Genomic DNA, 57,151 nt, shown 5'->3' on the forward strand with positions numbered 1-57,151 from the left:
GGCGACAACTGTGCAACCTTCGCCAGGTTCTCCAGCGTTAGCTTGTCGGCGATATGTTCAACGATGTACTCGTTGACGCGCTTCCAGGCGCGTGGAGACAGCCCCCCTGCAGGCGGGCGCGCTTCCATACGGTTCAGCGACGAATGGGTGCGCAGGACGTGGACGCCGAGCAATGTGACCCAGGAGTCAATACTCTCGACGCTTGCGATTTCCCCGCTTTGCAGTTCGGCGCGGATCCGCTGGGCGATATGAAGCGCCCGGGGGTCTATCGTGCCCAGCGCGGGCGGGCGTAGTTCGAAATCCTCACGACCGTGCTCAATGCCGGCCAGGCGCCGCAGCCGGTCTTCGGTCAGCGCCGCGAGCAAGTTTTCCTTTGGCGCTGTCCAACGCGCCGAGACATCCGAATGGGCTGGCACGATCTCCAGGGAGCCGATCGGTGCCAATCCACAGATGCGTTGGTCGCTGTTCAGCGCCAATTCCCGATTGGGCTGGGCGGTGAACAACACGAGGATGCAGTGAGAATCGGCTTTGTATTGGATCTGGTTGGGGCCGGTGCATGTGACGCTGACCGCTTGATGGCCGAGTTCGAGCTTCTGGCCCCACGAAGAGGGAATGTTGTCGAGCAAGTTCTTTACGGGCTGCCGCGTCGCGATGGGAGCAGGTTCGCCGGTGCTTGGGTCGATTTCCTTCATATTCTTGAGTTCATAAATAATCTGCTTAGTCAGCGTCGCGGTCGCCGCGAGTAACGCCGGCATGCCACCCATCCGACAGTCAATAAGGCAAGAACAACGCCCCACTTCGTGAGTGGGCTGTCCCACCAAGGCATGTGGAACGCAGCGTTCAAGCGCGGGGTCTGCTGTGCTTCAAAATCCAGGATTGGCCAAGTCGCTATCCAGAGGCCGGAAGGGAGCGCCAGCCATAGCCAATGGCTGAAGCGTCTTTCACCTGTTTCGACGCCGATCTGCTGGCCAATCGCCAGCGCGGTCAGCAGAAAGCCCAAGCGGACGAGTGCGTGAATCGTGGCCACGTCGCTGACATGCATCAGGTCGCTCAGCAGCCATATTGGAAATGCCGCGCCAGCGAGTCCAAGCAGTACTTGAGGGGCCCAGTTGGACGTCTTTGTCCGCGACGGAAAATCGGCCGGATGCGGACGTTCGTGGTTGGAACGCATCGTGATATCTCCAATCACCAATCCTGCGCGACGGCCTGACTCGAAATACAGAAAACACTCGAGCGCGGCAATCGTTGGAAACTTTGAATAAATGAATTCGAAGTCAGCGATGATAGGTTTCACGCGGCGCATCGTGATTCAGATAAATCTGAGGAGCGGCCACCAAGCGTTACCAGCAAGTATCGTTCCGCCAATGTGCCGATCGCGGCTGGAGCCATGCGTCTTCAGCACATAGCAAATTCCAGCGGCTGCATCAGATTGATCTCAAACGTAGCCGACCTGCGATCCGATAAGCTGGTGTTGGCCGGAGTTGCCAATGTGACGTAGAAAATCCACGGAGAAAATTATGGGACAGTTTTCGCGGCTTATGGAAGTGGTCATGAGCAGACTTCCTGCAAACCTTGCGGGTTGCAAAAGGATTTTCATAAGTTGCGTCGTCGCCCTTTGGAGCGGGGGCATTCTTTTTTGAATGTTCGCCGCGGACGGGGCGGTGTGCGTGCGATTTGGCGCGCTCGATGCGCGCGCGGGACTCACTGAGCGAGAGCGACCTCATCCATAAGCGTTCAGCCTTCGAGTCAAAGCGATATAGCGGCGCCGCGCCAGACCCTTGCTGGTGCCTGCCAGTTGGCGCCACACAGCCTGTCGTATCTGCGTTCTGACCTCGGTGGCGTCCTCTTGGGCGGGTGGCGCATTGCCCAGGCGGGCCTGCTGTTCCAGCGCCCACAGGCGGGCGCCGACAACCAACGGTAGCGGGCCTGCGCCTAGGTTCTGGCCCGCCACGGCGTCCTCGAATAGCCGGTCGAGGTCATCGTCGGGGATGTTTCTTGAATCCTCGTCGAGATGTTCATCCGCATACGTCGCGCCATGGCTCGATGCGAGCCCAAGCCATATGGAATCCTGCTCGGCTGCGTCTTGCGCGGTCGATGTGACCCGCGCGATCCGCTTGTCGCGGAGCCGCAACGTATGAGTGCGCGTTCCCTCATAGGGGCCGCTGTCGAGGCGTATCTCGAACGTCAGCGGCATCGAGAAGGATCGGCTGGCGGTGGAGACGGCCCCCACCTCTCTGATCGAAAAGGTATTGCGCGAGAAGTCCATCACTCGGGAGAAGAACTCGATGAGCCCGCCTCGGCCCCTGTAGGTGCCGCTGATGGGATTGTTGCCTTCTTCCTGCCAGACGACTTCTTCGGAGAAGAGAGGGAAGAGGGCTTCAAATTCGTTCTGTGCCATCGAAGTGCGATAGGTATCCAACAAGGCCTGAACCTCGGCAGCGGTCATGGGGGCGGAGCGGCCTGGCCTGACAGCCGCCTCCGGGTTGCGGTCCATGAATTCCAGGACGCTTGCTGTTACGAGATCGCGGTCGTTGTCCACGCAAACCATGTGGTAGCTATTGTTCAGCAGCACCAGCTTGCTTTCGGCGATGGCGCCATGAAGGAAATGGGCGGAGCGCACAGACGTAAGCTCGTCTTCATGCGCGTGCACGATGAGTGTCTGGCAGGCCACCTGGCCCAGGTCCTTTTTCACCCACGCGCCGACCCGATCGACTTCGCGAATGCAGGAGAGCGGCACCCACGGGTAGTGGAAGCTCTCGCCGCGCTCGAATTTGGCTTTGACAATGGAACGCACCAGTTCATTCTTGATGCCGTACGGGTCTTCTTCCTCGACGCGCATGCGGGCGGCCACGCCAGGTATCCGGTACACAATTCTCCGAAGGTCGCGATACCAGGGCGTGCTCCAGCCGTCGATATAGACGGGGGCCGCCAGGCTCACCAACTTTCCCTTGCGGTGCCGGACTCGTTTGCATAGCTCTATGGCGAGCAACGCGCCCAGGCACATACCGACCACATGAAGCGTTTCGTAGCGGCTGGCGAGACGCGCGTATTCCTGTGTCACTGCGTCCATCCAATCTTCGGCCCGAACGGACACGAGGTCCTCCGGGTGCGTTCCATGGCCCGGAAGGGTCACGCTATGTGTCTCGATACCGGCGCGCTTGAGGGTTTTATGTAGCGAGCCCAGGTCAAATTCCGTTCCCCCCAGGCCGTGTATGAGCAGGGCGCCGGTGCTATGAGGCATCGGTGTGCTCGATATCGCCATAGCGCCAGGTTCCCGCAATGATCTCGACGCTGCCGTCGGCGTTGCTAAGCGGATTGCCGCGGTCATTGATAATGCGCCAGCCCCCCGTCTCGTGAGCCAGGCGGAATAACAAGGGTGTCTGGTCGAGGGCGCCCGCGCGCCTTCCCTCCCAATGCAGCTTGAGACGATTTCGATCTTCGGGATGCGTCAGCGCAAGCAGTTGATTCAAGGTTGAAATTGTCACGGCGGATGTACCCAATGCGCTTGTCACGTCACCAGAAACATCCAGTTCATCGCGCTCCGGACTGTAGCGATAAAGCAGTTGCCTGCTGCCTGCCAGGGCCAGCTCGACCTTTACGCGCCATTGCTCCGCGGTCTCGAGTTTCTGGGCTCGCTCACTGCGCAGGCTGTTCACCAGCAGGATAAGGAGCGCGGCAATGATCAGATAGACCTGCGTGGCGATCAGCGCGTGCCATTGGTCGTCGGGGTCGACAAATGGGCCTTCTCCCTGGGCGCTCTGCCAGAGCGTTATGAGAGTGAGCGTGGCGACGGCAAGGGTGCCGCCCGGAGGGCCCCAGATCAACGCCACCAGCACCGAGAACACGATCGGAAGGTAGGTAAGTTCGAACGAGACAACGTACGGGACGTTTTTCAGCATTTCCCCATTGAAGGTGACAAACGCAGATGCGGCCAGACCGAGATAGGCAGTCAGGCCCAGCGCCAGGTCGCGCCACCGTGGGCCGCCTGAACGACGCGCCCGGAAGTTCGCCCAGCCTTTCAGCGCGGGAGCCAGGATCAACACGCCCGCCAGATAGGCGGCCACCCAGTTTCGAAGCTGGGTCCAACTGTGAAGCCCGTGGCTCAACCAGAGCCATGTTCCGCTTATCGCGGCGCTACAGGCGGCCCCTATCACGGCGCCGAGGAACAGGGCTGCGACGAGGCCCGGGCCGCCATCTCTGGGTTTCAGGGTCTGAATGGACCATGCCGCCAGCAGGTTGGCAGCGCTGGCCGCGAAGGCGAACGCAAAGGACGTTGATAGGTCCGCCCGATGAATGCCGGTGATGACGACCTGCGCCGCAAAAAAACCGAGTAACAACAATGCCCAGTTATCCCGCCTGGTCAGCAGGTATGCGCCGACCGCGATCCCCGAGGGCAACCAGACGTAGACCGCATGGTTGAGCGGGTCGTCAAAGAGGTGCGAAAACGCGCCGCACACCAAATAGGGCACGATCCATATCAGGCTGGTCACGTTCATCTTGGCGATGGAGAGGTCTCGACGAAATGGGATAGGTTCAGTTCCCCTGTCCGGCCAGATCTCCTGCGAATGCGTATGGGGAGCGTGAGTGCCGGATCACTGATAACCAATCGCAACTATGCTACCCGGTGAGTACTCGGAGTAATAGATCACTAGATTTCCGGAATGTGCTGTAGCGCCATGCCGGAATTATCTATGGGCGCATTTCCGAATATTTTCTGTACTAGCGGCCGCGACTCCGATGTCTGGCGGCCTTCGCCGGGGTGAGGCCGCTCAGATTCTTCTCAGGCTGGCGGGCGCGAGGGATTGATAGAGTGCAGGCTTGCGAAATCGGCCATCCGGTTCAATAGGAGTCTGCCCATGCCGTTCCAATTCGACGGCCCCGTAGCCGAGGCCCATAGCGGCACACGGTCGCTTGGGAGCGGTGATCCCGCCTATTTCCGCCACTTCCTTCAAGCACAGCTTCGAGAGGGACGGATTCAGGCGTGGTTTCAGCCGAAGTGGAGGCTGAGGGATGGGGCCGTCATCGGCGCTGAGGCGCTGGCCCGATGGATCGGCCCTGAAGGCTGTGTCGTGGCGCCCAGCGACTTTCTTCGACATGTCCGTCATCACGGTCTGGAACGGGAGTTGCTCTTCCGGATGCTGGACGATGCGATTTCGGCCCACGTGAAATGGCGGGACCTCGGCAGTGTGGTGCCTGTTTCCGTCAACCTTCCTCCTCCTCTGTTGGACGACATCCGGCTTGCCGACGAGCTGCACCAGCGAGTGGTCGCCGGCGGGGTCGCGCCGGAGCAGATCTGTTTTGAGTTGCTGGAAGACGAGGCTGCATCCCTGACAAAAAACTACTGTGCCGGAGCGTCCCGCCTTCGCATGAGCGGATTCGGCCTGGCGCTGGACGATTTCGGCCGTGGTTACAGCTCTTTGTACAACCTCATATCGGCGCCTTTCACCGAGCTAAAAATCGACCGCGCCTTTGTCAGCGGGTCGGCGCAGGATTGCAAGCGTCTGGCCGCCCTGTTCTCATCGGTGCGGCTGGGAAAGCAGTTGGGATTGGTGGTGACGGCCGAAGGAATTGAAACGGTTGAAGAACTGAATGTGCTGCGCCGTGTGGATTGCGATTGCGGTCAGGGCTATCTGGTTGCGCCCGCGTTGCGCAGCGACGAATTCTGTGACTTGCTGGTCGGCGCGAAAGCGCAGGCTCCTCGATATTTTCAGTGACGGGCAGGCGCGAGGATCCCTTCCTGCCTGGCCCGCTCAAATCGTCAACCCCGTTTCATTTAGGAGAGAAAATGGGAATCCAACGCATCTCGAAGGCGTGCATGCTGCTTGCGGCCGCGCTTGTCTGCACGGCCTGTTCGCGAGCCCCGCAGTCGGCGACCGCGCCGACTGTCCATGAAGGCGCCGCTTCGTCATCAGGGACGGGCGGTTCATCTCACGCTCGGGCAGATGCTGGTGATCAAGCCAGCGCTACGAAATTCTATGTCGGCGTGTGGGAACCGATCAGCGGCAGCTACCAGGGTATGGGCAACCTGCGATTGACGAGCTCCAATGGAATTCACTGGCACAAATGCAAGACCGCTTTTGTCGAGCAGCCCGATCCGCCCAAGCCTGGCATGCTGCTCGTCTTGAGTCCGGACAGCACCTGTGTATTGGACGATGAACCCCATACCCGCGTGCTGTTCGTTCGCGTAGCGAAGCCGGAAGGCAAGTGTGATCTGAACGTGTCCGCCTATGCCAACGAGGACGACGTTCGAAATGATCGTCCCGCGGCCGAAGGTGTCTACACCCGTACTGCCTGTCATTGATCAGGCATTCGCAGGGCCGGCAGGGTGGTGGAGCGTGCTTCCCATCGGTGCCGGTACCTGCGTCGCGCTGTCAATTCTGCGTGTGGCCTTGAAGCATCGCGATCAGATGGTCGACTTGTTGGATTGCGCCAGCGTAGCTGTTGCCGGCCATCGCTGGCGAAGTCAGGTATTGACCGCCCACCGCGAAAGAAGGCGTGCCCTTGATATGGTAGCTCTCGGCCAATTGAGAGGCCCTGCGCATCTCGACCTGCACGCCGAATGAATCAAAGGCGGCGTCGAATTTGGCTTTCTCCAATCCCTGGGAAACAGCCCAGGCTTCGATCGCCGTCCTGTCGAACAGACGCTGGTGTTCGTTGTGGATCGCGTCGAAGAAGCGCGCATGCAGATCAGTCCGGTTGAGGGCGGCAAGGGCGTAGTAGAACTGTTGCATTGGGCGCATGTTGGCGTTGTAGGCGATCGGAACGCGCTTCAGGACTACGCCCGGCGGTATGTGTCGGGACCATTGTGCAATCAGCGGGTCGATCTTGGCGCAGTGCCCGCAGGTGTAGGCGAAGAATTCCAGTACCTCGATTTTTCCCGGCGTATCCGACGGAAGGGGCGGTGAAATCCGGGCATACGCAGGCGCGGGTTGCGCATGGCAAACCGAGGCGTTGGCAAGGAGGAGCGCCGATAGCGCCGAGGTCGCCAGGGGGCGAAGACAATGTCTGAAGAACATATTCGTGGATGATTTGGTGTGGTGCGGTGTGCGGGCAGCTTCAACGCCTATGGGTGTGCCGCAAGGCGCGATCAGTCAATGGCCTGGCTTCCTCTTGACGCCGGGCTCCCTGGTAGAAGGCCGTTCCAACAGCGATTAAAGAGAAGAGCTCGTCTTGAGTAAGCTTCGGCGCGAGCTGTTCCAGGATGTCGGCGTACATGGATACGAGATGGCTAGAATCGTCTTGCAAAGGCAAGGGCGTGGTGGTCATCAGATCCCGGATTTCTTCCATGTCCATTGGGGGCTCCGCGGAGAGGTTTTCGATACGCCCTGCAGCACGATTGCTCATCAATATCGCTCGGCGTCGACGTGAGTCCATCGACGATGAGAGATGGTGATCAATCGGGGTTGGGAGGCTGCTGCGCGTTGGGCTATTTCCCGCATGGCGGGCGAGAGGGTGAGGGGGCGACAGGGGGCGGTGCCTCGCAATTGAAGCGTTGGCACATGAGGTTGCTTGGTTTCTACGGCTTTCGATGACATTTCAGTTCCGCAACATTGCTGTGCTGGAATTTGGTGGTGCCGGTGTGCGGCCCATGGCGTGCCTGGGCCTGGTGCGGACCGGGATCAGCGGCTTGCCGCGGCCCCAGTCGACGTCCTTGGACGCGTTCCGGAATGAGGGTTTGGCGCTCAAGCATAGTGATGAAACTGTACTCATCGCTTAAGAATTATCTGATCAGGCATGTGCCTTCAGCCCTGGCTTGTTCAGTCTGCTAGCGCGATGGACCTGCCGGAACGAGATGCCGTCAGGGCGGTCTCGTAGGCCTCCAACGTCTGCGACATCTTCACGGAGATCGAAAAATGGCGTTCGGCGTACTTTCTTGCACGATCTGTGATTTGGTCCGCTATGTGCGGATTGGCCCAAATATCCGCAATACGGTCGGCGAAGCCAGCCGTATCACCGGCCCCGCATAGCCAGCCGGTCTCGCGGGGTTGAACGATTTCCGGTATGCCGCCCACGTCGCTCGCGACGACGGGGCAGCGCGAGGCAAACGCCTCCGGAATGATGCGCGACCACGCTTCGCAAGAGGACGGGACGAGAACGGCATCCACGGCTTGAAGCACATCCCCGATATCTTCGCGATGGCCGGTAAATATGACGCTTTTTTCGATTTCGAGCTGCACGGCAAGATCGCGTACGGCTTGTTCGTACGCCAGCGTGCGTTGGGTCGGCTTTCCGACCACCAGCGCCACGGCCGGAATACCGCGCTGAAGCAGCAGATGAACGACCCTTACGAGCTCCGCCTGCCCCTTTTCCGGCCTGAGCATCCCGACCGTCGCTACGACGAACGAGCGGGGGGCCAGCGCGAGCGTGCGTCTCATCGCGTGGCGGCGCGCTTCCCGTTGCTCACTTGCGAAGAATCCGGGGGCCGCCCATTCGCCTACGACACTGACACGGCGCCTGGGCGCAAACCCCGCTGCCACGATGTTGCCCGCGCCGCTTCGGCTGGTGGCGATGACACGATGGCATCCCAGCCGCCACTCCAATCGGCGGCGCCATGATGTGCTTGGCTTTCGCGCGAAATGCCACGTCCTGACGAGCGTGCAGAGATCGCGGCATAGCGCGCTGGCCTGGCCGTCTTTCGCTCCGTGGGAATCAATGACATGAATGCCCATTTGACGTACTGCCGTTCGCAGCCGGCGTATCGTTGAGACGGAGTAGGGCGAGTCAAAATCAATTTCCAACGTTGGTAGCCCGCGCTGACGAGCCAGCGCCAGGGTTTCGCTCCTGGATGGGCCCGCGAAGACCGCGGTATGACCATGAGCCTGAAGCCAGGCCAATTGGTCGAGGATGCGAAACTCCAGGCCTCCGAGATTTAGCCCGGAAAAAGTATGCAGAACGCGCATGAACCTTCATCTGTGTCGAGCGAGTGACTGTCGCGCCGCGGCCAGACAGGACCGCAACATTGCCACTCCGGTTAGAGACGTTCTTCACAAGAGCTCGACATTGATATCACTGTTCAGATGAGACGAGGTTCGATTCCCGGAATGAATGCGGGGTTTGCGGCAGGAGGCACAGTTTTTTGCTAATTTTTCGTGCCTTCAGCTCTCTTTTCGACGGATTTCCGAGGGGGTGATGCCCCAGGCGCGCCGCATGGTCATGGTCATGTGGCTGTTGTTGGAAAAGCCCGTCAACCGCGCAATCTCCCCGAAGGGCAGGGTACTCCACAAGGACAGTTGGCGAGCGCGCTCCAGTCGAAGCTTGATGATGTATTGATGTGGCGGCAGCCCAAAAACCTGGCGGAACGCGCGCGAGAAATGGCTGGGCGACAGATTGGCGATCGTGGCCAGGCTTTCCAGGTTGATGTTCTGATCCAGATGGGCGCGAATGAATTCCTCGATGCGTTGATGCGCGCGGGGGCTGAGTTTCGCGGCGTGCGGATGAAGACTCCTTTGAGTCAGGTGTGAATAGGTTCTCAGCATGTGCGCGCCCAGCAGCGTGATCCAGGCGTTCAGGGATTCCGTCTTGCCGGGATCGTCGTTTTCTATCTCGTCGCGGATATGGCGGGCGATGCATAGCGCGCGTCGGTCCACGCTGCCGAGCTTCGGTGGCTGCCAACGGACCTGGTCGTCGCCAAGTTCCATGCCTGCAAGACGCCGCAGACGCTCGTCGCTCAAGCCCATCAGCAGGTTCTCTTTGGCAACCGCCCAGCGAGCAAGGAGTTCGTGCTGGCGCGGGATAACTTCGACGGAGCCGGTGGGCGCGAGGCCTAGCGTCGCGCGGTCGGAATTGAGGGCAATCTGTCGATGCGGTTGCGGCGTGAAGAGCACCAGGAAGTAATGCGCAGGAGCAGTAAAGCGGATGGTGTTGGGCCCTGTCTTTGTCGTGGCGATCGCGGCATCGCCCAACTCCAACTTGGGTCCCCATGCCTCGGGAATGCTCTCAAGAATCATGTCCTTCCCCTTGTTGTTGCTATTGCTGGCTGATACGGCGGGCCAGGCGCGCAGCGGCCTTCGAGGGCGCGACAATGTGAAATCGATAAAACAATATATAGGCTGGGCAGCCATTGTGAAACCTGGCGGGCTTGGTACATTTTGTTGCTGGCGGAGTGCGCCTTAATATGGCCGAGCCCGGGATGGGCCGGAATTGTTCCCGTCGGTCAGTCTGATAGAAATGTAGCCATGGCTAGATTTGCAGCGACTAGTGTGCGTCTATGAGCACTCTCTCTGAGCGGATCCGCGAGGCCATGGCCGCGGCAAAAAAAAATCAAGCAGATCTGGTCCGAGCCACGGGGGCCAAAAGTTCATCCGTGGCCAACTGGGTGGGCGGGCGCACCAAGAATCTCCGGGGCGAGAACCTGGTCATCGTGGCGCGCCTGCTGAATGTTTCCGAGGCCTGGCTTGGTGCGGGTGTGGGCAAGCGAGAGAGGGGCGGGTCGCTGGCCTGGCCCTTCAGGCAAGTGACTCTGGAGCAATTCGAACTCCTTTCGGCTGAGGCGCGCGCGCATCTCGAAAGCTATCTTGCGTTTCTGGTGCAAGAGAGCGGGGCGCGTGCGTCCCGGTCTTCCGCCTCTACCGCAGGCAGTGTGCCGGCTGAGTCGATTCAACAACTCCGCCAGGGCTTGAAGCGAACGTCTGAAGCGTTGCGTCACCATTTTAGCAAGGAGATTGAACGTGACGACAAAGTTGACGCTGATCGCATCAAGAGGCGACGGGCTTCGGGGAAAAAGTGAGGGGGCGCCGCAGTGTCCCAAGTGTGCTTGCGGCCTTATTCACGCCGGCGAAGAGGTCAGGGCGCGCGCTTGCGTCGATATCCTGAGCGAGGGGCGGTTTCGCCATAGCCTGACCGCCGAGCCTTGTGACCTCATGCCGTTGTTGCTGGCATGCCATATCCTGACAGGCGAAATTCTTGAGAGGCTGAGCAGCCTGGCCTGAGTGGCAAGGGCTTGGTGCCGGCTCGCCGGCGCTGGAAAGTTGACGCAAAAACTAGCCATGGCTAGAATTTGCTGGCGCCAAGTCCCTCCCGTCCTAAGAGCAAACAAGCCGGTCGTTGCGGCCAGTCTGCCTCGCCGCAGTCTGGTTCGCGCCGGCAAACTCATAGGAATCTGACAATGCAACCCGTCATGACGGCGGCATCTTCAATGGCATTGAAGATCGTCACCACTTACGCAATATGTGCCGCGTTGGCCGCGCTTTTAGGCCTGGTAGTCCTGCCGCCCCGTAGTCGCGCCGAGTTGATGATGCGCACAGCATCCACGCTGGTGTGCTCGTTTGCCTTCGGCCCCGCCCTGGCCGCGGCCGCGCTGGCGTGGTTTCCCGCGTTGACCGACGCGTTGGTCTGGTTGGCGGACCACGGCAGTACGGAAGACGAATTCCTGGCAAAGCTCTATGTCATAGCCCCCTGCATGCTGCTGGCGGGGTTGCCAGCCTGGTGGATGCTGGGTGGGTACATGCGGTGGGTCGCTCGCATTCGGAAGATCGGCCTGCTTCCCTGGCTGGATGAACTCCGCGCGAGGCTGCCGCTCCTGGGCGGCGCCAAGGATAAGGAGTGAGTATGCCGCTTCAGTCAGTACTGCATACCGCAATCATGCCGGCGTTGCGACTGCTGCCCCCAGACATGGACACAGCGGGCGCTCGCGTCATGCTGCTCGCTATCGGCCTGCAGGAGAGCGGTTTGAGACATCGATTCCAACTCGTCTCGGGCAAGCCCGGCCTCAAGGGGCCGGCACGTGGCCTCTGGCAGTTCGAAAGAGGAACGAGCGCCAGCCTCGGAGGCGTATGGGGCGTGTGGATGCATCCAGCGAGCAGGCGATGGCTACGGCAACTGTGCCCTGAGCGGCGAGTGAAGATGGATCCTGGCGTAGTACACGAGACCTTGGAGCGTGACGATGTGCTCGCGGCCGGGGTGGCCCGGCTTTTGCTGTGGACCGACCCTCAGGCTTTGCCTTCGATCGATGACGAGCCGCAGGCCTGGGCCCTCTATTTGCGAACCTGGCGCCCTGGCGCCTACGCGCGCGGGAGCCAGGCTCAACGAGCCTCGCTGCGGCAAAAGTGGCGCGGGTATCACGCTCAGGCAGCCGCGCTCGTGGGCGAGGTGACTCCATGAGCGCGGTATCAGGATGGTTGAGTATGTTCAGCGGCAGGGGGATCCTGGTTCCGCTGCTGGTGGCGTCGCTGGCGGCAGGTGTTGCGTGGAATGTCCGCGGATGGCGCGCCGAGAGTCAAGTCGCACAACTCGAAAGACGATGGGCCGACGAGCGTGCGGTGGCGAGCCACGTGCTGGCCACTGCCCAAGACGAAGCCCGCATGCAAACGGAACGCCGATACGAGGTGGTGAATGAAATCAGGAATGAAGCGGATGAGAATCTTGCGCGCGTGTTGGCTGCTGAGCGCGCTGCTGCTGATGAGCGCCTGCGCCAGCAGGCCGTCCTCTTTGCCAGGCGCCAAGCCGGTCGCTGCGGCCATTCCCACTCTGCCGGCGTCGGCGCGTCAGCCGCCGACCCCATCGGCCTGTTCGCCGAGTTGTTTGGCGAACTTGATCGAATGGCGGAAGTCTACGCGAGCGAAGCTGACCGGCGTCGAGTCGCCGGGTTAGCGTGCGAGCGAACGTATAGCGAGATCAGGGGGAAGTAGCCGCCCAAACACCGAGAGAAACGCCTCTGCCGTCGCGCGGGAGTCGCACGGGACAGGCAATTATCGAGGTAGGCATGGCGCCGAGGTTCTGGCGCCATGCCTTTCTTTTTCTTCAGCGCGGAGGCTTGCTCGGTAGTGAAGGAAGGCGAGGGCTGGCCGTCCACATAAAGCAGTGTTTTTTGCTCCCTCGCACGCATCGCTCAGTGCCACGGCGCTAACCCGTAGCTCGGCCAAGCCCTCTAGTCGGGATACTCCCGCGCTCCCATGAAGCAGGGTAAATAACGCTCAAGTATCACGTCCAGACTCGTCGCCGCGCTAACCGGCGACCGCTGGAGTACCCCGACTGAAGGGCTCGTACGTGAGCATATTCTGGAAGGGGCGGAGTGCTCTTGAGAACATTCTGAGTGCCTGTGGGCGACTAGGGTAGCCGCGAAACGATGAATGAAGTTTCGTATTGGTGGCCAGGAAATTGGCTGTTGACGCGCTGGGAGAATTCCTCTTTCGAGACGCGATGGTGGTACGTGTCGTGTAGCAGGACCAGAAACGCCTCCCGGCTGTCCGTCGTATCGAGCGGCAGGCGCTGGTACCGCGGGTTGGCGTCAATCTGACTGACGAGCCCATTGAGCCAGGCCTGGAACGGCTGGTCGTCGACAGCCGCGTCAACCCGCGGGTTCTGCTCGGTTGCGCATCCCTGTACCACAGGCAACGCAAGGACCGCTGAAACCAGAAAGGCACGGCATATTTTTGCGTAGCGATGTTTCATGATCGTGTGCTCCCGGTATAGAGCCGCCGCAGTAAGGGTTCGCGGCCGGATTGATAACAGTTGGTCAGCTTAACCGCACGAGATTTCTGAGTGAATGATTAATCCATGGATTTGACAAAAAGGCACCGAAACTTCTCGCCGCGGCGTGTTTTGCCACCCATGCGAGGGGCGATCCTTCTACGATTGCTGCGCCACTTTTTCGAGTGGAAAACCGCAGAACGTCTGCATCTATTGAAGGAAATAACATGTTTCGAAAAATCATGACGGGCCTGGCATTTTCGGGGGCACTCGCCGCGAGCTGCGGCGCTTATGCCGCGGACGTTCATCCGGTAACGGGCGCGACGCCCGGAAGCCATCAATCCGCCAAGGCACCTGCCCACGCTGGCAAGCAGCCTCAACAAGCGGGAGCCCAGAGCACCAAGTCTGATCGTCAGCGCCAAGTGCAGCCGACGGAGCAGCATCAGCGTAAGCCTGCCACTGCCGCAGGCAAGCCGCACACCGACGCCAGGAAGTAAGCTCCGCGGGTTGGTAGGAGGCGCCATGGTTTAACGTTCGGCCATGCGGGCAAATAGGCAGGCTGCCGGCCATGGCTTGATGCCCTGCGTCCGGGGGCGGCGTGCGTGCCCGTGCCGCCATGCGCCTTTCGCCTATTGCCATCACTGATTCTGGTCCCTCCGGCATGCTGCGAACGCGTTGGCGACTCTTGTCCCTGGCGCTCCTGTTGATGGTGCTGATCGGGTTCATTGTCGCGCTGGCCTGTATGGGTACGCCTCGGGCCATGCGCGCCGCAATGGCGTTGGGTGGGACCCTGGCCGGCATGCTGGCGCTTGCGGTGTTTGTCTGCCGCAGGTGAGGATTGTTATCCACACTGCTGAGTAACTTTACGGCGACCTCTTCGGTACGGCTGTGCAGTTAGCAACTGGGACGTAAGGGCCGCGCGCGTTGTGTGTGGTTCTGAAGGCCAGGCGTCTATTGCAATTGAACCCTGATGTATCACCGCTGCGGGCTTCGTCGCTGCCGTGGGGGGGGGGGCGGCAGTTAATTCGGACGCGCTGCATCACTTGGTGTGATGCAGGGCTGTCGCCCACGAATTCGTCAAGAGCAACGACATCAGCATCAACGATCACTCGTTCAACGCGAATCTCTCCGGATCGCGCGTCGAGTTGGGCCTGGGTACCACCCTTCAGATCGGCAAGCACCTCAGTGCGCATCTGAACCGCAAATAGGGGAAAGCCCGGCACGCGAGCAGGTCCTTTCCATGCAGCCGATTTCCGGACCGCATTAATCGCATTTGCCGGCACCGCGCCACGTGGCACTCCGGAAATAACAAGAACTATTTAGGAGCTTTTTCTTCGGATAGGATTTCCCTGAAGCGTTTGACTCCCGCCTCGATGTTGCCGTAGCCCGCTGAGCGCGAGGCGAGGCGGCGAAGTGCGCAGACGTCGCCGCCTGCCGTGTGTCGTGCCATCGGTGTGTCGCGGTAGTCCATGCTAGCTCCTGTTCCCTGTTCCCTGTTCCCTCGTGGAGGTCCTGAACATGCCTGAAATGACTGCCGAGAATGGCGGCAATCCTCAACCCATTCTTGATCGCGCGAGAAATCTGGTTCCAGACCCGCAATTCGAAAAGGTGGTTTCGCTGCAGCGGAGCTATGCGGATGCTGATGACGTAGCGTACATCTACCGCACGACGCGCTGGTCGGATGACTGGGCGGTAACCGGTTCTTCCTCGAGCGTCATTGAATTGCTGGGCCAGCATTGGTTTGGCCCGGTCGACGATCATGGGGGCGTGTATTACCGCATTGGGTGGCCGCAAGATCCTCAGGGAAACAGAATCCACTATGCCATGATGATCACGACGCTCGGCGAGATGTCCCTGGCCAAGAAAGTGCATCTGCCCCAGGGGGCGGTAAACGTCAATTTTCTTGGCGTCCGGAATAACTGGCTCGGCTCATTGACCCATGAGGCCGAGCTGGAGGTGATCCTGGAACAGGACGGGGGGCGAGCCACCAGCCAAAAGCTCCAATTCCGGCGTCAGGACAAGAACAACCCGTCGTCCACGGACGGTCATTGGCAACGCTACAGCGTCGACTTTCAGGTTCCCCAGGCCGGAAATTATTGGCTGAGGTTCCGTGGCGTGCCGCAAGGGAACAATCCTCCGCAGTGCGCCCCTTTCATTACGGATATTTTTTTGTGTCCCAGGGCCAAGCCCAAGCTCTTGAACGTAGAAGGCGCAGAGGGACCGGCGCCGCATTGGAAGGTGAAGGCGCGAGCGGACCAACACTTCCGTCCTCTCACATTTCTCTTTGCCGTTGGCTCTGGCTTTGGCGTGCTGCGGAACCATCTCGTCACAGTCGAGCTTCGCGATCCCGCCCAGAGCGGCTTGCATTTCGAAGGCGCCGATCAGACGAAATTCAGCGATCGCACGAACAGCGACGGTTTTTTCTTTCTGCCTGGGCATCAGTTGAAGGCTGGGCCGAAGGCGGACAAGACCGGCGAGCTTGTCGTTGTCATTGATGGGGAAGAAATCGGCAGGGTGAGTCTGGAAGTCTTGGAGAGGGCGCCAATATCCGGTGTGGCGGAATCCGTCGATATCTATGCATCCCCTTATCTAAGCGGGGACATGCAGACCGCGGCGAGCAGACGACGCTTCTCGCGCGCGCTTCGCGTTTCCGTATTCGATTCTGGCCATCAGCGGGCGACCAGTGGGCAGGTCACCTTCTCCGCCTCCAGCACGAATGGCCAGGTTCGGAGCTATGTTTCGGCAAGCGAGAACCTTGAGTGGAATTCCGCCTCGCAGACCGAGGTCGACGTGCCGGTAAGGGACGGCAACGCGCAGGCCTGGCTGATCGGCGAGTTTTCGGGGGCCGATTCCGCGGGGCCGATCGCTGTCGCTGCGAAGGTGAAGGGAAAGAGCAGTCGCAGCGTTATTTTCCACGAAAGCGTGTGGTCACAGAACGCAAGTTTCCTGATTCTCCGCGTGGGGGGAGATCGCCAGCATGTGACGCCCGGCGCTCCCGTTACTGGCCTGAGAGCCAAGCTCGTCATGGAGAGTACTTCACGAGGAATTTCCAATGAGTGGATCCGATGGGAGATCATGGATGCCACCGTACTGCGTTTCAAACCGTTGGAACCGGGCGCCATTTTCTACCAGGAAAGCGCACACACGATCTGGACCAGAACTGACCCCGACGGGATTGCGCGAGCGCCCGCGTTGGAACGCATCGGCAGCGACAAGGGCACCGGTCACGTCAGGGCGTCAACGCCCTTGGCGGCCGAGACCAGCTTTACCTTGTTCCTGGACCCGGCGATACAGTACACCATCGGGGTCGGGGAAAACGATGCGCTTCCGCTTCATACGGTGCAACATCGCACGATAACGGTCAGGGATTCGATCACAAATCGGCCTGTAAGCGGTGTGCGAGTGGACGCAGAAGTCCTGGGAGAAGACGGTAACCCGGCGCAAATCCATCCATTGCGGCAGCACCAAATCACCAATAGCGCAGGGCAAGTTTCGTTTGCGTTTACCGCCGGTCACTCCGGGGCGACGACGGTGCTGTTGTCCGCGGAAAAGGCACACGTTAGAAGGTTGCTGTTGACGGCGACGAGTCACGTAGTGCGAGAGACCTTGACCGTTCTCACACAGCAGCCATTGATGGTTTCACGTGACCACGAGACAAAGGGCACCAATCTGATCACGGTCGTGCTGGATCCGGCGGATGATGATGTCGACAGCATTGCCTATGCGATCACGCCGGCAGACGATGATGGCCTGCTGCTCAAGGACGAGAGCGGGAACTGGAATTCCAACGGGAAGTTGCCGATGGTGGACGGAAGGACGACTATCACGGCGCTGCGGGTCGGCGTAAGCGAGACTTCACAGTACCAGATCCAGTTCTCGGTCCCCGGGCAGGAGCATGCTATCCATCCCGTGACATTCCAGGTCAGGGTGGGCGAGGGGGCTGCGGCCCTGGAGGTCTATCCGCAGGGGACGAGCAGCGACCATCCCTACGAGATCGATTCGGGGACCAGTATTGACAATGACCCGAACGTTCGGGTGATCGCCTACAGGGATACGAAGAAGACGATTCTGGCACCGAATGCCCGGCTGCATTTTTTCATTGTTGTCACAGAGCCATCAGGTGCCTCGCCCGACGCGGTGGCCTTCAAGGACGGGAGTCTGAGCGCCACGGGCATAACGGACCCGAACGGTCAGTGCTTTGTGCCTGCCTTCAAGGTCAAGAACGGGTTTGTGGGGGCCTTCAATATTGCTGTGTCGAATGAGGGGGCGGGCACAACGTTGGCCAATTTGTACTTTGGCGTGAAACAGGCTGCCGCAGCGACCTTGCTCGAGTTCGAGGACGCGCGCACAAAGCTGAAACCGTCGCACCCTTACGCGGTTGGGGTCATCGGCTCCGTGAAGGTCTATTCGGATGCCGGCAAGCAACATCCCGTGCGATCGGGACAGGTGGCATTCTCGCTGACAGGCGAGACAAAGGGCGCAACCTTTCAGGAGGAGGGCGGTAAGTTTCCGAGCGGTGGCAAGGCCATTGTTCGAAAGGTGGTTTCCCTGGATTCGTCTGGAGAGGCTCAAATCCCGGCGATCAGGACCGGGCATGCAGGGAGCCTGACGCTGAACGCGACCGTCGTGGGTACCAGCGTGGATCGGACCCTGGCTATCACCGTTGCTTGACGCAAGGCTGTGAGGGGGGCTCGAAAAACGAGAGCCCCCTTTGTTTGCGCGACACCGAATCTTAAAGAACCTATGCATATCACCGACATTCTGGAAGCGACAAATCATGCCCGATCCCGATGATCTCGCCATTGCGGTCGTTCCGCGCGCGCTGGATACCATATCCGCGAAAGGCGATGACCGAATCGGATTCGCCGTTACCCGGTTAAACAATCCGGGCGGCCTTCTCGGCGTGCTCGTGTCCGCGGACATCGTGACGCCCGCGGGGGCTGGCTTCCCTGAAGATGCGTCGCCCCAACTGTCGGTCGACGGCCAACAGTGGAGCAGCGGCGCGGACAAGAGGACAGATGCGAGCGGCCTGGCCTGGTTTTACATACGCAGTCGCTCCAGCGCCGGGAAATTCCAGGTCAGTGGCGCTATCGGCGATGCAAAGGCGCCCTTCCACAAAGTCCACGCATCGCTTGTCGCGAAGGGATCCGTTGTCGAGGTTGAATTTGCACCGAAAACGTCATTGACCACCTGGCAGGGCGAAGCATTCACACACGCGGCCGCGATCCACGTCAAGACCGTCCCTGACTCCAAGCTTGGGGTCACTTTGCGGCTAGCCGGCCCCGACAAGGCGCAAGGCGCTTCGGAAAACAATGCCCACTTCCTTACCGGCCCACGCCAGGAAGCCACCGTGGTGTCGGGCAGGGAACTCCCTCCGATCCAGGCCGGCAAGCGTATCGGAGAGGTCACGATAACGCCCTCGGCGGGCGGGCACACCGGCAAGCCGTTGACGTGGCATGTGCTGCCCGTGCCGGACCGGTTGACAAATGACTGGGGCACAACGCCCCGACACATGTCCATGCGTGCCGCCGTGCGAGAAGGGGTGGTTCTTCCCTTTCGATTGTCCGGGCACAAGACGCTAGGCGATTCAACTGGCGAACCCGACTCCATCGTGCCGGTCGGCCAATGGGCCATCCAGCTTAGCCTCGACGCCACGCCGCACGCAAAATTCAAAGAGGGTTCGACGGGTGGAGGCAACAGCTTGATTCTACGCACGGACGCCAGCGGAATCGCGAGCATCCCTGCAGGGGCTCTGCAGATCCAGGCGAGCGCCCGCAATCAGACCATCACGATCCGGGCGGCATGGAGCAAGAATCCCACGAATGCCGGCCCCTGGGCTCCTTTCCCGCAAGACGGCGCTATCTCGATCTACTTTGACCCTTGACTTCGGAGCGAAGAGCGTCAACATCAACCCCTCTGTCCGTAACATTAGCCAGCGAACTGCAAGACAAACAGTGCCCACTCCAGGCATACACCAGGAACATCCTGGTAACAACCGGAGGTACTGCTTAGGGGGTAGAAAGTGATATCGAGGCGAATCTCGAGCCAAGGTATATCGCTACGACGCCTCTGGGAAAACGGCGGCCGATGTAAACGCCGAGATGTATTACGAAGAGCTCCCGCTGCCACCGCCGCAACGGGTACGCGCGTGCAATTCGCGGCGATCGCCTAGCGGCCGCTCAATGGCAAAGCGTATCTGTGGGTTCCGGACACACAGGGCAATCTAGTCACCTTTGATACGTCTGGATGGTCAGGTCCTCGTTAGGCATCGATGTCTCGGCAAGGCCGGCGCCGCAGGATCGAGCGCGGGGCGCTGTGCCGGCTGGATGTGCAGCCGGCGGGCTGTATCCCAAGGGCCGATAGGAATTGAAGGTGAACGTCCATACCGACTTCACGAAGGGTTGGACCGGATGGGTCAGCTTTCGGCAGTGGGGGCACGCAGGACATATCATCCGTATGTCGGGCGGATGGGCGTGAAGTACGCATGGTGATGCGTGAAGCAGGCGTTCAGGAAGGCGCTGAAACCCTCCACGGGCGCGGGGCGCCCGTGGAGGCTAGGCAGTGTCCGCGGGGATTAATCGTCCTTCACCGTGAACGTGTGACTCGTCGATAGGACGCCGATCGTGGCGTCTATGATCAAGGTGCCTTCCTGTTTCACCTTCAGGGGGGGTACCTTCGCCCAACCTTTAGCGTTGATCCGGGAGCTGGATTGTTGTTGATCGTAGGCCCCGTCCTTCCCGGCGAATCTGGCGGTGGCGGTGCTGCTGGCGTTTATTGCGAAGTTGACTGTCCCCGAGTGGGCGGGAACCGTCGATCGGGCATCCGTGTAGACCTGCACGCGGCCCGCCTCCCGATCCTCATCATAGACTTTGGGATGTAGCGTCTTGAGCGTTTCGTCCGGGTCGAACCTGATGACCTGAGGCGGGGAAGCTGTAAGCGCCTGAAAATAGAACACGCCGTCGGCGGTCGACGAGGTGCCTGCGTACACCGACACGCGAAAGTCGCCTGTGAAATTGCGCGCTATCTTGATCGCTGGCAGCGGGCACTTTCCGTCCGCTCTTGAGGTGCCCACGTGCTCGGTTTTCGAGCCTTCGGTGAAGGCGACCTCGTCGGAGGTGTGATTGGGCGCCTCAATGTCGATCAGGAATTTTACTTGGGCGTTGGCAGCGGCGCTGTTGTGCCCGGAATCCGTATATACCTGAACATACATGGACGGATCGTTCCCGATTTCGGAATCGGAATCGACCTTCAGGCGATTTGTGTCGCTACTGGTGGCTGGGTGTAGCTGCACGTAGGCCAATCCACCCACCTTGATGGTCGCTTCATCATGCAGGGTGGATTCATGCCCGGGAATCGTAAAGCGGATCTTGAATTCGGCCGGGTTGGGGGGCGAGGCCGCTCCGATCCGAAGCTTGCCAAGATAGGCGACGCTGTCGTGAAAAGGCAAATTCCCTTCGCGCACCCATGTTCCGTCCTGCCAGACGTAAAGTCCATCATTTCGCTGGGGCGAGACCTTGAAATTCACCAAAGGGATTCCGTCATCGGGAGGGCTCAGGTGAATGCTGACCGGATGATCCGCGGTCGGTTGCCCGGGAAGGAGCGTGAGCTGTCTTCCAAGGGTTACCGTCAGGGTGCTCGTGACCAAATGTCCCGTGGCGAACAGGTACAGCACTATAAACTGCGCTTTGTCGGTTTCGAATTTCAAGGCGAAAGTGCCGCTTTTGCGCGCGACAACTTTGAATGTCGCAACCCCCTCCTGGTTGGTTACCACCGACGCGGGCGCGGTGGGCGTAATCGTGGCATTCGCCAGATTGCTCCTGCTTTCCACGGCTGCCCGCACATGGACGTTCGGCACGCCCTTGCCTGCGTTGTCCATTACTTTCACGCTGACATCCGTTTCGGTATTGACGGCGATTTCTGATTCTTGGTCCACTCGGACCAGGTGGTACCTGACCCTTGGTTCGTTCAGCTTCAGATTCAGGGTGAATACAGCGGTTTGCGCGACGGGCGACGCCACGCTAACTATGGCGGTGCCCACCGACCCGGCCGTCACGTGGATACGCGGGGCGGAAGCGTGTCCATCGGGATCCGTGCGCGTCCAGACGGACTCCCCGTTTTCCCACTCAATACTTGCTCCTGACGGGACCGGCTCGAATTGCATCAGGCTTGGCGTATCGATCGTCCAATGTAGCCATTCGCCATCGGCGCCGACGGATGTATTGTCCGCGCGAACCGCGCGGATCCGCAGGGGGGCGGGCAGCTCGCCTTGGTACACGGTTTGGCCGTCGCCCTGTTCCTTGCTCAAGGTCAGCGCCGTCTGGGTGGGCCACACATTCTCATGAAAAGCGACCGTCGGCTCCAGTTTTCCTTGCACGTGGGCTTCGATCTTCAAATGTCCGGGATGCGCTGAGCTATTTTGTCCCCATAGCCAGACTTTGGCGCGTCCGTCGTTGACCGGGACGTCCAATTGCGTACGCTTTTCAAGGGAAATGGTGGTCCAGCTACCATCCTCCGATTCGGTGAGATAGCCCGCGGCCCCGTTGTCCGAATTGACCACCTTGAAGGTCACGTGTCCTTTGGTTGCCCTGCCGCCTTTGGCATCGCGAACGTCCACCGACAGAGCGTGACGAAAGCGCGTCTGGCTCGCCGCGCTCTGCGCGTCGCCGCTGAGGTAGGCGAAGCGGGCCTTGAGCACCGTTTCCGCCTCTCCCTGATGGTCGGGCAGCGAGGCTTGCTTCACAACCAGTTTGATGGTGGCAATGACTTGGCCGTCCGCCTTGACGAGAAGCTCGTCGGATGCGGCGCTCGCGGGAGGCGAGCCGGCGCGCAGGGTCGTTGCCGGCATGACGACATTTGCCTCTCTATCAGATTCCACTTGAAGCAAATGACTATCGCTTTGATGTTCAAAGTGGCTGCCCGAGGCCGCCGGCTGCTTGATCTCAAAGGTCACGGGAAAGTGGCGAAGCAGGGTACCGGAGATACTATCAAAAAGGAAGAACTTGAACGAAGGGAAATACCCGTTGGCGTTTGCCTCCAGGGTAAGGTTGTCGCCGCTACCCTTTATCGGGGCTTGGATCCCAAGCGCCTTGAGCTTGTGTCGATACGCCAGCACGATGTCCGCAACGAACGAACCGCAGATCGGGCTGATAGGGTCATTGGGGACCCCTTTCATGATCAAGCGATATTTGCCCGGCTTCTCGATGTTGAAGTCGTGACTACGCCGCATCCAATCCCCGTGCGCGGTATCGAAGAACGTTGCAACCAGTGACTCGCCGCCGATAACGCCCTGCGGGCGCAATTCGACGTCGAAAGAGGCACCGAGCGTTCCGCAATTATGGATGTTGTCCCTGACGCTCAGAAAGTTAAGATTGACCATTCCTGCAATGGGGAGGTCGACGTCCTGTCCTAGTTCCCCGTAGCCCCAGCCATTTGTATTGATGGCAAAGCCGCGGTCTCCAGACTCTACGGGAGGCCATCCAATGGGATATCCCGTCCACTCCCGATGTGTCGCGGCATACTCGAACCACCCTTTGCCGAGAAGCTCAATGTCGTGGACTGCCCGCGCCGTGGGTGTGTCGCCATCAACGTCCCAGATGTTGGACCAATGATGGCCAGGGTCAGGGTACGCTTTCTGCGAGAAGAGGCGGATAGCGGCGGCATTGCCTTCCGTCAGGTCCCGCCAATACTTTTCAACCTCCAAGAAGCGTCCGTCTCTTACAAGATTTTTTGACGTGGTGGCGCGGACGGGGGCGGGGCCTGAGATCTTAACGGGCATATGAGAATCTCCAGTGGGGAAAAGGGTTGGCTGTCAGAGGGGATAGCTTTATGGGCAGGGGGGGGCTAGCCGAGCCAGCACGGTGGGAACTTGGTCAAGTGCCAGTGCATGTGTGAAGACATGCGTCGTTGTTGACCCTTGGCTTCCACACCCGTCCGCATTCGCAACATGAGAAGCCATGGACATCCTAGCGCTACCCGCGTGGGGTCGGATAGGGCAGGCTATTTCCGGAAGAGCGCTGCCGCGGTCCTCAATCCTATTAGAGCAACGCCCCGCCGGAATTGGATTGTGCAGAGGCTGTTTTAACAGTCATACGGATGCGCATGGGCGCACCCCGCAGTCGCTCTCGCGAACGACGACCAGAATTCACGGAATCGCACCTTAGTGTCAAAAATCGATTGTTGTTTTGCTCGTGGCGACACGTGGCTTAACAAGTTCTGAGTTTTTTCTGAGTGATTGGCAAGAGAATGGCGGGTACCTTCACCGCGATCCTCACATAAGGCCCCCGCGGTTATCCGAGATCGATGGCGTGGCGTCGCCCAGGTCGACGTTCAGTAGAAGCAGGGTTCCAATCACCATTCGATTGGCCCGTCACCGCCAAAAATTCAGGAAAGCCAGGGGGCCGCGTGTTTCATCGCGACGTCGCATTGCTGCGCCTGTCGCAAAAGCCAACCGCTGGCGATCTCTTGGGAATTCAGCATGTCAAAACGTGAACTCATCGGCTTTCGGCCATCCGTCGTAGCGACTGCCGTCGCTGCGGTATTCTGCACCGCTTCCGGGCCGGCACTTGCCGATCCCGTGGCTATCGCCAATGGCACTCACGACTTTTCCGGAGCGGGCCATGAAAACAACTGGATTGAACAAACGGGCGGCACCGTCAATTTGAGCAGCGGTGTGTTCGGTTCGGATGGAGCGGCGTCCGCGGTCGTAAGAGGCGGCCAGATCAACATCGGTTCGGGGGCAAACCTGAAAGGGATGGTCGCGCTGCATGGCGATGCCGACGCAAACATCGGCGTAAACGCGCGGGACCAGGTCACGATCCGGCTCGGCGTGCACACCAATGCGAACAACACGTTGGCCCTCGATAACGTGTTCTTGAATGAGGGCAGTTATGGGTCTGTGCTTTCGGTGCAAGGCACCTCGACCGCGACGACAACTGCCAGGACGCGGATCCACGGCAGTGGGGCTCAGGTCGGCGTCATTCTGACCGGCGCTTCCTCGTTGCTGATGAACGGTTCCACGATCGATGCGGAAGACAGTGCAATCAAGGTAAGAGGGGGGGGCGCGCAGGCATCATTCCTCACAATGAATGACGTGTCCTCGACGGGCGGCATAAGCGGCCTGTATGCGCAGACGAATTCGGTGGTGCAGGTCAATGGCGGGACCTTGAAGGCCAGTGGTGTCAAGGTGGATGACTTTGGCGGCGTGAACAATGCGGGTGTCTTTGCGCTTAACGATGGCGCGGCGGGCGATCCCCGCTTTAGAACTGTCGTATCGCTGTCAAACGTAGCCGTGATTGGCGAGGGCCCAAAGAGCGCTGGATTGCTCAGTCAGGCGGTGAATGGGAATGTTGAGATCGGGGTGCTGGACTCTTCGATCAAGGGCGGAAAGTATGGGGTCGTTTTTAACGTGGACCCGTTCTATGCCAAAGACTTGATGCCCGCGACCTCCACTGTCGTACTGACGGATACCACGGTGACGGCGGGGGAGGGCCCCGCGGTGTGGGTGGTGGGCAAGGGCGCAATGGCCAACATGCTTGTCCAAGGACAGAAGTCGACACTAACCGGGGCGAACGGTGTCGCGTTGCAGACCGATGCGGGGGGGCAGATCGACCTCAGGGTCGCGGACGCGAACGTCCGAGGCGACGCCATCAACAACGGGGGTATCAGCCGAATCACGCTTGACCGGGGGGCCGTCTGGCAGGGGGCTACGCAGGGCGTGACCAGGATGGACGTGAGATCCGGCGGCGTCTTCGCGCTCGGTGGCAGTTCGACCGTGTCGACGTTGGCCATGAATGGCGGCACGGTTGACCTCGGTGGCGGCGCGGGCGGCGCGTTCCATACACTGACGGTGAACGACTTGAGTGGCGGAGGGATGTTTCGGTTCGGCACGGATCTGAGCCAGCCCGCCGCGCCGGTGGGCGACAAGCTGATCGTGAAGAACCAGGCGACCGGCAGTTACCAAGTGCGGGTCGCCGATTCGGGCCGCGAGCCGGGCGGCGGCGACGCCAAGCCGCTGACGCTGGTCGAAACCGGCGGAGGAGGAGCGAAGTTTTCGCTCGACAACCCGGACGGGGTGGTCAACCAGGGCGTGTACCAGTACAGGCTTGGGCAGAACCCGCAGAACGGGAATAATTGGGAGCTTCAGCCGACCGGTCAGACGACCCCTTATACCAACAGCGTCGTCAACATCATGGGTGTTGCGCCCACGATATGGTATGGGCAACTGATGACGGTGCGGGAACGCTTTGGCGAACTGGGGTTCGAGCAGGACAGGGGCGGCGTCTGGGTGCGTCCGTACGGTACCGAATACAAGATCAAGAGCGCCTCGGGGGCCCGCTTCCAGCAGAACCAGTCTGGCGTGGCGGTGGGCGCCGACAAGGCGGTCGACTTCCTGGGAGGCAAGACCTATTTCGGTGCCTTGTTCAATTACAGCGAATCGAAGCTTGACGACAAAGCGGGCGCCAAGGGCACGGTGGACGCGTACTCTATCGGCGCCTATGCCACGTGGATGGGCCGCAATGGATACTACCTGCATGGCTTGGTGAACGCGAATCGATATATCAGCAAGGCCCGCGCCAGCACGAGCAACGGTGGCAGCGCCGATGGCTCTTTCAATACGAACGGTGTGGGGGTTTCGCTCGAAGGCGGACGTCGGTTCGATTTCGAAAATCGATGGTTTGTCCAGCCGTATGGGCAGTTGTCCGCCTTGCATATGCAGGGATCCCGGTTCAGCTTGAACAACGGCATGGATGCCAAGGGGGACAGCATGGACTCCGTCCAGGCGGCCATTGGGACGCAGGTCGGCAGGGCCTTCCGCAGCGCCAATGGTGACGTTGTCGAGCCTTACGTACGTGTCGCGGTGGTTCACGAGTTCGTCAAGAGTAACGATATATCGATCAACGATCACTCCTTCAACGCGGATTTGTCGGGGTCGCGGGTGGAGCTGGGGCTGGGCACTGCGCTGCAGATTGGCAAGCATCTCAGCGCGCATCTGGACTACGCCTATGCGAATGGCAGAAAGCTGTCGCAGCCTTTCCTTCTGAACGCAGGATTGCGCTATCAGTGGTAGCGCATTACCGCGGCGCCGGGGGGCGCCGCGTGTGAAATGCCCGGCGCGAGATACTTGCTTCGCGTCGGGCTGTTGGCGCTAGCTTTGAAGTTCGAATGTCGTGCTACTCGGTTGGCCCGCAGGGGGTTCTTGCCAATTGTCCGGGCCGGCGTAGGTGGTTTTCCAGCGCACGCTGATCTCCAATTGGTCCTTGCCAGGCGTTCTGCGCTCGAATACCAGGTCATCGCGCGTGAGCATCACGGATCCGTCTTCTCCGGTTTCGGAAATAAACGTCGCACCGTTATTCGACATTTTTGGGCCCTTGAATTTTGCGATCGACGTGTCAGTAATCGTCAATCTCAGTTTCCATTTGGGAACGGGCTTTTCGTCGCTGTTGAGATCTCCGTACCGTTCGCGTCCGAACAACTGGAATTTGGACGTTGCGAGCGTCACCTCGGGGTGACGTCTCGACAGATTGGTGCCGGTGGTCGGGAGCTTCATATGCGTGGGGACGGGAATGACTGTCCACGTCATGGGCGTGCCTTTGTGGCCCGGAACCGAAGGCGTAAGCGTCAGATCGCCGGCCAGCTTGCCGGCCTGGATGAGTCCCATTGACGTCGCGCCTGCTCCTACGACAACGTTGGTGGAATAGTGAGGCTCGAGATCAAAATGCGCACGGTCTCCCTGAACTTGTGGCGTCTTGTTCGGGCCGTCAAGGGTGACCGTGACGGTGACTTTTGCCGGCGCTTTGGTCTCCGGAGTGGTAACGACATTGACGGGCTCGCCCGAGAACACCTCCAACTGCGGCGTTATGCGCTTGCCGGTGGCAGAGAACGTAATGGCAGTGATCGCCGGCGCGACTTCGCCGTCATATACCGCGGTGGCAACCGGTCTGCCCCGGCCGATAGCCGTAAGTTTGGCGTGGCCAAGCGCCGACGTTGCGTCGGCCTTAAGATCTGTGATGGCGAGTGGCTTCGTGGCGTCGGCGGTTGTCAAGCGCTGCGCTTCACCGTCCAGAGCGACCAGGACGCCTGGGTCTCTCGACGTAACCTGCAGCGAAACGGTGGCCGCGATATCAGCGGCGGGAGCCTTGGTGGTTTTGGCGTGGAGCTTGATACCCGCCGTTGGCTTCTCTGTCGCGCCAAACGCGGCGCCCTTGTCGGCGGTTCCCTTGTCCGGGTCGAATTTGAGTGTATAGGCGGGCTTGCCGTCCTTATCGATTGGGGGAATTTGGGGCAAGGGGCTGATACGGATAACCCTGCCGTTGCCGGCCTGGTCGCTGACATAGAGCGACTCGACACTACTGGCGCTGTCAATGTGCCAGGCGACCACGGCGGGGGCAGCTTTTACGGTGCCTTGCTTCAATGCGTAATTTATCTGAACGTGGGCGGGTGGTGTCGTATCAGGGGTCGGCAATACCGCATAGATGTGTCCATCGTCCGGGTAACGGTCGTCGACGATCCAGAGGTATCCCGATTTATCGACCGCAATGCTCGATATGCTTACGGGGTCGCTCCCCGCCTTCAACGTCGCGATCAAGGCGGGTTGGGCGTTTTCGGTTGCAAGGTCCATTCGCCACAGTTCGCCATTTGTTCCGCCGATGTACAAGATGTTCCCATCGAGCGCAAGCGTTTGGCCCGCCAGATCGATCCTCCTCATATTCGCGGGCGCCGCTGCAGGTAGCGTCGCCGCCGGGATGCCGACGAGTTGCTGCTTTCCCGAGGCGCTATCCTGGGCCGTCATCCATAGGGTCTTCTTCTCCTCATGGAATACCAAGGATGACTGCAGGGCATCAGCCTTCTTGCCGATTTTTATTGTGAGGACCGGCGGGGTACCCTTGGGCTTTTCTGTATCAAAGGCGACCAGATTGCCCAGGGTATCCAGAACCCACAGATACGCTTTGGTGCTACCGAGCCCCTGATAGGCGATCGCCCCGAACTGCACGCGGGTACCCGTTGTGGCGGTGGAAACGGGAGTTTCGTAATAGATCTCGGCGTTTGCATCGGCCGCCGCTGCCACTTTGTACCGGTAGATAGTGCCGTACGTATAGTCCGAGATCCATAGCGTGTTCGCCGGGTCCAAATAGAGGCCCCGGACGATGGTGGAGGGCTTTGGCGCCGCGACCGTGGAAGGCTTGCCCAACGCGGGGCGAGGCAGCGTGAGGGTGGCCACGGTTTTCCCTGTGGCGTCCTGGCGGTACACCTTGGCCTCGAGATTCGCGTTGATATCACTGTCTGCCGCCCAAACCGTACCGTCTTGTGCCACGACAAGGTTTCTGATGTATGCCGTGGTAGCGGGCACCGCTTGGTCGTGCTGTTCGCCGGCCAATGTTACGGACAGAGGGGTTGATGTTGATGCCATTACAGGTCCTTTTTCAGAAGAAAAGACAAAGACAGCGGGAAGAAGACGTTTCGCCGCTCGAGGGGGATGCGCGTGCTGGGAAGGGGCGGTTGCTCTTCGCTCCGAAGTCAAGGGTCAAAGTAGATCGAGATAGCGCCGTCTTGCGGGGAAGGAGCCCAGGGGCCGGCATTCGTGGGATTCTTGCTCCATGCCGCGTGGATCGTGATGGTCTGATTGCGGGCGCTCGCCTGGATCTGCAGAGCCCCTGCAGGGATGCTCGCGATTCCGCTGGCGTCCGTGCGTAGAATCAAGCTGTTGCCTCCACCCGTCGAACCCTCTTTGAATTTTGCGTGCGGCGTGGCGTCGAGGCTAAGCTGGATGGCCCATTGGCCGACCGGCACGATGGAGTCGGGTTCGCCAGTTGAATCGCCTAGCGTCTTGTGCCCGGACAATCGAAAGGGAAGAACCACCCCGTCTCGCAGGGCGGCACGGATGGATATGTGTCGGGGCGTTGTGCCCCAGTCATTTGTCAACCGGTCCGGCACGGGCAGGACATGCCACGTCAACGGCTTGCCGGTGTACCCGCCTGCCGAGGGCGTTATCGTCACTTCTCCGATACGCTTGCCGGCCTGGACCGGAGGGAGTTCCCCGCCCGACACCACGGTGGCCTCCTGCCTTGGGCCGGTTAGGAAGTGGGCATTGTTTTCCGAAGCGCTTTGCGCCTTGTCGGGGCCGGCTAGCCGCAAAGTGACCCCAAGCTTGGAGTCAGGGACGGTCTTGACGTGGATCGCGGGTGCAGGGGGAAACGGTTCGCCTTGCCACGTGGACAGAGACGGCTGAGGGTCGAACGTCACGTCAGTGATGGACGGCTGCGCCTTGAGCTCCACGAAGATGCGGTGATCCGGCGGCTCGTAGTCGTCGATTTCGGCTCTGAGTCGGAATTCCCCTGAACTGGCGCCGCTTCGGACCCATACCAGTACCTCGCCATTTGCTTGCGTTTTGGCGATGGCGCCGGACTCTTTCCATACTTTGCGGTCGGCCGAGATTTCCGGTCTGGGGGAAGGCCCGCCCATGACAAAGTTGACTTCAATATTGGCCAACGCCTCTTGTGCGGGGTTTACTACCTTGAATCCTATAGGGGTGCCTGCCGTACTGACATTGACGGGGCTTGGGGTGATGAGCGAAAGCTTCTGTGCAATCGAGGAGGGCATGAGTGAAGGCCAAGAAAAATTGTGCTGGCCGATGCGGCGCCCGGTGATGGCGGCTCGGCTTTCTCGTCAAATAGATGAGGATCCGTCGCCCGTCCCGAGCTCGCGGACCCCCGCCCGCGGCGGCTGAATACCGCTCGTCTTCAGCCGCTGAGAACATCCTAACGGCCCCCATTGAGCCGTGCTAGAGCATTGGATTTCCGGAATTCCCGGCGGGCATGGCCGATTGGATATTGGGCGTGAGGTCCGATAATGGGCTGATCTATTCCGCTGCGCGGGGGCGCGCACCCCAAGCAATGCTCCCCGGCTCCGGGCACACCCAGGACCCCTGCAACCGTTCCCGGATCTGTGCCAGGCTTTGCTCCACCAGCAAAACCCCATCCCGGAACACCGGCGCCAGCGCGCCGCCAGCCACCCGCTCCGGCGTCTGCTGGTCGAGCAACAAATACCCCGTCGCCGTCTCATCGACCCGCGGCAAGCCCTAGGCCGACAATCGGGCTGCCGGTCAGGCGGGCGAAGTAGGTCAAGCGCTTGCAGTATTCGAAGGCGATGGTGGCCACGGTGGACGGCTTCCACAATTCGCAACTGAACAGCGTTTCGATGTAGGTGACCAGCCAGGCGAATTCCGGCTTGGTGTTGATGAAGGTGAGGGGCGGCACGCGGATGTCGACGCGGGCGAATGCGTCAATGTCGTGCCGATTCGTGATCCCAACTCTCGCATTGAATCGTTCAACCAATCGTTGACGCACCAGAAGCAAAACGGCCGAATCATCGGTTGTAGCCGGCTGATTGATCTACCGGTTGGCGTCGCCGGAGGTAATCACAGTTTTGGCGGTTCCTGCATTTTGCAGGAAGGTACGCAGCGCAAGGACGTGAGGATCTGCAACGACGATATGTTCGGGCATTTCCAAGTCGAGCCGTCCACGCCACAGGATGCCTCAGACAAGCGCCTGGTCGACTTTACTTACGCGCAATGCTATGGCGGTTGATGGTTTGCGGATAGCTGGGTTTCAACTATCAATCGATGACTTCGGAATGGGCTTGGAACCAGGCTGGGCTCTCGGGGCTCGCCGGTATACATGCCGCGGACGCGGCGGCGGCCCGCAAGCAACCGCCTATTATCATTATCCTTTTCAATGCAACGGATGGTCCCATGGAACAGATTTCTCATCTGCGCGACGTCATTGCGGCGAGCCAACTTCTCCAAGACGTGCAGGCGCGCGACGACTTTGTGGTTGGCAGCGTGCGGTTTCAGGCGGCGGGCGTCGATATCCATGTGAATGTCGATCCGGAGCTGGCCGACAATCCAGAAATATGTGTCGACACCCTCATCGCCAATACCCGGCGCTTTCTGGAGATGTCGGCGGATCACTGGAAGGGGCTGATCAACGACATTGCGCTGGAGGTGGAAGAGGCCGTCGGGGACGCAGAGGTGGAAGAGCCCACGGATCTGCGCGATGACCTGCGCCTGCATTCCGCGGCCATTTTTGCCGATGCGGTGTTGCTGTCGTTTATGGCGCCGCGGCAGTTTCCCGATAGCTGGGTGCGTGCGCAGCTTTGCGTGGAGCTGACACTGGAAGACGTCTCCATTGACGAGAAGGATGACATTGAGACTGTCGAATTCAATTCGCTGGATGAGCTGCTGGATAACCTGAGTTCGGACAAGGACGTGTAGTGAACGCCCGAGTTGGTTCCCTGCTTGCGGGCATAGGGCTCACTATGAACGGGAGCTTCGTGGCGGCGTCATGGCTCGGCCGGTGCGTCAACCGGACGGTTTTTTTCGGAGCATGCTCAGAGCGGCTTAGTAACTCGGTCACGGTGTGTGCGGCTCACCAGGCGCCATTTCGACAGATCTTTTGGCCGCGCTCAAATCCGGCTAGCATCGGCTGAACCGCTGTTCTATTCCGCCTCCCCGCATCCATGATGGAAGCCACCGTGACCGAACCGACCGCCACTGGACTTTCAGCCGAAGCGGCATCGCATAAGGGCAAGTTTTTCCTGATCGACGCCGGCTTACTGGGCGACGGCCGGGTTCCCGGCATGGAAATCGCCAACGAAGAGAGGCTGATCCATCCGGGGATGAATGTCATCTCGCGTCCTGACGGGATGCCAGATCAGTATCCGGCGCGTCCCCACCTGGTGCATGTGCCGCAGAAGGGCGCAATGCCCCGCGATCTGGAGGAGCTCGCCGGCATATGGATTGTGTCGGAGCCGTTGAAGCGGTTGTTTGAGCAGTTGGACGCCGAGGCGTTTGCGTTTGTGGCATGCGACTTCAGCCTTGCCGACGGCAGCCCCGGTCCTCGGTACTACCTGGGCAATGTGCTGCGCAGACTCGATGCCCTGGATGAAGCCTCTTCCCGCGTGAGAATCAAGCTCGACCACAATTATCAGACCGGCGAGGACGAGGAGCTTTATAGCCTCGTCGGCGGCGCCAGTTTGGTGTTCAAGCCGGATGTCGTGGGAGATGCCCATATCTTCCGCCAGGACCGCATGGGGGCACCTCCCATCTGTGACCGTGCGATGTTTGACGCATTGAGCGCGGCCAACTTCTCGGGTGTACGGCTGCGTGATGTCGCCGACATTTGGTGACCCTGATCCGTATCACTGGGTCAGGGGCCGGGTCATGGCTACGCCACTGAAAGTTGCCATGGCGTTGCTTTAGAGCGGGCATCGCGTTCGGCTGACGCTGTCACTCGCTGCCCGCCTGTGCGCTTGTTGCGCGCCAGGCCTCGCGCTGTTCCGCCCATTTCAACATCGCGTCGAGCGCGGGGCACAACGCTTGTCCCCACTCAGTCAGTCGGTACTCGACTTTCGGGGGGATCTGTGGGTACACCTTTCGCGCCACGATGCCGTCCGACTCCAACTGTCGAAGTTGCTGCGCCAGCATCTTCTGCGAGATGCCCGGGATCAATTTCTCGAAATCCGAGTATCGCTGCACCTTGCCGTCAAAAAGATGGAACAGGATGATGAGTTTCCAGCGGCCTTCCAGTAGGCGAATGACTTGCTCGACGCCGACAGCAGCACTGGCGGGGGTGTGTGTCGTTCCCATGAGTACGTTACTTACTTTTAAGTGCGTTCTTGATGAAAGGATAGTCTAAGTTGAGAATCGCTGTATTGCTTCGACGCCATCCAGACCTGGAAACACGCGCGAAACGCAAAATTTGAGTACACGGTTGAGCCGGTCAGTTTCAGCCCGGTCCGCCTGGACCATGTGTTTCATCTGGTCGCCGACAAAATTCATTCGCTGGAGATTGGTTGATGTCTATGAATTTGGAATTGCAGGACAAGCGTGTCCTCGTCACGGCTGGCACCAAGGGTGTCGGAAAAGCCGTTGTCGCCCTGTTTCGCCAACTCGGCGCCAAGGTGCTTACTGTCGCACGGGAAGCCCCGGACGAGTCGCCAGCGAATGTGTTCGTAGCGGCGGATCTGACCACGGCTGAAGGCTGCGCCCGCGTCGCCGAGGCAGTCCAGAACAATTTTGGCGGCGTCGACATCATTGTGCACGTTGTGGGCGGATCCACGGCCCCCGGCGGAGGTTTTGCAGCACTTGGGGAAGACGTATGGCAGCACGAATTAAACCTCAACCTCTTGCCCGCCGTTCGCTTGGATCGCGCACTGTTGCCAAGCATGTTGGCACAAGGCGCTGGGGTAATCATCCATGTCACCTCGATCCAGCGTGAGCTTCCGTTGCCGGAATCCACCACGGCCTACGCTGCGGCCAAGGCCGCGCTGTCGACGTATAGCAAGAGCCTTTCGAAAGAAGTTTCCAGGCAGGGGGTGCGTGTCGTCCGGGTGGCGCCGGGATGGATTGAAACCGAGGCATCCGTGGCTCTGGCCGAGAGGCTGGCCGCGCAGGCGGGTACGGACTATGAAGGCGGCAAGAAAATTATCATGGATTCCCTGGGTGGCATTCCGCTGGGACGTCCTGCCAAGCCCGCCGAAGTGGCAGACCTGATCGCATTCCTGGCGTCGCCTCGCGCCGCAACGATCACCGGGACGGAGTATGTGATTGACGGGGGCACCATTCCTACCGTTTAGCAGGATGGCCTCGAGAGCGGGCCTGCGTTCTGCGGGCTTGGTGCCGTCTCGAGTGACCGGCATCGATCAAGCCCATAGTCGATACACCCAGAAAGACTCATCCTCCGCGAATCGTCGCGCGAATTCGCACGGCGAAAAACCCGTGATGCGCTTCACCGCGCGGCTCAAATGGGCTTGGTCAGCAAAGCCTTCGTCGTGGGCGATCGCGGCCCAATCCAGAGAGCCGTCGGCTTCGAACTTTGCGCGGGCATTAAAGAACAAGCCTTCGGTCTTGACGAGGGATTGCCATTCTCGCAGGGAGCGGCCGCTGTATGCCTTGATACGCCGCTCCACGTGACGCGGACTGTGCGATCGCCGCCATTCGTAAGCGAGCCAGGAGAGCCGCGTGACCCACTGACGTCCAGCGCCGCGAAGCGAGGGAAGCACCGAGCCAGAATGGCCGGATGAACGCCAGCGTGGCGCGATATGACGCCGAATCGCGGCGAGCGCGGCCGCTTCGCTGTCTGCTGCCAGTATCGATTCGAGTGGCGCATGCCATGAGCTATCAAGCAAATCGCGAGCATCGACGATCGCGTCCTGAATGACGGACAGGTCGATTTGGAACAATGCTTGTGCCGCGCCCGCGTCCAGGCAGATCATTGCGGTGCGACCGCCGTCCGGCGCCCAACTGGCGGTGGGGGTCGAATGGCTGCCCGACAAGACGATCGGGGATTCGAGCGGCCGCCACCTGGGTCCGCTCTCTGTTTGTGCGATTCGACCCGCCTTGACGTCTTGAAACCACGTCAGGCTCACCAGGGGGGAGGCGGGAAGGTGCGTTAGACGTTGTGCGTCGCTCAGACCGGCCCCGCGTGTATCGCGCCATAGGATCGCGGCGACTGCTCCTTGCAAGCCTGGCGGGGCGACATGAAGGCGGCTGTGCGGGAGACAGGCGCCGCGCGTCGCCAACGGCGCGCGGCTCAGTGGGTCAGGGCAAGGCAAGCAGGCTGGCGTCAGATCCATGAGCGCGCAGTATAGATGTGCGGGGTGCGACTGTCGATGTCGTTTGCGTTCAAGAGAAATCGTGGCGTCTGGCCGAGAATCGGGTCAATAACCACCAGGAATCTTGACACAATGAGTGCGTCACCAGAACCTCGATGCCCGATCCGTCGCAACGTGCCAACGACAGCTCCCGCAGCCGGCTCTGCGGGGAAATGGCCTCCTGGTCCGGAGGCCGGTCTGACTGGCTGGAAGCTGCTGAGAGCCATGGCACGGGACTTGCCGGGTTCTTTGGCGGCGTGGCGCAATGCGTACGGTGACGTCGTGCACCTTCGTATCTGGCCGGAGCATGATGTGGTTGTCACCGATCCCCTCCTGGCGCGAGAGCTTCTGGTCAGTCATCATGATGCCTTGATCCGCTGGGAGCGCGGCGTCCGCGTGTTTTCGCAAGTACATGGCCATAGCGTACTGACCGCGGAAGGAGAGACTTGGCGCGCTCGCCGCCACGCGCTGCTTCCCAGTTTTTCTCCCAAGGCCGTGCAGCGCCTTTCCCCGATCATTGTCAACGCCGCAAGCAGCGCATTCGAGCAGTGGCCGGCAGACCACCCCAATTGGCCTATTGAGAGAGCGCTCACGACCTTGGCCATGGACGTGATACTCCGGTTGGCGTTCTCAAGCAGCATTGGCGACGATGTGCGCGCTATCGAGCGCGCAATACGCGTGACGAGCGAATCCACCAATGCCGAGTTCTATTGGCCGATCAGCATGCCGGACTGGATGCCTTGGAAGGGAAAGAAACGGCGCGCGCTGAAGACGCTGAAGAACATGATCGATCGGCATATACAGCGTCGCTTGATGATGGCGCCCGCGGCCTGGCCCGATGACCTGCTGACCCGACTGTTGCAATCGCGTGAAGATGAATCGGAGCTATCTCTTCAGAATGTGCGCGATGAGTGCATGACCACGTTTCTCGCGGGCCACGAAACGACAGCGGCGACATTGGTGTGGTGGGCATGGTGTATGGCATCCAATCCCGAGGCGCAGGGCTTGGCGCGGGACGAGCTGCGGCGTGTGCTGCAAGGCAATGCGCCCAGCGTCGAGGCATGTCGGGAAGCCAGCTATCTGGTCCAGACGATCAAGGAGGCGATGAGGCTCTACCCGGTGGCGCCACTGCTCATGAGCCGCCGCGCGACACGCGCCATTGAGCTGGGCAACTGGATATTTCCCGCCCGTACGCTTTTCATGATCCCCGTGCATTCCCTGCATCATGACCCAAGATGGTTTCCCGAGCCGGAAGCGTTCCGGCCCGAGCGTTTCGCCCACGATGCCCCGGATCCGCCCCGCGGCGCCTACCTTCCTTTTGGCGCGGGACCACGGGTATGTCTTGGGCAGCACCTGGCAATGGCTGAAATGACGGTGCTTGCCTCCATACTTTTGCTTCGCTTGGAGCTGTCGGTGCCAAGCGGCGCCGCGCCGCCACGTCCCGTACTCAACGTGACCCTACGGCCGGACCAACCCATGCACTTGGCCATTCGCCAGATCAACGCCCATACCGACTAGCCGGCGAAGGTGCTGATTGCGCGCCGACCGGATGGGGCCGAGGGATCGCCCTGGGCAATGAACCTTTACCGCTGAAGGGGAGGAACCTCGCGTGCGCGTCGGTGGCACGACCATGCGCGGGCGCTTATATTTATAGGCAGCGGCGCGGACACGGCGGCGCCGGCGTACAACTGCCGTATCGCCATTTTGGTTTCGCAGGCATGGTTTTGCCGCCTTCGAGCCGAAAGGCGCGGGGCAGGCGCCTTGGTAGGCCCGCCGACCGTTCCTTCTTTGGGGAAGTGCGCGGCCGATCGGGTATTCTTGCGGCTGTTCACGCGAAGGAGCGCCATCCTGTCACCGCAGAAATCGATTCGTCGGGACCTGGCGATCCTCTGGTTCTCGATCGCCATCGTCGCGCTGGTGCTGGCGGGCCTGCTGGTGACACTCAGCCGCCAGGGCGCCAGTTCCCAGGTCGCTCGTGCGCGCGACCTGGCGGCGGTCAGTTGCGAGGCCTTGCGCGCTGGCGCGGGGCGCCTGCAACAGTTCGGCGCGGCCAGCCCGCAAGCAGAGGCGTCCGGCCTGCCGGGCGCCCAGGCCATCCTCGATCTGGCCTTGCGGGACCGCCCCGGTGTGGAAGGCGGCTTCTGGCGGCCGGGCGCCGGGGTGGTCGCCTATGCCTTTCCCACCTATGACGGCACCGGCATCAAGCGTGACCCGCCCAGCGCGGAGCTGGAGCGCATCGGCGCCACGGCGCAGCGCGCGCTGGATGCGGCCGAGCTGGTGACCGACATGCGTCCCGGCCTGCGTGAAGCCGTGGTCTTCGCCGCCTGTCCCGCCGACACGCCGAATGACCCGCTCGCCGCCTGGACCCTGACGCGCGTGCCGCTGATCGGCGGCGACGTGATCAATGCGCTGATCCTGGCGGTCAGCCTGTTGCTGGGCATGGTCGTGGTATCGGGCCTCTGGCTCGGCCGCACTTTCGTTCGCTGGCGCCGACAATCCGACGACATGCAGCGCCAACTGCAGCAGGCCGAACGGCTCGCCACATTGGGGCGCATGTCCGCGGGCCTGGCCCACGAGATCCGCAACCCCCTCGGCACCATGCGCATGAAAGTCGAGAACGCGCTGGCGGCGCCCGGGCCGGTCCGGGAGGCGCGCGTGGCTGGCGCCCTCGAGGCGGTGCTGGCACAGACCGAGCGCCTCGAATCGCTGGTGGCCAGCCTGCTGGCCCTGACTCAGCCGTTTCGCGTCGAGCGCCAGGTGCTTGATCTGACCGCCTTCCTGAAGGAGCGGGCGCAGACGCATGCGGCGATGGCGCAGAAATCCGGCATCCGGCTGACGACGGTGGCCCGTGACGTATCCGGCGCGCGCGCGTGGTTCGATCCGGCGCAGATGGCGCGGGCGTTCGACAACCTGCTGCTGAACGCGCTGGCGCACACGGGCGACGGGGGGAGCATCGAGCTTGGCGCCGGCCGCAGTCCGCGCGGCGCCTTGTTGTTGTGGGTCGCCGATGATGGCGCCGGCGTGCCGGAAGCATTGCGCGAAACCCTGTTCGAGCCGTTCGCCACGGCCCGCGCGGGCGGATCCGGCCTGGGGCTTGCCCTGGTGCGGGAAATCGTCCAGGCGCACGGCGGGCAGGTCCGGTTGGCGGGGACCGCGCGGGGCGCCCGCATTGAGATGGAGCTGCCATGGCCCGCATCCTGATCGTCGACGACGACGCGGCGTTTCGCGACAGCCTGACCGAGACGCTGCAAGACCTGGGGCATACGGTGTTGCAGGCCTCGTCGACCCTCGCGGGCCTGAACCGCCTGCGCACCGAGGCCGTGGATCTGGCCATCGTCGATCTGCGCATGCCGGGCGATGACGGGTTGGCGTTCCTGCACAAGGCGTCCGAGCTGTCGCCGGTCCCCTGCATCATGCTGACCGCCTATGCGAGCGGCGCCAACACGATCGACGCCATGCGCCTGGGGGCATTCGACCACCTGACCAAGCCGGTGGCGCGGGCCGCCCTGGTGGAGACGCTGGATCGGGCGTTGAGCAGCGTGGCGGCGGCCGGCGATGACGCTGCCAGCGCCGACGCCGCGCCGGTCGACGACTTCGAGCTGGTCAGCGGCAGCGCCGCCATGCGCGAGGTCTTCAAGCGCATCGGCATGGCGGCGCGCGGCGATGCCACGGTGCTGATCCTGGGCGAAACGGGCACGGGCAAGGAGCTGGTGGCCCGCGCGCTGCATCGCAGCAGCGCGCGGGCGGCGCGGCCTTTCGTCGCCGTCAATTGCGCCGCCATTCCAGACGAACTCATGGAAAGCGAGCTGTTCGGCCACCTCAAAGGGGCGTTTACCGGCGCCATCAGCGATCGCGCTGGACGTTTTCGCGAGGCCGAGGGCGGCACGCTGTTTCTCGATGAGATCGGCGATATGCCGCTGGCGACGCAGGCCAAGATCCTGCGCGTGTTGCAGGAACGGGAAATCACCCCCATCGGGGGGGCGCGTGTCGTGCCCGTGAACGTGCGTATCGTCGCCGCGACCCACCGCGATCTGCCGGCGGCGGTCGCGGCGGGGCGGTTCCGCGAGGATCTCTGGTATCGGCTGCAGGTGGTGCCGATCGCGTTGCCGCCGCTGCGCGAGCGGTTGGGCGATGTGGTGCTGCTGGCCGAGCATTTCCTGAGGCGTATCGGCGCAGGCTCGCCCAAGCGCCTTTCCAGCGCGGCCGCGCAGCGGCTGCTGGCGCATGCCTGGCCCGGCAACGTGCGCGAACTGCGCAATGCCATGGAGCGCGCGGCGGTGCTTTGCCGCGGCACCACCATCGGCCCCGAGCATATCGGCCTGCCATCCTTGCACGCCACGCAGGAGGCCCAGGGCGGTATCGCCCTGGATGGCCCGCTGGCTGACGCGGTGGCGGCACTGGAGCGCGCCATGATCCGACGCGCCTTGGCGGCCACGGCCGGCAATCGCGCCGAGGCCGCGCGCCGGCTCGGCCTGTCGCGCCAGCAGCTCTACCGAAAGTTGGCCGAGCACGGCCTGGAATGAGGTGTCCGGCCCTGTGACGCCGTGGTGTCACAGGATCGGACGCCGCGGGGCCGTCGGGCGGCGCAACTCATTGATTTGCAGGGAACTCCTTGTTGGCACACGGTTTGCATGGAAACCGGTGTGTTCACTGCCGGTGCAAGGAGTCCATCATGTCTCGATCCGCATTCGCCCTTTTCGCCCTCGCCGCGGCCGTTGTCGCGGGCATGGCCTGCGCCGCGCCGCCGCCTGCGGGCGCGACGCCAACGCCTGCTGGCGCGACGCCGCCGCCCCTTGGCGCGATGCCGCCGCCCGCGCCCGACGCCGCCGCGTCGACGGTGGCGCAGGGACAAGTCCAGCGCCTGCTGATGAACCCTTATGGCGAGGTCGACGGCCTCCGGCTGGTCGATGGCACCGTGGCGCGGTTCCCGCCGCATCTGTCCCAGGCGCTCAGCGCCGCCGTCAAACCTGGCGACGCCGTTCGCATCATCGGCCGCCCGCAATCGCGCGGCAACGTCAAGGCCGATGCCATCGTCAACACCACCAGCGGCCAGACCGTCTACGACCAGCCGCCGGCGCCGGATACGGGACGGCCGCTGCCGCCGCACCTGCGCGCGCAGGCGTTGCGGCCGCAGCGGGTCGAAGGCCAGGTCGATACCGTGCTGACCGGCCCGCGCGGTGAAGCCAACGGCGTCATCCTGACCGATGGCAGCATCGTCCGCTTCCCGCCGGAAAGCCTGCGTCTATCGGTGCTGCCCGGAGCCTCCTTCGCCGCCGATGGCCTGGGGACGCGCAACGCCCTGGGCACGTCGCTGGAGGCGATCCGCATGGGCACCAGCCTGTCGGCGCTGCAACCCCTGTACGACCGCGCTCCCTGACCGCCGTCGCGCCCATTCGGACCGAACCGCTGCGCCGATCGCCGGCGGCTTCTCCGTCATCCGCCCGAGAACCCTGAAGATGTCCCCCAAATTCTTGCCCGTCGCGCTGTTGCTGGTCTCCAACGTGTTCATGACGTTCGCCTGGTATGGGCACCTCAAGTTCGGCGAGCGTCCGCTGTATGTCGTCGTCCTGGCCAGTTGGCTGATCGCCTTCGCCGAATACTGCTTCGCGGTGCCGGCGAACCGCATCGGACACGCCGTCTACAGCGCCGCCGAACTCAAGACCATGCAGGAAGTCATCACGTTGACGGTGTTCGCCGTGTTCTCGGTGTTCTACCTTGGTGAACGGCTGACGCTCAATCACCTGGTCGGCTTCGGCTGCATCGGACTGGGCGCGTTCTTCGTTTTCAAGGGCCCGTTGCCTTAGGACGCGATCATGTCGATTCCGAAAGCGGATAACGACCCGCGGCGCTGGCTCGCCGGCGTCAATTTCTTCCTGGCTGATGTGCGTGACGGCCTGGGCCCGTTCCTGGGCGTTTTCCTGCTGGGCCATGGCTGGCAAGCCGATGCCATCGGTTACCTGATGACGGCGGCCGGTCTGGCGGGCATGCTGGCCACGACGCCGATGGGCGCGTGGGTGGACGCGTCCCGCCGCAAGCGCGGCTTGCTCGCCGGCGCCACCTTGGCGCTGATCGCCTGCAACGTGGCGCTGTGGGCGATGCCCGTCGCCAGTGTCGCGGCCGCGACGCAGGTCCTGGCCGCCATCATCGGCGCGCTGTTTGCGCCTGCCATCATGGGGCTCACGCTGGGTCTGGTCGGCCCGCGCGGCCTGCCGCGGCAGCTTGGCTTGAACGAGGCCTGGAATCATGCGGGAAACGTGGTGGCCGCGGCACTGGCCGGCCTGGCGGGCTACCGCTGGGGGCTGTCCGCCGTCTTCGTATTGATGATGATCGTGCCGTGTGGCGCGTTTCTCTGCCTGGCCCGCATCCGGCCGTCCGCGATCGATCATGAGGTCGCTCGCGGCGCGGCGCCGAGCGCGCGGCCCCAGGCATCCCAGGCACAAGTGCCGACGATCTGGCAGGTGCTGTCGCGCTCGAAGGCGCTGCGCCTGCTGGCGCTCGTCATGATGCTGTTCCATCTCGGCAACGCGGCCATGCTGCCGCTGCTGGGGCAGGCCGCCACCTCGCGTGGGGAGGCCGATCCCAGCGCCTACACGGCGTTGACCATCATCGTGGCGCAACTGGTGATGATCCCGGTAGCGTTGCTGGCGGGGCGCTACGCCCGTCGGTACGGCTATTGGCGGATTCTGACGCTGGCCTGCGCTGTCCTGCCCGTGCGGGGATTGCTGGCCGCCACGTTGCCGCCGACCTGCGCCCTGGTGCCGGTGCAGATGATGGATGGCGTCGCCGCGGGCCTGGTGGGCGTGGCGCTGCCCGGCCTGGTGGCATCGATCCTGCGCGGGAGCGGACATGTCAATGCCGGGTTGGGCGCCGTCATGGCCGTCCAGGGCGTCGGCGCGGCGCTCAGCCCGGCATTGGCCGGCTGGGTGGCGCAGCGCTTTGGCTATGGGCCGGCGTTCATTGCGCTGAGCGTGGTCGCGGCCGTATCGTTGGGACTGATCGTGACGCATCGGGCCGAATGCGGGGACGCCCGATCCGCCAGGGCAGGACGAGTCCCCGACGTACACTCTTCATATTGAACATGCTGGTCCCTGGGGCGGGAGAGTACGCCATGCTATCGACATTGATCTACCGCAGCCGAGTCTGCGAACCCTTGGATGCCGATGCGCTCGGCGTTCTCGTCCGCAAAGCCCGAGCGCGCAATGCGTCGTTGAACGTCACGGGGATACTGCTTTTTGACGGGGTTCACTTTGTTCAGTTGCTGGAGGGGGGCGCACGGGAATTGGCGGTGCTGTTCGAGGCCATCCAGCGGGACGAGCGGCACGCGAATGTCGTGCATCTCCTGCGCGACCAGGGGCCATTTCGTCGCTTCGAGGGCGACCAGATGGCGATGGTCGATCTGCGTGAACTCGACTCGAAGCGGGTGGCAGCGCTGATTCTCGAGAAAATGAAGCGGAAAGCCAGGTTGGCGGCCAGCGACGACCGGGTCATCAAGATTCTCTCGTGGTATGCGCTTGCGCGCGGCACAAGCCATATCGTTGAAGGGGAAAGCGCGCGCAACTGGCGATTCGTGACGGAGGGCGAGGCCGCGCCCGGGCAGGGCTTGCTGGCGGAGCAGGCGTATCAGTTTGCCTTGCAGCCGATTGTCGAGCCCATGCGTCGAACGGTTACTTCCTTCGAGTTCCTGATCCGCAGCGGAACCGGCGGATCGCCCGAACAGTTGTTCTCCAGCGTTCCCCCCGTCCAGCGCTACCGGATGGACCTGGAGTCCAAAGCGTCCGCGTTCCGATTGGCGCGTCGCCTGCGCCTGGAAGACGTCAAGCTGTCGGTGAATCTGCTGCCCATGTCGTTGGTTGCGGATCCCGCGGCGGTGGACCATCTGCTTGACCAGATCGCCGCATGCGGCCTGTCGCCCCAACAGGTGATCGTCGAGGTTACCGAGCAGGAGGCCGTCGCCAACCAGGGGGATTTCGGCGCTGCCATCGAACGTTTGCGCAGAGCCGGGATCGGCGTGGCGATTGACGATTTTGGCGCGGGCTTTGCCGGCCTGTCCCTGCTGGCCGAATTCCAGCCCGACAAGCTCAAGATCGACCGCAAGCTCATCCAGAATATCCATTCGGACGGCCCTCGGCAGGCGATCGTGCGCGCGATTCTCGAGGCGTGCACGGCCATGGGCATCATGCCCGTGGCCGAGGGGGTGGAACGAATAGAGGAATGGTGCTGGCTCGAGGCGGCCGGCTTGAAGCGCTTCCAAGGCTACCTGTTCGCCAGGCCCGCGCTGAATTGTCAGCCCGAAATCAGGTGGCCTGAACGGGTTGCCCCGAGCCAGGTCGCCTGAGGGGAGTGGCGGCCTGCACGCCAATGCCTCACACCGCGGCGAAGTCCGTCGAGCGCGCCAGGGCCTGCCAGGTCTCGGTTTCGCGGGCAACGTAGGCCAGCTTCTCGGCGATGGCGGCCAGGGTGTCGCTGCCCAGCGGCAGGCGCAGCGGCGGTTCGGCGGCGTTGGCCAGTTCGACCATGGCCGCGGCGAGCCGGACGGGATCGCCAGGCTGCTGGTGGTTCAGATCGACGGCTCTCCTGCGCACCTGGCCTGACGTGGCCGCATAGTCGGCGATCTCGCCCGGGGCCACGACCAGCGATGTGGCGTCCAGGAAGTCGGTGCGGAAATAGCCGGGCTCGACCACGGTGGCGTGGATGCCCAGCGGCGCGAGCTCGTCATGCAAGGCCTCGGTCAGTCCCTCCACGGCGAATTTGGTCGAGCAGTAAGCGCCGAAGCCGGCCCCCGAGCGGAAGCCGCCGATTGACGAGATATTGATGACGTGGCCGGCGCGGCGCTCGCGCATGGCGGGCAGCGCCGCGCGGGTCACGTTGAGCAGGCCGAAGACGTTGGTGTCATACATGCGGCGCACGTCGGCGTCGCTCGATTCTTCCACCGCGCCCAACAGGCCGAAGCCGGCGTTGTTGACGAGCACGTCGATGCGGCCGAAGGCCTGCAGCGCGGCGGCGACCGCGGCCTGCGCCTGTTCGGGGCGGGTCACGTCCAGCGCGACCGCCCGCAGGCCGGGCGCCTGGCCCAGGCGTTCCGTGATGGCGGCGGGGTTGCGGCCGGCGGCGACCACGGCGTTGCCGTCGGCCAGGGCGGCTTCGGCGATCAGCGCGCCCAAGCCGCGCGAGGCGCCGGTGATGAACCAGACTTTCTTGAAATCCGTCGGGGTGTTCATGCGTTTCTCCAATCAGGGGGAAGGGGTGAACGCATGGTAGAGAGCGGTGGGTGTTCCGAATAGACGCTATTCAATAGAATGATAATCAACGTTTATTTGCTAATTGGCCGCTCCGACCGGCTGGGGGATCCGCCATGAACGAAGTCCGCGCCCTGACCATTTTCGTGCGCACCGCGATGCTCGGCAGCCTGCGCAAGGCCGCCGTGGACCAGGGTATTTCGCCACAGGCGGCGAGCCACGCGGTGATGCAACTGGAGAAATCGCTGGGCGTGCAACTGCTGCGTCGGACCACGCGCAAGCTGAGCCTGACCGAAGAGGGACGGCGGCTGCTCGACAACGCCAGCCCGGCCCTGGGCCTGCTGTCGGCGGCGCTGGCGGACGCGCGGCGCGCCAGCGACGAGATCAGCGGTCCGCTGCGCATCAGCGCGCCGCGGGCGTTGATCCACTGCATGCTGTGGCAGTACGTGCTGGCGTTCGCGCGGGAATATCCCGGCGTGCAGCTCGATGTGCATTTCGATGATCGCCTCACCGATCTGGTCGGCGACCGGGCCGACGTGGGCTTTCGCGGCGGCTCGCTGCCGGCGGCAGGCACGGTGGCGCGACGGCTGGTGCCGATCCAGTTGCTGGTCTGCGCAGCGCCCGACTACCTGGCGCGCCACGGCGCGCCGACGAATATCGATGACCTGGCGCGACATCGGTGCACGGGCTTTGTCCACGCCAACACGGGCAAGCTGGCGCCGTGGGCGTTCCAGGTCGATGGCGAGCAGGTCTACCGCGAGATCACGCCGGCGCTTTGCATGAACGACATCGACGCCGAGGCCCAGACAGTGCTGGCGGGCGAGGCCATCGGCCAGTTGGGCAGTTTCACGGCGGTGCCGCACATCCGCGCCGGCCGGCTGGTGCCGCTGTTGCTGCGGCACGCGGTGGATCTCGAGGGCATCTATCTGTACTACGGTCGCCGCACCGAACAGCCGCTGCGGGTGCGGACGTTCGTGGATTTCATGGTCAGGCGGCTGGAAGGGAACCGGCAGTTCTTCCTGGGGCCCGACGAGCTGCGATAGAGCGGGGCCGGCGGGCTCAAGTCCGCCGCGGGTCGTCTTCCAGCATCGCCAGCACACCGATGATCAGCGCCTGCATGCCCTGATCGAGTTCCGCTTCCATCTCGGCTTCCTCGGCCGCGCGCGCCGCGTCGACCACCGGTTCCAAGCCAGCCACCGAATACACCGTGTCGGCGACCGCCATGCAATGGAACGCCACGGTCGCCAGCAGCATGCGCGCCTGTTCCCGGGAAATGCCGTAGGCGTGGGCGATGTGGCGCTGGTGCCCCTCAATCTTGGCGATCATGGATGGCGTGGCTGCCAGCCGCCGGATCACATAAGGCGTCACGCCCGGATGCGCCTTGACGAACTCGCGCACCGACGCGGTGAACACCGTCAGGTATTCCTTCAGGCCGCCACGGTCGCTGCTGCTCGCTTGCGGGATCTGCCAGCGCTTGAAGATCTCTTCGGCGATCAGGCGTTTGAGCTCCTCAAGGCTCGGCACGTGCTTGTAGAGCGCCATGTGGCTGACGCCCAGCGCCGCGGCGACGCCGACGAAGGTGAGGTTGGGCAAGCCCATCGCAATGCCGGCGTCGGCGATCCGCTCCAGGGTGATGGTGGGCGGGCGGCCCCGCGCCGGGCGGCGCTCTGACGGGTTCATGTCTGGTCCTCGATGGTGACGGCCTATCCGTCACTTTAACCTGCCCGCAATTATTTAGTTTATTGGTATGCAACTAATTCAGGATTTAGTTTATAGTCATGCAAATAATTATCACCACCATCTGGGTAGTCCGATTTCATGAGCACGTCCGTAGTCGCCGCGGCCAGACCTGGCCCGCTCAGGCAAGTGTTGTCCCCGATACGCGGGCAACTGATCGCCGCGGCGGTACTGGCGTCGCTGGGCACCATGCTCACGTTGGTGCCGCTGGCGGGCGTGACGCACATCGCCCAACTGCTGCTGGCGGGCCTCGATGCGGTGGATGCCTCCCAGGCGTCGCGGCGGGCCGCACTCTGGTGGGTGGCGGGGGCCAGCGTGGCCAGCCTGTTCACCGGCATGGCGCTGGTGTCCGCCGGCGAGCTGACCGCGCATCTGGCCGATAACCGCATTACGCATCACCTGCGCCTGGCCGTGGCGCGGCGGCTGGCGCAGGCGCCGCTGGGCTGGTTCACCGGCCGGGCGTCGGGCGAGGTCAAGCAGGCGATGCAGGACGACATCGCCACGCTGCACAGCCTGACCGCGCATTTCTACACGGCAGTGGGCCGCGCGGCGGGCGCCATCGGGCTGTCGGTCATCTACCTGTTCGCGCTGGACTGGCGCATGGCGCTGGCGGCGTTGCTGCCGTTTCCGGGGTTCTTCCTGTTCCTGCGCCGCGCCATGAAGGCCGGCGGCGCCGAGATGCAGACCTTCATCACCCGGCTCGAGCGACTGAACGGCGCGACCGTCGAGTTCGTCGGCGGGATGCCGGTGGTGAAGGCGTTCAGCGCCAGCGGCAAGGCGCATCGCGGCTACCACGAGGCCGTGGACGGACTCGCCGAGGCCTTCAGCCGTTTCACCCGACCGCTTGTGGCGGCGATGGCCCACGCGCACGCCATGATCGCCCCGGTCACGGTGCTGGGGGTGGCGCTGGCCAGCGGCGCCCTGTTTGTCGGCCTGGGCTGGATCGCGCCGGTGGAGGTGTTGCCGTTCGCGCTGGTGGCGCCGGGCATTTGCGCGCCGGTGTTGCTGCTGCATACGCTGCTGCACGACCTGGGCAGCGCCACGGCCGCCGCGCAGCGCGTGCTGGCATTGCTGGAGACGCCAGTGCTGGCGGCGCCGGCGCCCGGCCACGGCGCGACGCCGGCGGGCCACGAGGTGCGCTTCGAGAACGTGGCCTATGCCTATGACGGAAAGCGCCAGGCGTTGTCGGGCATCAGCTTCACGCTGGAGCCGGGCACCGTGACGGCCATCGTTGGCGCCTCGGGCGCGGGCAAGTCGACGCTGGCGCGGCTGCTGCTGCGCTTCTTCGATCCGACCGCGGGGCGCATCACACTGGGCGGAGTGGATCTGCGGCAGATCGAGACCGGGCAACTGTACCGGCGCGTCGGGTTCGTGCTGCAGGAAGTGCGGCTGATCCACGCCAGCGTGCATGACAACATCGCGCTGGGCCGGCCGGCGGCCAGCCGCCACGAGGTGGAGGCGGCTGCGCGCGCCGCCAACATCCATGAACGCATCCTGGCGCTGCCGCGCGGCTATGACTCGATGGTCGGCGAGGACGCCCAACTGTCGGGCGGGGAGCGCCAGCGCGTGAGCATCGCGCGCGCCGTGTTGCTCGACGCGCCGGTGCTGGTGTGCGACGAAGCCACGGCGGCGGCCGATGCCGGCAACGAGGTGGCGATCCAGGAGGCGCTGTCGCGTTTCGCGCAAGGGCGCACGCTGATGGTGATCGCCCATCGGCTGGATACGGTGATGCACGCCGACCGCATTCTGGTCCTGGAGGACGGGGCCATCGTCGAGCAGGGCCGGCACGACGCGCTGCTGGCGTTGGACGGCCGTTATGCCCGGCTGTGGTCGATGGGCGGCTATGACAAGGCGGCGGAACCGGCGGGGGCGTCATGCTGAAGACGTTCCTGTTGTTGCTGGGCAATGAGGCGTCCGTGCTGCGGCGCTATGCCGGGATGGCTGTCGCCTATGGGGTGCTGTGCGGGCTGGCCATCGCCTCGCTGGTCCCGGTGCTGATCCATCTGCTCGACGGCGACGTGCGGCGGGTGGCGCCTTGGCTGGCGCTGCTCGCGGGCGAGGTGGCGGTTTGCTGGCTGTTGCGGCGCCAGGTGGAGCGGGCGGGCGTGCGCGTGGGGGTGGCCATCCTGCAAAGCGGCCGCCACCGTCTGGGCGAGCACGTGGCGCGGCTGCCGGTGGGATGGTTCACGCCGGCGAACACGGCGCGTCTGGGGCATGTGGTCACGCAGGGCATGATGGCCGTGGCGCAGCTTCCCGCGCACGTGTTCACGCCGGTGCTCACCGGAATCGTGACGCCGATGGTGCTGGTCGTGGCGCTGTTCGCGCAGCACTGGTTGCTGGGTGTGATCGCGCTGCTGGCGCTGCCGTTGCTGGCCGGCGTCCTGGCATTGACGGCCGCTATGTCGCGTCGGGCGGACGGCGCTTTCCATCGCAGTTTTGCCGAGGCCAGCCAGCGCGTGGTGGAGTTCGCCCAGGCGCAGTCCGTGCTGCGCGCGTTCAATGGCGACGGCGGCGGCTTGCGCTTGCTGGAGCAGGCGGTCGATCGCCAGCGCCAGGCCGGCGCGCGGTTGATCTGGTTATCGGCGGGGGCGGCCGTCCTGAATGCCTGGGCCGCGCAGGCGGCATTCGCCGCCATGCTGATGGCGGCGGTGTGGTGGGCCAACGATCTCGCCGGCGGCCCGTTGGCGCCTGGCGCGGTCGCGTCGGTCATTGTCTCGTTGGTGCTGGCGGCCCGCTACGTCGACGCGCTGCTGGAAGTGGCGGGGTATGGCGAAGTGCTGCGCGGCGCGCGCGGCCAGCTCGACGCCATCGCGGCGCTGTTCGCGGTGCGGCCGCTGCCGGAGCCCGAGACGCCGCGGGCGCCGCGCGATGGCGCGATTGAACTTCGCGAGGTGGACTTCCGCTATGCGCCGGAGGAACCGGACGTGCTGCGCGGGGTGACGCTGCGTATCGCGCCGGGCAGCATGGTCGCCCTGATCGGCGAGTCCGGTTCCGGCAAGACCACGCTGGCGCGGCTGATCGCCCGCTTCTTCGACGTGACCGCGGGCAGCGTCAGCGTGGGCGGCGTGGATGTGAGACAGATCGCCAGCGCGCGCCTGGCCGGCCATATCCGCCAGATCTTCCAGGAAAACTATCTGTTTTCGGGCAGCATCGCCGACAACATCCGCGTCGGCAAACCGGACGCCAGCGACGCCGAGGTCATGGAGGCCGCGCGGCAGTCGGGGGTGGCCGGAATCGCCGAGCGCCTGCCGCAAGGCCTGGACACGATGGTGGGCGAGGGCGGCGCGCACCTGTCGGGGGGCGAGCGCCAGCGTGTCGCCATCGCCCGCGCACTGATCCGCCCAGCGCCGATCCTGCTGGTGGACGAGGCAACCGCGGCGCTGGATGCGCAGAATCAGAACGTCGTCACCGAGGCGCTGGCGCGGCTGCGCGGTCGTTGCACGCTGGTAGTGATTGCCCATCAATTGTCCACGGTGGCGATGGCCGACCAGATCGTGGTGCTGGAAGCGGGCCGCATCGTCGAGCAGGGAGCGCCCGCGTCGCTGCGCGCGAGCCAGTGGCGCTATGCGCGATTCCTGGCGCAGCGCCGGTCCGCCAAGGGCTGGCGCATCGCCGCCGCGGCGCTGGACGAGGTGGGCGACTGATGCGCGCGGGGCTGGTCGGCGTGTTCGTCGCGCTGTGCGGCGCGTCACTGCTGGTGGGCGCGAGGCAGATGGCGTGGTCGCAGGCGTTGTCGCTGTCGGGCGACGCCTGGCTGACGCTGACGGCGAGCCGGCTGCCGCGCCTGGCGGCGCTGGTGCTGACGGGCGTGGGGCTGTCGGTTTGCGGGGTGATCCTGCAACACGTGGTGCGCAACAAGTTCGTCGAGCCCGCCACCTCGGGCGGGCTGGATGCCGCCAAGTTCGGCATCCTGGTATCGCTGACGCTGGCGCCCGGCGCCGGCGCGACCGTGCGGATGCTCTTCGCGCTGGCGTTCTGCCTGGCCGCCAGCCTGCTCTTTGTGGCGATCGTGCGCCGGGTGAAGTTCAAGAACACCGTACTGGTGCCGGTGATCGGCCTGATGTACGGCGGCGTGCTGAGCGCGCTGGCCGAGTTCCATGCGTATCGTCACAACATCCTGCAGAGTATGCAAGGGTGGATGCTGGGCGATTTCTCCCGGATCGTGCAGGGGAACTACGAGATCATCTACCTGATCCTGCCGATCGTCGCGCTGACGTATCTGTATGCGCACCGTTTCACCGTGCTGGGCATGGGAGAGGGCATGGCGTCGAGCCTGGGGCTGAACTATGGCGCCACCGTGGCGCTGGGGCTGATGCTGGTGGCCGTGACGGTGTCCGCCACGGTCATCACGGTCGGCGCGATTCCCTTCGTCGGCCTGGTGGTGCCGAATCTGGTGGCGCTGCATTACGGCGATAGCCTGAGCCGCACCCTGCCGGTGGTGGCGCTGGGCGGCGCGTCGCTGCTGCTGGCATGCGACGTGCTCGGGCGCCTGCTGATCCACCCGTTCGAAGTGCCCATCGGCCTGACCGCGGGCGGGTTGGGCGGCCTGCTGTTCCTGGCGCTGATCTTCTGGAAACATCGATGACGCGCCTGGCTTCGCGGCACCTGGCCTGGATGCTTGTCATCGCCCTGGCGCTGGCGTTCCTGTTCCTGGGCGCCGACTTCGATTTCGACTACGTCATCCCCAAGCGGCTGGCGCGGCTGGCGGCCATGCTGATCGGTGGCGTGGCCATCGCCTGGTCGTCGATCGTGTTCCAGACGCTGACGGGCAATCGCATCCTGACGCCGGCCGTCATGGGCTACGAGGCGGTCTACCTGTTGCTGCAATCGCTGCTGGTGCTGGGGCTGGGCGCGCAGAGCCTGGTGCTGTTGGGGGCGCACGGCAACTTCTTCCTGTCCGTGGCGGTGATGCTGGGCTATTCGTGGCTGATCCATCGCGGGCTGTTCAGCCAGCGGCGGCAGAACGTCCATTTCCTGTTGTTGGCGGGGCTGGTGCTGACGATGGTGATCGGCACCTTCACGCAGTTCGCGCAGCTCAAGACCAGCCCCGGCGAGTTCTCGATCCTGATGGGTTTTTCGCAGGCGTCGTTCAACAAGATCGAGCCGGCGCAGTTGCTGGTGTCAGGGCTGCTGGTGGCGGGCGTGTGCCTGGCGGGCCTGAAGACTCTTCCGACACTGGACGTGATGTCGCTGGGGCGGGATCAGGCGATGTCGCTGGGCGTGGATTATCCGCGCCAGGTGCGGAGGAATCTGGCGCGGATCGCCACGCTGGTCGCGGTGTCGACCAGCCTGCTGGGGCCCACGGCGTTCATGGGCATCTTCGTCGCCAACATGGCCTATGCCCTGGCGCGCACGCGCCGGCATCGGGTCACCCTGCCCGCCGGCTGCGCCATTGCGATCGGCCTGTTCCTGCTGGCCCAGTTGGCGGTGGAGCATCTCTTCAACTACCGGACCACCGTCGGCATCCTGGTCAACCTGGCGTGCGGCGCGTGGTTCCTCGCGCTGATGGCGCGGGCGCGGGGCACAGCATGATTACCGTCAAGCATCTTTCCAGGCACTATGGCGCGCGCGCCGTGTTGTCCGACGTCAGCGCGCAGTTTCCGGCGGGGCGGCTGACCTCGCTGATCGGCCCCAATGGCGCGGGCAAGACGACCCTGTTGATGATGATTGCGCGGCTGCTGGCGCCGACCCGGGGCGAGATACTGATTGAAGGCCGCGACGTGTCGGACATCCGCGTCGGCGACTACGCCCGGCGCGTGGCCACGCTGCGCCAGTCTCCCGATTTCAACCTGCGCCTGACGGTCGAGGAACTGGTCGCGTTCGGCCGTTTCCCCTACAGCCGGGGGGCGCTGACGCCTGCGGACCGGCGCGTAATCGACGAGGCCATCGCGTTCCTGTCGCTGCAGCCGCTGCGCCAGGCCTATCTCGACGAACTGAGCGGCGGGCAGCGGCAGATGGCGTTCCTGGCCATGACCATCGCCCAGCAGACCGACTGCCTGCTGCTCGACGAGCCGCTGAACAACCTCGACATCAAGCACGCCGTGCAGATCATGCGGGCGCTGCGCCGCCTGTGCGACAGGCACGGCCGCACCGTCATCCTGGTGGTGCACGACATCAACTTCGCGGCCAGTTATTCCGACCACGTCGTCGCCATGAAAGACGGCGCCGTGCATTGCGCCGGCACGGTGGCGCAGGTCGTGACCGAGGACCGCTTGCGGGAACTGTATGGGCTGGATTTCGAGATCACGCACGGCGCGCGCGGCCGCCTGTGCAACTACTTCAACCCATCGGGAGAATTGACATGAACGGCAAGCACAGGACCTGGGCGTTTGCCCTGCTGGTGGCCGCCGCGATCGCGGTGCAGGGCTGCGGCCAGGAAACGGCGCCAGCGCCCAATGGGGCGCAACCGTCGCCGTCGTCCGGCGCGGAGGCGCGGCCGGCCTATGCCGCCATCACGGTGCGGCACAAGCTCGGCGTCACCGTCATCGACAGGCAGCCCGAGCGCGTGGTGGCGCTGGATATGAACGAGGTCGACTTCCTGGACCTGCTGGGCGTGCCCGTGGCCGGCATGCCCAAGGACTTCGTGCCGCACTTCCTGGCCAGGTACCGGGACGCGCCGCACGTGCGGGACACGGGCGCGATCGTGCAACCCAACCTGGAGCGGGTGCACGCGGCCAGGCCCGACCTGATCCTGATCACGTCCCTGCAGGCCAGCTACTACAAGGAACTGAGCCAGATCGCGCCGACGATCCATTTCGACGTGGATTACCGCGACAGCCAGGTCAATCACATCGAGGTCGTCAAGGACCACCTGCTGACGCTGGGACGGATCTTCGGCAAGGAAGACCTGGCGCGCCAGCAGGCGGCCGGGCTGGACGAGAAGGTCCGGCAGGCCCGGCGCCTGATCCAGGACCGCCCCGAGAAGGCGCTGATCGTGCTGCACAACAACGGCGCTTTCACGTCCTTCGGCCCACAGTCGCGCTACGGATTCGTCTTCGACGCGCTAGGCGTGAAGCCGGCCGGTCCGATGGCGGAGGCCGGCCTGCATGGCCAGCCGATCTCCAGCGAATTCATCCAGCAGGCAAATCCCGACGTGATCTACGTGGTGGATCGCACCGCCGTGATGGAACGCCGGCCCGCGCTGACCGCCGGGACGCTGGGCAACCCGTTGCTGCGCGCGACGTCCGCCTGGAAGCACGGCCGCGTGGTCTTTGCCGACGCCGAGGCCTGGTATGTCACGGCCGCCAGCGTGAATTCGCTGCGGATCGTGATCGACGACGTGATGAAGGGTTACCGGGACTGACCCGGTCGACCGGCGCTTCGGCGCTAACGGTTTTATTGATTAACGATTCCCATTCTCTTCATTGTTTTCATTCTTGATTATGAAGCCGATGAAGGGCAAGCCACGCTCAACCGAACGGAGCATTCCATGAACACACGTCGCCATCGCGGCCGCGCCGCGCGTCCCGCATCGCATGCCAGGACCGCCTTTTCCCTCAACGGCCTGACCGCGGCCCTGTTCGGCCTGACGGCCGGCGCCGCCCTGATCGCGGCCCCCTCCGCGCAGGCGCAGCAGGCCGCCGATAACCGAACCCGCGTCAGCGAGACGGCGTCGCAGGCGCAACCGGACCAGGCCGTCGCCGGGGTCAGGACGCTGCCGGCGGTACGGGTCACGGGGCAGTCCGAGGAGCCCGCCTCGCCCTATGCCGGCGGCCAGGTCACTTACGGCGGTCGTGCCGGCTTCCTGGGCGAGCGGGACTTCATGAGCACGCCGTTCTCGGTCATCAGCTATACCGACAAGTACATCCAGGACCTGCAGGCCCAGGACATCACCGACGTGATCGCCCGGACCGACCCGTCGGTGTTCAGCAACGGCGTCACCGGCGCCTGGAGCGAGAATTACTCGATCCGCGGTTTCAGCTCCAGCACCACCGATATCTCCTTCGGCGGGCTGTTCGGCATGGCGCCGTACTATCGCACCACGCCGGAAATGTTCGAGCGCATCGAGGTGCTGAAGGGGCCGTCGGCCCTGCTCAACGGCATGCCGCCGGGCGGTTCGGTGGGGGGCACGGTCAACCTGGTGCCCAAGCGCGCCGGCGATGAGCCATTGACGCGCCTGACCGCGACCTACATGTCGGACGCGCAGTTCGGCGGCCACCTGGACATGGGACGCCGCTTCGGCGAGGACAAGCAGTTCGGCATCCGCTTCAACGGCGTCTATCGCGACGGCGCCGGCGCGATCAAGGACCAGGACAAGAAGGCGCAACTTGCCGCCGTGGGGCTGGACTGGCGCAGCGAGCGCGTGCGCGTGTCGGCGGATCTGTACGACAGCGACGAGCGCGTGGACGGCGTGACCCGCGGCATCAACCTGGCGCCGGGCGTGGCCGTGCCCAAGCCGCCCAAGGCCGATACCTTGCTGAACCCCGACTGGGCGTATGTGCACAACCGCGATCGCGGCGCGATGGTGCGCGGCGAAGTCGACGTCAGCGACAACCTGATGGCATACGCCGCGATCGGCGCCAGCCGGTCCGAATACACCTATAACGGCGCCATCTCGGCCCAGGTGCTAAATGCCGCGGGCGATCTGCGCACCACCATCGGCCAATTGAACATGCGCATCAGGAAGACCACCGGGGAGGCCGGCGTCAAAGGCACGCTGCAGACGGGCGGCATCAAGCATCAGTGGGTGCTGAACGCCACCTACTACACCGATACCGAACGCGACTACGGCCGCCGCTCGGTGCCGGGCGCGGACTGGACCACCAATATCTACAAGCCGGTCTGGGGGCCGGAGGTCAGTGGCGTCTGGCCGGCGATCCTGCATACCGAAACGCGCCTGATCAGCTACGGCCTGGCGGACACGTTGTCGTTCGCCGAGGACCGGCTGCAGTTGACGCTGGGCGCGCGTCGCCAGGAAGTGCGTTCGGACACCTTCAATGTCGCCACGGGCGCGCGCACCAGCCGCTATGACGCCAGCGCGACCACGCCGGCGGCGGCGATTCTGTTCAAGGCCACCGACAATGTCTCGCTCTACGCCAACTACATCGAGGGGCTGAGCAAGGGGCAGACGGCGCCAGCCACCGCCGCCAACGCCGGCGAGCTTTTCGCGCCCTACAAGACCAAGCAGAAGGAGGCCGGCATCAAGGTCGATTTCGGTGACTTCACCCATACCCTCGGCGTGTTCGAGATCACGCGGCCGAGCAGCTACACCAATCCCGTCACCAATGTGTTTTCGTTCGGCGGCGAACAGCGCAACCGCGGCGTGGAGTGGGGCTTCTTCGGCGAACCGCTGCGCGGCGTGCGCCTGATGGGCGGCGTGGCGTACATCGATCCGAAGGTCACGAAGGCCGCGCTGGCCGTCAACGAGGGCAGGCAGGCGACCGGCGTGCCCAAGCTGCAAGGCAAGCTGGGCATCGAGTGGGATGTGCCGGCCGTGCACGGGCTGACGCTGACCGCCAACGCGACCGCCGTGTCCAAGCAATACATCAGCGCGGACAATTCGCTGTCGGTGCCCGGCCGCGCCACCTATGACGTCGGCGCGCGTTACGCCACCAGGGTGGCCGACCGCCCGCTCACCCTGCGGGCCAGCGTCAACAACCTGACCAACAAGGCATATTGGGGCATGCCGCAGTTGTCGAGCCTGGCGCTGGGCGCGCCGCGCACCTTCATGCTGTCGGCATCGATGGACTTCTGACGATGGCGAGCCGCCGGCCCGCGGCGGCGTTGCGGGCCGGTATCGCCTATTGGCAACGCTGCGGCACTTTGCGCAGGGACTCCGTGTAGCCCAGCGCGGCGACGCGGTCGGCCAACTGCGCGTAGGCGTCATCGCTCAGGCATGGCGTGCGCGCCATGATCCACACGTAATCGCGCTTGGAGCGGCCGATGATGGTGGTCTGGTAGGCGTCGTCCAGGTAGGCGATGACGTATTCCGCCTGGATCGGCCAGATGAACTGCATGCCCCAGACCGCGTTGCCGGTGTCCGGCCGCACCGTGGCCACCGGGTGCATGGTGCTGACCTCGGCGTCGAAACTGCCCTTGCGGTAACGGAAATCGGTCTGGATCCGGCCGTCCGGCAGCGGCCGGTAGCTTTCGACGGCATCGTAGGCGTTGCGTTCGGGCCAACTGGGGATGTGCGCGATGACGTACCAGTCGCCCATGAAGCGCGGCAGATCGACATGGGCCACGGGCGGCATGGGCGCGGGCCCGGCGCAGCCCGCCAGCAGGCCCATCGCGGCAACACACAGGGCGCGCAACATGGCGGTCTCCTCAGGGACGGGTGAACCGGTAGTGGGCGACGCCCCATTGCTGGCCGTGGTCGTAGCCGAACAATTCGGCGCAGGCCATCCAGAACATGCGCCAGCGCTGATGCCACAGCGGCGCCAACTGCGGGCCGTAGGCCTGTTCCAGCACCGCCCGGGCCTGCGCGGCGCGGGCGTCCTGGTTGGCCAGCCAGTGGTTGGCCGTGCGCGCGTAGTGCGTGCCATCGAGAAACCACTTTTCCTGCAGTTGCAGGTCGCGCTGGAAATGCAGCAGCGTGTCGGCCGCCGGCATGATGCCGCCGGTGAAAAAGTGGCGTCCCATCCAGTTGCCGGCGCCTTCGGTCTCGAACGGATAGGCGCGCTCGCGGTGCGCGAAGATGTGCACGAACAGCTTGCCGCCGGGCCGCAGCCATTGGCCGATGCGCGCCAGCAGGTCCTGGTAGTTGCGCATGTGCTCGAACATTTCAACCGAGACGCAGCGGTCGTAGGCGGCGCCGGGCAACGACAGCGCGTTGACGTCGCAGGTGATGACCCGCACGTGCCCCCAGCCGCGTTCGCGGCAGCGCGCCTCGATATGCTGGCGCTGGGTGGCCGAGTTGGACACGGCGGTGATGCGGGCGTTGGGAAACTGTTCGGCCATCCTCAGGGTCAGCGAACCCCAGCCGCACCCCAGCTCCAGGATGTCCTGGCCGTCGGCCAGCTCGGCGCGCTCGCCATACAGGCGCAGCATGGCGGCTTCGGCCTGGTCCAGCGTTTCGGCGCCGGTCGGGTACAGGCAGCCGGAATATTTCATGCGGGCGCCCAGGCAGAGCTGGAAGAACGCGGTGGGCAGCTCGTAGTGCTGCGCGTTGGCGGCGTCGGTGT

The 57,151-nt window shown here is 63.2% G+C and carries 49 protein-coding genes and 1 pseudogene (2 of these 50 only partly in view); 30 read left to right on the top strand and 20 right to left on the bottom strand.

Annotation, left to right across the window (positions count from 1 at the left end):
* From HV783_RS11800 to HV783_RS11815, 4 genes are all read right to left on the bottom strand, one after another.
* Window positions 1–755, bottom strand: partial view of a helix-turn-helix domain-containing protein gene (locus HV783_RS11800; protein WP_175189185.1) — the 5' portion only. It extends 217 nt beyond the left edge of the window; 755 of the gene's 972 nt are visible here — the first part of the coding sequence; it begins with the start codon at window positions 753–755; its stop codon lies beyond the left edge, outside the window.
* Window positions 722–1,294, bottom strand: a complete 573-nt coding sequence (locus HV783_RS11805; RefSeq protein WP_175189186.1) for a hypothetical protein — start codon at window positions 1,292–1,294, stop codon at window positions 722–724. The genes HV783_RS11800 and HV783_RS11805 overlap by 34 nt, the downstream gene beginning before the upstream one ends.
* Before the next feature lie 426 nt (window positions 1,295–1,720).
* Window positions 1,721–3,241, bottom strand: a complete 1,521-nt coding sequence (locus HV783_RS11810) for an alpha/beta fold hydrolase (RefSeq protein WP_175189187.1) — start codon at window positions 3,239–3,241, stop codon at window positions 1,721–1,723.
* Window positions 3,231–4,496 (bottom strand): MASE1 domain-containing protein, encoded by a 1,266-nt coding sequence (locus HV783_RS11815; protein ID WP_175189188.1) that lies wholly within the window; start codon window positions 4,494–4,496, stop codon window positions 3,231–3,233. Before HV783_RS11815 ends, HV783_RS11810 begins: the two co-directional genes overlap by 11 nt.
* 360 nt (window positions 4,497–4,856) lie before the next feature.
* Here HV783_RS11815 and HV783_RS11820 point away from each other — a divergent pair, with 360 nt between their 5' ends.
* Together HV783_RS11820 and HV783_RS11825 are read left to right on the top strand one after the other, a co-directional pair.
* Window positions 4,857–5,714: an EAL domain-containing protein gene (locus HV783_RS11820; RefSeq protein WP_175189189.1), complete on the top strand. Its 858-nt coding sequence runs from the start codon at window positions 4,857–4,859 to the stop codon at window positions 5,712–5,714.
* 71 nt (window positions 5,715–5,785) lie between these two features.
* Complete coding sequence (locus tag HV783_RS11825) at window positions 5,786–6,301, top strand: hypothetical protein (RefSeq protein ID WP_175189190.1); 516 nt, start codon at window positions 5,786–5,788, stop codon at window positions 6,299–6,301.
* Window positions 6,302–6,371: 70 nt separating this feature from the next.
* Here the strand turns inward: HV783_RS11825 and HV783_RS11830 are convergent, their stop codons facing one another.
* The 4 genes from HV783_RS11830 to HV783_RS11845 all read right to left on the bottom strand — a co-directional run bounded on the left by HV783_RS11830 (window position 6,372) and on the right by HV783_RS11845 (window position 9,947).
* Window positions 6,372–7,016: a thiol:disulfide interchange protein DsbA/DsbL gene (locus tag HV783_RS11830; RefSeq protein WP_175189191.1), complete on the bottom strand. Its 645-nt coding sequence runs from the start codon at window positions 7,014–7,016 to the stop codon at window positions 6,372–6,374.
* A gap of 40 nt (window positions 7,017–7,056) precedes the next feature.
* Window positions 7,057–7,293, bottom strand: coding sequence for a hypothetical protein (locus HV783_RS11835; protein WP_144655505.1), 237 nt, complete (start codon window positions 7,291–7,293; stop codon window positions 7,057–7,059).
* A gap of 464 nt (window positions 7,294–7,757) precedes the next feature.
* Window positions 7,758–8,900 carry a glycosyltransferase family 4 protein gene (locus tag HV783_RS11840; protein WP_175189192.1) on the bottom strand — a complete coding sequence of 381 codons (1,143 nt, stop codon included), beginning with the start codon at window positions 8,898–8,900 and terminating at the stop codon, window positions 7,758–7,760.
* A 195-nt stretch (window positions 8,901–9,095) separates the two neighbouring features.
* Complete coding sequence (locus HV783_RS11845) at window positions 9,096–9,947, bottom strand: AraC family transcriptional regulator (protein ID WP_167517640.1); 852 nt, start codon at window positions 9,945–9,947, stop codon at window positions 9,096–9,098.
* A gap of 260 nt (window positions 9,948–10,207) precedes the next feature.
* Between HV783_RS11845 and HV783_RS11850 the strand changes: the two genes are divergently transcribed.
* The 3 genes from HV783_RS11850 to HV783_RS11860 all read left to right on the top strand — a co-directional run bounded on the left by HV783_RS11850 (window position 10,208) and on the right by HV783_RS11860 (window position 12,626).
* Window positions 10,208–10,726, top strand: coding sequence for a helix-turn-helix domain-containing protein (locus HV783_RS11850; protein ID WP_144655502.1), 519 nt, complete (start codon window positions 10,208–10,210; stop codon window positions 10,724–10,726).
* A gap of 408 nt (window positions 10,727–11,134) precedes the next feature.
* Window positions 11,135–11,545, top strand: a complete 411-nt coding sequence (locus HV783_RS11855; protein ID WP_254603882.1) for a hypothetical protein — start codon at window positions 11,135–11,137, stop codon at window positions 11,543–11,545.
* A 550-nt stretch (window positions 11,546–12,095) separates the two neighbouring features.
* The gene (locus HV783_RS11860; protein ID WP_175189194.1) at window positions 12,096–12,626 is read left to right on the top strand and encodes a DUF2514 family protein; all 531 of its coding nucleotides are present in this window, start codon (window positions 12,096–12,098) and stop codon (window positions 12,624–12,626) included.
* Window positions 12,627–13,044: 418 nt separating this feature from the next.
* Here the strand turns inward: HV783_RS11860 and HV783_RS11865 are convergent, their stop codons facing one another.
* Window positions 13,045–13,389: a hypothetical protein gene (locus tag HV783_RS11865; RefSeq protein ID WP_144655498.1), complete on the bottom strand. Its 345-nt coding sequence runs from the start codon at window positions 13,387–13,389 to the stop codon at window positions 13,045–13,047.
* A gap of 245 nt (window positions 13,390–13,634) precedes the next feature.
* Between HV783_RS11865 and HV783_RS11870 the strand changes: the two genes are divergently transcribed.
* From HV783_RS11870 to HV783_RS29650, 3 genes and pseudogenes are all read left to right on the top strand, one after another.
* Window positions 13,635–13,904: a hypothetical protein gene (locus tag HV783_RS11870; RefSeq protein WP_175189195.1), complete on the top strand. Its 270-nt coding sequence runs from the start codon at window positions 13,635–13,637 to the stop codon at window positions 13,902–13,904.
* A gap of 206 nt (window positions 13,905–14,110) precedes the next feature.
* Window positions 14,111–14,242, top strand: coding sequence for a hypothetical protein (locus tag HV783_RS29615; RefSeq protein ID WP_269872144.1), 132 nt, complete (start codon window positions 14,111–14,113; stop codon window positions 14,240–14,242).
* A 235-nt stretch (window positions 14,243–14,477) separates the two neighbouring features.
* Window positions 14,478–14,615 (top strand): annotated as a pseudogene (locus tag HV783_RS29650) (autotransporter outer membrane beta-barrel domain-containing protein); the annotation flags it as partial.
* A gap of 107 nt (window positions 14,616–14,722) precedes the next feature.
* On the opposite strand, the gene HV783_RS11880 reads toward HV783_RS29650, so the two are convergent.
* Window positions 14,723–14,878 (bottom strand): hypothetical protein, encoded by a 156-nt coding sequence (locus tag HV783_RS11880; RefSeq protein ID WP_175189196.1) that lies wholly within the window; start codon window positions 14,876–14,878, stop codon window positions 14,723–14,725.
* A 47-nt stretch (window positions 14,879–14,925) separates the two neighbouring features.
* Here HV783_RS11880 and HV783_RS11885 point away from each other — a divergent pair, with 47 nt between their 5' ends.
* A complete protein-coding gene (locus HV783_RS11885; protein ID WP_175189197.1) occupies window positions 14,926–18,078 on the top strand; it encodes a hypothetical protein in 3,153 nt (1,050 codons plus the stop codon).
* 106 nt (window positions 18,079–18,184) lie between these two features.
* On the top strand, window positions 18,185–19,291 hold the full coding sequence (locus tag HV783_RS11890; protein ID WP_175189198.1) for a hypothetical protein: 1,107 nt from the start codon (window positions 18,185–18,187) through the stop codon (window positions 19,289–19,291).
* A gap of 690 nt (window positions 19,292–19,981) precedes the next feature.
* Here the strand turns inward: HV783_RS11890 and HV783_RS11895 are convergent.
* Window positions 19,982–23,182, bottom strand: coding sequence for an Ig-like domain-containing protein (locus tag HV783_RS11895; protein WP_175189199.1), 3,201 nt, complete (start codon window positions 23,180–23,182; stop codon window positions 19,982–19,984).
* Window positions 23,183–23,881: 699 nt separating this feature from the next.
* Here HV783_RS11895 and HV783_RS11900 point away from each other — a divergent pair.
* Window positions 23,882–26,473 carry an autotransporter outer membrane beta-barrel domain-containing protein gene (locus HV783_RS11900; protein WP_175189200.1) on the top strand — a complete coding sequence of 864 codons (2,592 nt, stop codon included), beginning with the start codon at window positions 23,882–23,884 and terminating at the stop codon, window positions 26,471–26,473.
* Window positions 26,474–26,551: 78 nt separating this feature from the next.
* On the opposite strand, the gene HV783_RS11905 is transcribed toward HV783_RS11900, so the two are convergent.
* The 3 genes from HV783_RS11905 to HV783_RS11915 all read right to left on the bottom strand — a co-directional run bounded on the left by HV783_RS11905 (window position 26,552) and on the right by HV783_RS11915 (window position 30,659).
* On the bottom strand, window positions 26,552–28,813 hold the full coding sequence (locus HV783_RS11905; RefSeq protein WP_175189201.1) for an NHL repeat-containing protein: 2,262 nt from the start codon (window positions 28,811–28,813) through the stop codon (window positions 26,552–26,554).
* A 107-nt stretch (window positions 28,814–28,920) separates the two neighbouring features.
* Window positions 28,921–30,003 (bottom strand): hypothetical protein, encoded by a 1,083-nt coding sequence (locus tag HV783_RS11910; protein ID WP_175189202.1) that lies wholly within the window; start codon window positions 30,001–30,003, stop codon window positions 28,921–28,923.
* A gap of 458 nt (window positions 30,004–30,461) precedes the next feature.
* Entirely contained in the window at window positions 30,462–30,659 is a 198-nt protein-coding gene (locus HV783_RS11915) for a hypothetical protein (protein ID WP_254603883.1), read from the bottom strand.
* Between the two features lie 33 nt (window positions 30,660–30,692).
* Between HV783_RS11915 and HV783_RS11920 the strand changes: the two genes are divergently transcribed.
* The 3 genes from HV783_RS11920 (at window position 30,693) to HV783_RS11930 (ending at window position 32,589) form a co-directional block, all read left to right on the top strand.
* Entirely contained in the window at window positions 30,693–30,989 is a 297-nt protein-coding gene (locus tag HV783_RS11920) for a hypothetical protein (RefSeq protein WP_254603884.1), read from the top strand.
* 164 nt (window positions 30,990–31,153) lie between these two features.
* Window positions 31,154–31,675: a cytochrome C5 gene (locus HV783_RS11925; protein ID WP_175189203.1), complete on the top strand. Its 522-nt coding sequence runs from the start codon at window positions 31,154–31,156 to the stop codon at window positions 31,673–31,675.
* A gap of 260 nt (window positions 31,676–31,935) precedes the next feature.
* Entirely contained in the window at window positions 31,936–32,589 is a 654-nt protein-coding gene (locus tag HV783_RS11930; protein ID WP_254603885.1) for an imm11 family protein, read from the top strand.
* 100 nt (window positions 32,590–32,689) lie between these two features.
* Here HV783_RS11930 and HV783_RS11935 read toward each other — a convergent pair whose 3' ends face one another.
* Entirely contained in the window at window positions 32,690–33,049 is a 360-nt protein-coding gene (locus HV783_RS11935; protein ID WP_175189205.1) for a winged helix-turn-helix transcriptional regulator, read from the bottom strand.
* Between the two features lie 209 nt (window positions 33,050–33,258).
* On the opposite strand from HV783_RS11935, the gene HV783_RS11940 reads away from it, so the two are divergent.
* The gene (locus HV783_RS11940; protein WP_175189206.1) at window positions 33,259–34,038 is read left to right on the top strand and encodes an SDR family oxidoreductase; all 780 of its coding nucleotides are present in this window, start codon (window positions 33,259–33,261) and stop codon (window positions 34,036–34,038) included.
* Window positions 34,039–34,104: 66 nt separating this feature from the next.
* Here HV783_RS11940 and HV783_RS29470 read toward each other — a convergent pair whose 3' ends face one another.
* A complete protein-coding gene (locus HV783_RS29470) occupies window positions 34,105–34,677 on the bottom strand; it encodes a helix-turn-helix domain-containing protein (protein WP_254603886.1) in 573 nt (190 codons plus the stop codon).
* 471 nt (window positions 34,678–35,148) lie between these two features.
* Between HV783_RS29470 and HV783_RS11950 the strand changes: the two genes are divergently transcribed.
* From HV783_RS11950 to HV783_RS11980, 7 genes are all read left to right on the top strand, one after another.
* A complete protein-coding gene (locus HV783_RS11950; protein WP_175189208.1) occupies window positions 35,149–36,573 on the top strand; it encodes a cytochrome P450 in 1,425 nt (474 codons plus the stop codon).
* 306 nt (window positions 36,574–36,879) lie between these two features.
* Complete coding sequence (locus tag HV783_RS11955) at window positions 36,880–38,256, top strand: sensor histidine kinase (RefSeq protein WP_437341320.1); 1,377 nt, start codon at window positions 36,880–36,882, stop codon at window positions 38,254–38,256.
* Window positions 38,241–39,578, top strand: coding sequence for a sigma-54-dependent transcriptional regulator (locus HV783_RS11960; RefSeq protein ID WP_054500733.1), 1,338 nt, complete (start codon window positions 38,241–38,243; stop codon window positions 39,576–39,578). The genes HV783_RS11955 and HV783_RS11960 overlap by 16 nt, the downstream gene beginning before the upstream one ends.
* 149 nt (window positions 39,579–39,727) lie before the next feature.
* Window positions 39,728–40,432 (top strand): hypothetical protein, encoded by a 705-nt coding sequence (locus HV783_RS11965; protein ID WP_240806438.1) that lies wholly within the window; start codon window positions 39,728–39,730, stop codon window positions 40,430–40,432.
* Between the two features lie 79 nt (window positions 40,433–40,511).
* Entirely contained in the window at window positions 40,512–40,859 is a 348-nt protein-coding gene (locus HV783_RS11970; protein ID WP_054500735.1) for a DMT family protein, read from the top strand.
* Window positions 40,860–40,868: 9 nt separating this feature from the next.
* Entirely contained in the window at window positions 40,869–42,131 is a 1,263-nt protein-coding gene (locus HV783_RS11975; protein ID WP_175189209.1) for an MFS transporter, read from the top strand.
* A 32-nt stretch (window positions 42,132–42,163) separates the two neighbouring features.
* Window positions 42,164–43,390, top strand: coding sequence for a diguanylate phosphodiesterase (locus HV783_RS11980; protein ID WP_175189210.1), 1,227 nt, complete (start codon window positions 42,164–42,166; stop codon window positions 43,388–43,390).
* A gap of 28 nt (window positions 43,391–43,418) precedes the next feature.
* On the opposite strand, the gene HV783_RS11985 is transcribed toward HV783_RS11980, so the two are convergent.
* Entirely contained in the window at window positions 43,419–44,273 is an 855-nt protein-coding gene (locus tag HV783_RS11985; RefSeq protein ID WP_054500737.1) for an oxidoreductase, read from the bottom strand.
* A 134-nt stretch (window positions 44,274–44,407) separates the two neighbouring features.
* Here HV783_RS11985 and HV783_RS11990 point away from each other — a divergent pair, with 134 nt between their 5' ends.
* A complete protein-coding gene (locus tag HV783_RS11990) occupies window positions 44,408–45,334 on the top strand; it encodes a LysR family transcriptional regulator (RefSeq protein WP_054500738.1) in 927 nt (308 codons plus the stop codon).
* 16 nt (window positions 45,335–45,350) lie between these two features.
* Here the strand turns inward: HV783_RS11990 and HV783_RS11995 are convergent, their stop codons facing one another.
* Entirely contained in the window at window positions 45,351–45,971 is a 621-nt protein-coding gene (locus tag HV783_RS11995) for a TetR/AcrR family transcriptional regulator (RefSeq protein WP_175142670.1), read from the bottom strand.
* 138 nt (window positions 45,972–46,109) lie between these two features.
* Here HV783_RS11995 and HV783_RS12000 point away from each other — a divergent pair, with 138 nt between their 5' ends.
* The 7 genes from HV783_RS12000 (at window position 46,110) to HV783_RS12030 (ending at window position 55,722) form a co-directional block, all read left to right on the top strand.
* Window positions 46,110–47,909 (top strand): ABC transporter ATP-binding protein, encoded by a 1,800-nt coding sequence (locus tag HV783_RS12000; protein ID WP_175189211.1) that lies wholly within the window; start codon window positions 46,110–46,112, stop codon window positions 47,907–47,909.
* Window positions 47,903–49,672: an ABC transporter ATP-binding protein gene (locus HV783_RS12005; protein WP_175189212.1), complete on the top strand. Its 1,770-nt coding sequence runs from the start codon at window positions 47,903–47,905 to the stop codon at window positions 49,670–49,672. Before HV783_RS12000 ends, HV783_RS12005 begins: the two co-directional genes overlap by 7 nt.
* Window positions 49,672–50,613, top strand: coding sequence for an ABC transporter permease (locus HV783_RS12010; RefSeq protein ID WP_054500742.1), 942 nt, complete (start codon window positions 49,672–49,674; stop codon window positions 50,611–50,613). Before HV783_RS12005 ends, HV783_RS12010 begins: the two co-directional genes overlap by 1 nt.
* Window positions 50,610–51,560 (top strand): iron chelate uptake ABC transporter family permease subunit, encoded by a 951-nt coding sequence (locus tag HV783_RS12015; protein ID WP_175167104.1) that lies wholly within the window; start codon window positions 50,610–50,612, stop codon window positions 51,558–51,560. Before HV783_RS12010 ends, HV783_RS12015 begins: the two co-directional genes overlap by 4 nt.
* The gene (locus tag HV783_RS12020) at window positions 51,557–52,333 is read left to right on the top strand and encodes an iron ABC transporter ATP-binding protein (protein WP_175167105.1); all 777 of its coding nucleotides are present in this window, start codon (window positions 51,557–51,559) and stop codon (window positions 52,331–52,333) included. The genes HV783_RS12015 and HV783_RS12020 overlap by 4 nt, the downstream gene beginning before the upstream one ends.
* The gene (locus HV783_RS12025; protein WP_175189213.1) at window positions 52,330–53,331 is read left to right on the top strand and encodes a siderophore ABC transporter substrate-binding protein; all 1,002 of its coding nucleotides are present in this window, start codon (window positions 52,330–52,332) and stop codon (window positions 53,329–53,331) included. Before HV783_RS12020 ends, HV783_RS12025 begins: the two co-directional genes overlap by 4 nt.
* Window positions 53,332–53,457: 126 nt before the next feature.
* Window positions 53,458–55,722 (top strand): TonB-dependent receptor, encoded by a 2,265-nt coding sequence (locus tag HV783_RS12030; RefSeq protein WP_175189214.1) that lies wholly within the window; start codon window positions 53,458–53,460, stop codon window positions 55,720–55,722.
* 46 nt (window positions 55,723–55,768) lie between these two features.
* Here the strand turns inward: HV783_RS12030 and HV783_RS12035 are convergent, their stop codons facing one another.
* A complete protein-coding gene (locus HV783_RS12035) occupies window positions 55,769–56,284 on the bottom strand; it encodes a lipocalin family protein (RefSeq protein WP_054500747.1) in 516 nt (171 codons plus the stop codon).
* A gap of 10 nt (window positions 56,285–56,294) precedes the next feature.
* Window positions 56,295–57,151, bottom strand: partial view of an SAM-dependent methyltransferase gene (locus HV783_RS12040; protein ID WP_175189215.1) — the 3' portion only. 226 nt of this gene lie beyond the right edge of the window; the window shows 857 of its 1,083 coding nt (coding positions 227–1,083); the start codon falls outside the window, past its right edge; the stop codon is at window positions 56,295–56,297.

The sequence above is a fragment of the Achromobacter dolens genome (assembly GCF_902859745.1).
Lineage (GTDB): Bacteria > Pseudomonadota > Gammaproteobacteria > Burkholderiales > Burkholderiaceae_B > Achromobacter > Achromobacter dolens.

Bases quoted from the DNA above. Each gene is read 5' to 3' on its own strand.
- HV783_RS11810 (WP_175189187.1), bottom strand. From the start codon at position 3,241: ATGCCTCATAGCACCGGCGCCCTGCTCATACACGGCCTGGGGGGAACG.
- HV783_RS11815 (WP_175189188.1), bottom strand. From the start codon at position 4,496: ATGAACGTGACCAGCCTGATATGGATCGTGCCCTATTTGGTGTGCGGC.
- HV783_RS11820 (WP_175189189.1), top strand. From the start codon at position 4,857: ATGCCGTTCCAATTCGACGGCCCCGTAGCCGAGGCCCATAGCGGCACA.
- HV783_RS11825 (WP_175189190.1), top strand. From the start codon at position 5,786: ATGGGAATCCAACGCATCTCGAAGGCGTGCATGCTGCTTGCGGCCGCG.
- HV783_RS11830 (WP_175189191.1), bottom strand. From the start codon at position 7,016: ATGTTCTTCAGACATTGTCTTCGCCCCCTGGCGACCTCGGCGCTATCG.
- HV783_RS11835 (WP_144655505.1), bottom strand. From the start codon at position 7,293: ATGGACATGGAAGAAATCCGGGATCTGATGACCACCACGCCCTTGCCT.
- HV783_RS11840 (WP_175189192.1), bottom strand. From the start codon at position 8,900: ATGCGCGTTCTGCATACTTTTTCCGGGCTAAATCTCGGAGGCCTGGAG.
- HV783_RS11845 (WP_167517640.1), bottom strand. From the start codon at position 9,947: ATGATTCTTGAGAGCATTCCCGAGGCATGGGGACCCAAGTTGGAGTTG.
- HV783_RS11850 (WP_144655502.1), top strand. From the start codon at position 10,208: ATGAGCACTCTCTCTGAGCGGATCCGCGAGGCCATGGCCGCGGCAAAA.
- HV783_RS11855 (WP_254603882.1), top strand. From the start codon at position 11,135: ATGGCATTGAAGATCGTCACCACTTACGCAATATGTGCCGCGTTGGCC.
- HV783_RS11860 (WP_175189194.1), top strand. From the start codon at position 12,096: ATGAGCGCGGTATCAGGATGGTTGAGTATGTTCAGCGGCAGGGGGATC.
- HV783_RS11865 (WP_144655498.1), bottom strand. From the start codon at position 13,389: ATGAAACATCGCTACGCAAAAATATGCCGTGCCTTTCTGGTTTCAGCG.
- HV783_RS11870 (WP_175189195.1), top strand. From the start codon at position 13,635: ATGTTTCGAAAAATCATGACGGGCCTGGCATTTTCGGGGGCACTCGCC.
- HV783_RS11880 (WP_175189196.1), bottom strand. From the start codon at position 14,878: ATGGACTACCGCGACACACCGATGGCACGACACACGGCAGGCGGCGAC.
- HV783_RS11885 (WP_175189197.1), top strand. From the start codon at position 14,926: ATGCCTGAAATGACTGCCGAGAATGGCGGCAATCCTCAACCCATTCTT.
- HV783_RS11890 (WP_175189198.1), top strand. From the start codon at position 18,185: ATGCCCGATCCCGATGATCTCGCCATTGCGGTCGTTCCGCGCGCGCTG.
- HV783_RS11895 (WP_175189199.1), bottom strand. From the start codon at position 23,182: ATGCCCGTTAAGATCTCAGGCCCCGCCCCCGTCCGCGCCACCACGTCA.
- HV783_RS11900 (WP_175189200.1), top strand. From the start codon at position 23,882: ATGTCAAAACGTGAACTCATCGGCTTTCGGCCATCCGTCGTAGCGACT.
- HV783_RS11905 (WP_175189201.1), bottom strand. From the start codon at position 28,813: ATGGCATCAACATCAACCCCTCTGTCCGTAACATTGGCCGGCGAACAG.
- HV783_RS11910 (WP_175189202.1), bottom strand. From the start codon at position 30,003: ATGCCCTCCTCGATTGCACAGAAGCTTTCGCTCATCACCCCAAGCCCC.
- HV783_RS11925 (WP_175189203.1), top strand. From the start codon at position 31,154: ATGGAACAGATTTCTCATCTGCGCGACGTCATTGCGGCGAGCCAACTT.
- HV783_RS11935 (WP_175189205.1), bottom strand. From the start codon at position 33,049: ATGGGAACGACACACACCCCCGCCAGTGCTGCTGTCGGCGTCGAGCAA.
- HV783_RS11940 (WP_175189206.1), top strand. From the start codon at position 33,259: ATGTCTATGAATTTGGAATTGCAGGACAAGCGTGTCCTCGTCACGGCT.
- HV783_RS29470 (WP_254603886.1), bottom strand. From the start codon at position 34,677: ATGATCTGCCTGGACGCGGGCGCGGCACAAGCATTGTTCCAAATCGAC.
- HV783_RS11950 (WP_175189208.1), top strand. From the start codon at position 35,149: ATGAGTGCGTCACCAGAACCTCGATGCCCGATCCGTCGCAACGTGCCA.
- HV783_RS11960 (WP_054500733.1), top strand. From the start codon at position 38,241: ATGGCCCGCATCCTGATCGTCGACGACGACGCGGCGTTTCGCGACAGC.
- HV783_RS11965 (WP_240806438.1), top strand. From the start codon at position 39,728: ATGTCTCGATCCGCATTCGCCCTTTTCGCCCTCGCCGCGGCCGTTGTC.
- HV783_RS11970 (WP_054500735.1), top strand. From the start codon at position 40,512: ATGTCCCCCAAATTCTTGCCCGTCGCGCTGTTGCTGGTCTCCAACGTG.
- HV783_RS11975 (WP_175189209.1), top strand. From the start codon at position 40,869: ATGTCGATTCCGAAAGCGGATAACGACCCGCGGCGCTGGCTCGCCGGC.
- HV783_RS11980 (WP_175189210.1), top strand. From the start codon at position 42,164: ATGCTATCGACATTGATCTACCGCAGCCGAGTCTGCGAACCCTTGGAT.
- HV783_RS11985 (WP_054500737.1), bottom strand. From the start codon at position 44,273: ATGAACACCCCGACGGATTTCAAGAAAGTCTGGTTCATCACCGGCGCC.
- HV783_RS11990 (WP_054500738.1), top strand. From the start codon at position 44,408: ATGAACGAAGTCCGCGCCCTGACCATTTTCGTGCGCACCGCGATGCTC.
- HV783_RS11995 (WP_175142670.1), bottom strand. From the start codon at position 45,971: ATGAACCCGTCAGAGCGCCGCCCGGCGCGGGGCCGCCCGCCCACCATC.
- HV783_RS12000 (WP_175189211.1), top strand. From the start codon at position 46,110: ATGAGCACGTCCGTAGTCGCCGCGGCCAGACCTGGCCCGCTCAGGCAA.
- HV783_RS12005 (WP_175189212.1), top strand. From the start codon at position 47,903: ATGCTGAAGACGTTCCTGTTGTTGCTGGGCAATGAGGCGTCCGTGCTG.
- HV783_RS12010 (WP_054500742.1), top strand. From the start codon at position 49,672: ATGCGCGCGGGGCTGGTCGGCGTGTTCGTCGCGCTGTGCGGCGCGTCA.
- HV783_RS12015 (WP_175167104.1), top strand. From the start codon at position 50,610: ATGACGCGCCTGGCTTCGCGGCACCTGGCCTGGATGCTTGTCATCGCC.
- HV783_RS12020 (WP_175167105.1), top strand. From the start codon at position 51,557: ATGATTACCGTCAAGCATCTTTCCAGGCACTATGGCGCGCGCGCCGTG.
- HV783_RS12025 (WP_175189213.1), top strand. From the start codon at position 52,330: ATGAACGGCAAGCACAGGACCTGGGCGTTTGCCCTGCTGGTGGCCGCC.
- HV783_RS12030 (WP_175189214.1), top strand. From the start codon at position 53,458: ATGAACACACGTCGCCATCGCGGCCGCGCCGCGCGTCCCGCATCGCAT.
- HV783_RS12035 (WP_054500747.1), bottom strand. From the start codon at position 56,284: ATGTTGCGCGCCCTGTGTGTTGCCGCGATGGGCCTGCTGGCGGGCTGC.